Raw genomic sequence first — 56,477 nt, 5'->3', positions numbered from 1 at the left:
GCTTCCACCAGCAGCTGCCGGGTGGCGGCACCGTCTCCGACGACGAGGTCGTGGGCCGCGCCGTCGTCATCGCCTGGCCGGTCACCCGCTGGGCCACGCTCCCGGTCCCGGACATCTTCGACCAGCCCGCCCTCGACCAGGCCCTGGCCGCCGCCCCCGTCGGCGCGGCGAGCGTCGCAGGAGCGCTGCCGCTGGTGCTGTGGCGCCGCAAGAAGCGCACCGCGGGGCATACCGCCGAGTAGCAACCCGCGGGTAGGGTGCCCACCCGGACCGTCGACAGACCTCTGGGGATGCACATGAGCGGAAAAACAGGGACCCAGGGCGGCCACGGCCGCCTCGGCAGCGTGCTGTCGGGGCTGGCCGTGGCCGTCGGCTGTCTGCTGTTCCTCGGCGGCTTCGTCGGGGGCGCGCTGATCTACCAGCCGTACACCGTCCCCACCGACTCCATGACGCCGACCATCGACGACGGCTCCAAGATCCTCGCCCAGCGCATCGACGGCGACGAGGTGCGCCGCGGCGACGTCGTCGTCTTCAAGGACCCGCTCTGGGGCGACTCGCCCATGGTCAAGCGGGTCGCCGGCGTCGGCGGCGACACCGTCGCCTGCTGCGACCGGGACGGGCGGCTCACGGTCGACGGCAAGGCCGTCGCCGAGCCGTACCTGACGCCGGGGATCGGCGGCCGGACGGTCGCGTCGGACAAGGAGTTCTCCGTGACCGTCCCGCAGGACAGCCTGTTCCTCCTCGGCGACGACCGGCACACCTCGCTCGACTCCCGCACGCACCTGGAGGAGGCCGGACAGGGTTCCGTGCCCCGCTCCACCGTCGTCGGCAGGGTCGACGCGGTCGTCTGGCCCGCCAAGGGCCTCCTGGAGCCGCCGACGGGCTTCGCGGACCTGCCCGGCGGCACCTCGCGGCCGGGCCCCTTCGAGGCCCTCTTCACCGCGATCGTCGCCGGGTGTGTACTGATCCTCGCGGGGGCCGCGTACGGTCCGGTGGCGAATCTGCTGACCGGACGCCGGGCCGGGGCGCGACCTGGCAGGCGGGAGAGGGTGGGCACGTGACGGAAGGCGGTACGGGGGCCGGGACGGGGACGGAGCCGGCGGCCGGCGGCACCGAGGGCGCCGCTCCGCGCCGGGTGGCGCGCGTCGTGCTGCTCGACCCCGACGACCGCATCCTCCTCCTGCACGGCTACGAACCGGACGACCCCGCGGAATCCTGGTGGTTCACCCCGGGCGGAGGCCTGGAGGGCGAGGAGACGCGGGAACAGGCGGCCCTGCGCGAGCTCGCCGAGGAGACCGGCATCACCGACGTCGACCTCGGCCCCGTGCTGTGGAAGCGGTACTGCTCCTTCCCCTTCGACGGGCGCCGATGGGACCAGGACGAGTGGTACTACCTCGCCCGCACCCGCGGGACCGAGGCCGCGCCCCGGCCGCAGGCCCTCACGGAGCTGGAGACCCGGAGTCTGGCGGGCCTGAGATGGTGGACCTCCGCCGAACTGTCGGCGGCGCGTGAGACGGTGTACCCGACCAGGCTCGCCGAGTTGCTCCACACGCTGCTCGACGAGGGACCTCCCGGTGCACCGGTGGTGCTCGCCCCGGAAATCGTCTAGGGGCGCGTACGGCTGGCGCACAATGGGGGGACGCACGGCTGAAGGGGAACATGCCATGAGTGCCGAGGACCTCGAGAAGTACGAGACCGAGATGGAGCTGAAGCTCTACCGGGAGTACCGCGACGTCGTCGGCCTGTTCAAATACGTGATCGAGACCGAGCGACGCTTCTACCTGACCAACGACTACGAGATGCAGGTGCACTCGGTCCAGGGCGAGGTCTTCTTCGAGGTCAGCATGGCTGACGCCTGGGTCTGGGACATGTACAGGCCGGCCAGGTTCGTCAAGCAGGTGCGCGTCCTCACCTTCAAGGACGTGAACATCGAGGAGCTCAACAAGAGCGACCTCGAACTCCCCGGCAGCTGAGCCCGCCCACCGCGGGGCCGAGGACGGGAAATCACCCTCACGAGTGACGCCGTTCTCCACAGCCTCCCGGCCGTCCACAGCGCCGCACGCGGCCCTCCGCGCTCCGTCACAGTCGGTGACGGAGGTGGTACCGCATGAACAAGACCCAAGCCCTCGGACGGTACGGAGAAGAGCTGGCGACGCGTCGGCTCACCGCGACCGGCATGCAGATCCTCGCCCGCAACTGGCGCTGCGGCCGCACCGGCGAGATCGACATCGTCGCCCGTGACGGCGACACCCTCGTCATCTGCGAGGTGAAGACCCGCCGCCATGGGGCGTACGAGCACCCGATGGCGGCCGTCACGCCCGGCAAGGCCGAGCGGCTCCGCCGGCTCGCCGCCTGCTGGCTCGACCGCAGCGGCACCCCCGCACCCGCCGGCGGCGTCCGCATCGACCTGGTCGGCATCGTCCTGCCCCAGCGCGGCGGCCCCGTCCTCACCCACGCCCAGGGGGTGGCGTGATGGGATTCGCCCGCACCTGCTCCGTCGCCCTCGTCGGCGTCGAAGGCGTCGTCGTCGAGGTCCAGGCCGACCTCGAACCCGGCGTCGCCGCCTTCACCCTCGTCGGCCTCCCCGACAAGAGCCTCAGCGAGAGCCGGGACCGCGTCCGCGCCGCCGTCGTCAACTCCGGCGCCGAATGGCCCCAGAAGAAGCTCACCGTCGGACTCAGCCCGGCCTCCGTCCCCAAAGGCGGAAGCGGGTTCGACCTCGCCGTCGCCGCCGCGGTGCTCGGGGCCGCCGAGCGCATCGACCCGCGCGCCATCGCCGACCTGGTCCTCATCGGCGAACTCGGACTCGACGGACGCGTCCGGCCCGTCCGCGGCGTCCTGCCCGCCGTCCTCGCCGCCGCCGACGCCGGCTACAAACAGGTCGTCGTCCCCGAGCGCACCGCGGGCGAGGCCGCGCTCGTCCCCGGCGTCTCCGTCCTCGGCGTCCGCAGCCTGCGCCAGCTGATCGCCGTCCTCACCGACGAGCCCGTGCCCGAGGAGGAGACCACCGAGGAAGGCCGGCCGGACGCCATGCTCGCCGGCCTGCTCGTCCCCGGCGCCGGCCTCGGCACCGGACTCGCCGCCGACCCCGCCGTCGGTCCCGACCTCGCCGACGTCGCCGGCCAGCACCGGGCCCGCCGCGCCCTGGAGATCGCCGCCGCCGGCGGCCACCACCTCATGCTCTCCGGCCCACCGGGCGCCGGGAAGACCATGCTGGCCGAACGGCTGCCCGGCATCCTCCCGCCCCTCACCCGGCAGGAGTCCCTGGAGGTCACCGCCGTCCACTCGGTCGCCGGCATCCTCCCGCCGGGAGAGCCGCTCGTCCGCCGGGCCCCCTACTGCGCGCCCCACCACTCGGCCACCACCCAGTCCCTCGTCGGCGGCGGCAACGGCCTGCCCAGGCCGGGCGCCGTCTCCCTCGCCCACCGCGGAGTGCTCTTCCTCGACGAGGCCCCCGAGTTCTCCGGCAAGGTCCTCGACGCGCTGCGCCAGCCGCTCGAATCGGGGCACGTGGTCATCGCCCGCGCCGCCGGGGTCGTCCGCCTCCCCGCCCGCTTCCTCCTGGCCCTCGCCGCCAACCCCTGCCCCTGCGGACGGCACACGCTGCAGGGCGCCGGCTGCGAATGCCCCTCCGCGCTCATCCGGCGCTACCAGGCACGCCTCTCCGGACCCCTGCTCGACCGTGTCGACCTGCGCGTCGAGGTCGAACCCGTCACCCGCGCCGACCTCCTCGGCCAGGGCGGCCCGGGCGAGACGACCGCCACCGTCGCCGAACGGGTCCGCGAGGCCAGGGCCCGCGCCGCGGCCCGCCTCGCGGACACCCCCTGGAACGCCAACGGCGAGATCCCCGGACACGAGCTCCGTACGCGATACCTCGCCGCGCCCGGCGCCCTGGCCTGCGCCGAGCGGGACATCGAGCGCGGACTCCTCACCGCCCGAGGTCTCGACCGGGTCCTCCGCGTCGCCTGGAGCGTCGCCGATCTCGCCGGGCACGACCGGCCCGACGGGCAGGACATCGCGCTCGCCCTCGAACTGCGCACCGGCATCACCCGCGGCGTGCCGGTCCGAGCGGGGGAGTACGCATGACCGCCACCCCCTCCCCGGACGCCACCCCCTCCCCGGACGCCACCCCCTCCCCGGACGCCGCCGCGGACGAGCGACTGGCGCGCGCCGCCCTCACCCGGGCCGTCGAACCCGGCGACGAGCACGCCGGCCGATGGATCCGCCGCCACGGCGCCACCGGCTTCCTGGACCGCCTCCTCCGCCCCGGCGCACCCGCGGGCGACGTGCTCGGCGGAGCACCGCGTGAGGTCACGGGCGACGCCGCGGGAGACGGACCGTTCCCCGGGACCGGCGCGCAACGGGTCGACGGCTGGCGGCGGCGCGCCGAGGCCGCCGAGCCCGCCCGGGACCTCGACACCGTCCACCGCCTCGGCGGCCGCTTCCTCATCCCCGGCGACATCGAATGGCCCCGGCAGCTCGACGACCTCGGGGACGCCCGGCCCCTCGGCCTCTGGGTCAGGGGCCCCGCCGACCTGCGCACCTGGGCCCTGCGCTCCGTCGCGCTCGTCGGCGCCCGCGCCTGCACCCCCTACGGCGCCCACACCGCCGCCGAGCTGGCCACCGGTCTCGCCCGGCACGGCTGGGTCGTCGTCTCCGGAGCGGCCTACGGCATCGACGGCGCGGCCCACCGCGGTGCCCTCGCCGCGGGCGGGGCCACCGTCGCCGTCCTCGCCTGCGGCGTCGACTCCTCCTATCCACGGGGCCACGACGGGCTCATCCGCCGCGTGGCGGAACAGGGACTCGTCATCGGGGAGCTGCCGCCCGAAAGCCATCCCACCCCCGGCCGCTTCATCCTCCGCAACCGCGTCATCGCCGCCCTCACCCGGGGGACCGTCGTCGTCGAGGCCCAGCACCGCAGCGGCTCGCTCGTCACCGCCCGCGCCGCCGCGCGGCTCGGCCGTCACACCATGGGCGTACCCGGCCCCGTCACCAGCGCCCTCTCCGCGGGCGTCCACGAACTGCTGCGCGGCGACGCCATCCTCGTCACCGACGCCGACGAGATCGTCGAACTCGTCGGGGACATGGGGCAGCTCGCCCCCGTCCGCCGCGGGCCCGTGCTGCCCCGCGACCTCCTGGCCCCCGCCGCGGCGCACGTCCTGGAAGCCGTACCCGCCGGTGGTCCCACCCCCGCCACCGTCATCGCCGACCGCGCCGGCACCACCCCCGACGAGACCCTCGCCAGGCTGTACGAACTCCACTCGCTCGGCTTCGTCGAACGTCACGGGGAGGGCTGGCAGTTGACGAACAGGAGGACCCGGCCGTCGAACGCGCGGCGAGGCGGTGCTTGACCTGGCGCATTCGGGTGAAAGGGTTGAGGCGATGAACAATCGAGTTCTCTCGGCCGCACCCGAGGGGCCGACACGCGCCACGGCCCGGGTTCGAAGATGCGACCGACGGCGTCCACCCGGAGCGGCGCGATCCGCCGATGTTCGCGCACCGCGACAGCGCACTCACGCTACGCTCACCAGAATTCCCACCAGGACAGCGACACCGACACCGACGGCAGAACGGCTCAAGGCAACGCATGCCCCAGCACACCTCCGGGTCTGACCGCGCTGCGGTGCCCCCAGCAGCCCGGGGCACCGTGCGACCGCCCGCACCGACCTCGCTCGACGAACTGTGGCGGTCGTACAAGGACACGGGCGACGAGCGGCTGCGGGAGCAGCTGATCCTCCACTACTCGCCGCTCGTCAAGTACGTTGCCGGACGCGTCAGCGTGGGGCTGCCGTCCAACGTGGAGCAGGCCGACTTCGTCTCCTCCGGGGTCTTCGGCCTCATCGACGCCATCGAGAAGTTCGACGTCGAGCGGGCGATCAAGTTCGAGACGTACGCGATCACCCGCATCCGCGGCGCGATGATCGACGAACTCCGGGCCCTGGACTGGATCCCCCGTTCCGTCCGGCAGAAGGCGCGCAACGTCGAGCGCGCCTACGCCACCCTCGAGGCCCAGCTCCGGCGCACCCCCTCGGAGACCGAGGTGGCTGCGGAGATGGACATCACCCTGGAGGAACTGCACGCGGTTTTCAGCCAGTTGTCGCTGGCGAACGTGGTGGCCCTGGAGGAGCTGCTGCACGTGGGCGGCGAGGGGGGCGACCGGCTGTCCCTGATGGACACCCTGGAGGACACGGCCGCGGACAACCCGGTCGAGGTCGCCGAGGGCCGCGAGCTGCGCCGTCTGCTCGCCCGCGCCATCAACACGCTCCCCGAGCGGGAGAAGACCGTCGTCACGCTCTACTACTACGAGGGCCTCACCCTCGCCGAGATCGGCAACGTCCTCGGTGTCACCGAGAGCCGGGTCAGCCAGATCCACACCAAGTCCGTGCTGCAGCTCCGGGCCAAGCTGGCCGACGTCGGACGCTGAGCGCCGGGGGCCGGTCGTACAGTGGAGCCGTGCCCAGGATTCGAGCGGCCTCGGTGGCCGAGCACCGGACGATGCAGCGCGGCGCCCTCCTGGACGCCGCGCGATCCCTGCTGTCCGAGGGCGGGACGGAGGCGCTGACCTTCCCCGCACTCGCCGAGCGCACGGGCCTGGCCCGTTCGTCGGTGTACGAGTACTTCCGGTCGCGCGCGGCCGTCGTCGAAGAGCTGTGCGCCGTCGACTTCCCCGTGTGGGCCGCCGAGGTCGAGGCCGCCATGGCCGGTGCCGAGACGCCCGGCGGCAAGGTCGAGGCCTATGTCCGCAAGCAGCTTGAGCTGGTCGGGGACCGGCGTCACCGGGCCGTCGTCGCCATCTCCGCGAGCGAGCTCGACGACGGCGCCCGCGAGAAGATCCGCGCGGCCCACGGCGGACTCGTCGCCATGATCGTCGAGGCCCTCGCGGCCCTCGGCCGGCCGCAGCCCCGCCTCGGCGCCATGCTCCTCCAGGGCGTCGTCGACGCGGCCGTCCGCCGCATCGAGCTCGGTGCCGCCGAGAACCCCGACGAGATCGCCGAGGCGGCGGTCTCGATGGCCCTGCACGGCGTCAACGGCGTCAACCGCGCTAACCACGTCATTGACGTCAGCGGCGTCAACGGCGGCGTCGACGGAGCTACTGCCTGACCCGGCTGTCCCCGCCGGAGAGCGGTGGCCCGTCGCCGTCTCCGGGCGGCCGCTCCTCCCCGCCCGTGAGCGGCAGCAGCCGCGAGGGCGCCCGGCGGGTCAGGAGGAGGAGCGGGTTCAGGTACGTGTCGCCGCGCAGGAGCCCCCAGTGCAGGCACGTCCGGGCGCAGTGGGTGCCGGCGTCGACCCGGGCGATCGGGGTGCCCGCGCGGACCGTGCTGCCCGCCGGGAGCAGCGGGGTGACGGGCGTGAAGGTGGTGCGGAGCGGCGGCCCGCCCGTGTGCGGCAGGGTGAGGGTGACGACCCCGCGACCGCCGACCGGCCCCGCGAAGGTGATCGTGCCCGCGGCCGGGGCGAGGACCGGGGCGCCGGGCGCCGTGGCGAGGTCGACGCCCCGGTGTCCGGCGGCGTACGGACCGGCCGGCGGGAGCCAGCCGCGGAGGATCTCCGGCGAGGGCGGGCCCACCGGCCAGAGCAGCCCGACGACGAGGAGCAGTGTGGTGAGGTACATGAGAGAAGACTTCTCCCGCTGACCGTTCCGGACGGTTCCGTGACGGTTCCTGTGGACTACCCGTCGGTTGTGGACAGGGTCGTCACCCGTCGCGCCCGGGGTCCCGTACACTTTCTATGGCGACCCGGGTCACCGGGTCGACTTCGCACGCCCCGCCACTGCCCTCACCGGACGTGGCAGCGCCTTTCGGTCCCTCGTGGGCATGGCGCGCCGGGGCGTCAGGAACACAACCGAGAAACCCAAGGAGATACGGCCATGGCCGTCGTCACGATGCGGGAGCTGCTGGAGAGCGGCGTCCACTTCGGTCACCAGACCCGTCGCTGGAACCCGAAGATGAAGCGCTTCATCTTCACCGAGCGCAACGGCATCTACATCATCGACCTGCTCCAGTCGCTGTCGTACATCGACCGCGCCTTCGAGTTCGTCAAGGAGACCGTCGCGCACGGCGGCTCCATCATGTTCGTCGGTACGAAGAAGCAGGCCCAGGAGGCCATCGCCGAGCAGGCGACGCGTGTCGGCATGCCGTACGTCAACCAGCGTTGGCTCGGTGGCATGCTCACCAACTTCTCCACCGTCTACAAGCGTCTGCAGCGCCTCAAGGAGCTCGAGCAGATCGACTTCGAGGACGTCGCCGCCTCGGGTCTCACCAAGAAGGAGCTCCTGGTCCTCTCCCGCGAGAAGGCCAAGCTGGAGAAGACCCTCGGTGGTATCCGCGAGATGTCCAAGGTGCCCAGCGCCGTCTGGATCGTGGACACCAAGAAGGAGCACATCGCCGTCGGCGAGGCGCGCAAGCTCAAGATCCCGGTCGTCGCGATCCTCGACACCAACTGCGACCCCGACGAGGTCGACTACAAGATCCCGGGCAACGACGACGCGATCCGCTCCGTCACCCTGCTCACCCGCGTGATCGCCGACGCCGTCGCCGAGGGCCTCATCGCCCGTTCCGGTGCCGCGACCGGTGACTCGAAGCCGGGCGAGAAGGCCGCCGGCGAGCCCCTCGCCGAGTGGGAGCGCGACCTGCTCGAGGGCGAGAAGAAGGCCGACGAGACCGTCGAGGCCCCCGCCGCCGAGGCCCCCGCCGCCGAGGCGCCCGCCGCCGAGGCCGCTCCGGCCGAGGCCGCTGCCGAGGCCACCGAGGCTCCGGCCGCGGACGCCGAGCAGGCCTGACCCTTCAGGACCTTCGGGTGACGACGGCGGGGGCCCACGAAGCCCCCGCCGTCCACCCGTGGACCCGCCCGATCTTTCAGACTTCGAGAGAGAAACAGACTCATGGCGAACTACACCGCCGCTGACGTCAAGAAGCTCCGCGAGCTCACCGGCGCCGGCATGATGGACTGCAAGAAGGCCCTGGACGAGGCCGAGGGCGATGTCGACAAGGCCGTAGAGGCCCTGCGCATCAAGGGCCAGAAGGGTGTCGCCAAGCGTGAGGGCCGCTCCGCCGAGAACGGCGCCGTGGTCTCCCTCATCGCCGACGACAACACCTCCGGTGTCCTCGTCGAGCTGAAGTGCGAGACGGACTTCGTCGCCAAGGGTGACAAGTTCCAGGCCGTCGCCGACCAGCTTGCCGCCCACGTCGCCGCCACCTCCCCGGCCGACCTGGAGGCGCTGCTCGCCTCCGAGATCGAGGCCGGCAAGACCGTGCAGGCGTTCGTCGACGAGGCCAACGCCAACCTCGGCGAGAAGATCGTCCTGGACCGCTTCGCGCAGTACTCGGACGGCTTCGTCTTCTCGTACATGCACCGCACGATGCCGGACCTCCCGCCGCAGATCGGTGTCCTCGTCGAGTTCGACAAGGCCGACGCCGCCGTCGCCAAGGGTGTCGCCCAGCACATCGCCGCCTTCGCGCCGAAGTACCTCACCCGTGAGGACGTCCCGGCCGAGGTCGTCGAGACCGAGCGTCGCGTCGCCGAGGAGACCACCCGCGCCGAAGGCAAGCCCGAGGCCGCGCTCCCGAAGATCGTCGAGGGTCGCGTGAACGGCTTCTTCAAGGACGCGACGCTGCTCGGTCAGCCGTACGCCCTTGACAACAAGAAGTCCGTCCAGCAGATCCTGGACGAGGCCGGTGTCACCCTGAAGCGCTTCACCCGCATCAAGGTCGGCATCTGAGTCCGTACGCGAACGCGACGGACACCGGACCCCGGTAGGGTCTGAGGCAGTCGTCCGCGCACGCGCAGGACGACCGCAGATCTGACGAGGAGGCCATTGCCGTACGGGATACCCGCGAGGACCCAGGGCAATGGCCTCCTTCGTATGTGCACGAGGAGATCTCCATGAACCAGCACGCCGTACAGGGCGACGACAACAACGGCAACAAGGCCGGCCGCTTCATGCTGAAGCTGTCCGGAGAAGCCTTCTCCGGCGGCACCGGCCTGGGTGTCGACCCCAACGTCGTGCACGCCATCGCCCGTGAGATCGCGGCGGTCGTCCGCGACGGCGCGGAGATCGCGGTGGTGATCGGCGGCGGCAACTTCTTCCGTGGCGCCGAGCTCCAGCAGCGCGGCATGGACCGGGCCCGCTCCGACTACATGGGCATGCTCGGCACCGTGATGAACTGCCTCGCCCTCCAGGACTTCCTGGAGAAGGAAGGCATCGACTCGCGCGTCCAGACCGCCATCACCATGGGCCAGGTCGCCGAGCCGTACATCCCGCTGCGCGCCGTGCGCCACCTGGAGAAGGGCCGTGTGGTCATCTTCGGTGCGGGCATGGGCATGCCGTACTTCTCCACGGACACCACCGCCGCTCAGCGTGCCCTGGAGATCGACGCCGAGGCCCTGCTCATGGGCAAGAACGGCGTGGACGGCGTCTACGACTCCGACCCGAAGGCCAACCCCGACGCGGTCAAGTTCGACGCCCTCGAGTACGGCGAGGTGCTCTCCCGCGACCTCAAGGTCGCCGACGCCACCGCCATCACCCTGTGCCGGGACAACAACCTCCCGATCCTCGTCTTCGAACTGCTCACCGCGGGCAATATCGCTCGCGCGGTGAAGGGTGAGAAGATCGGCACGCTCGTGAGCGACCAGGGCACCCGGGCCTGACACCCGAACCGGGAACCGCCCCGCGAGGGGATGGACAGAGCCCTGCCGGTCGTACCCACCGTGCAGGACACAACGCGACGACACGCAGGAGCATGTGGTGATCGAAGAGACCCTCCTCGAGGCCGAGGAGAAGATGGAGAAGGCCGTCGTGGTCGCCAAGGAGGACTTCGCCGCGATCCGCACCGGCCGTGCGCACCCGGCGATGTTCAACAAGATCGTGGCCGACTACTACGGCGCCATCACCCCCATCAACCAGCTGGCCTCCTTCTCCGTGCCGGAGCCCCGGATGGCCGTGGTGACCCCGTTCGACAAGAGCGCGCTGCGCAACATCGAGCAGGCCATCCGTGACTCGGACCTCGGCGTCAACCCGAGCAACGACGGCAACATCATCCGTGTGGTGTTCCCGGAGCTGACCGAGGAGCGCCGCCGCGAGTACATCAAGGTAGCCAAGGGCAAGGCCGAGGACTCGAAGATCTCGATCCGCTCGGTGCGCCGCAAGGCCAAGGAGACCATCGACAAGTTCGTCAAGGACGGCGAGGTCGGCGAGGACGAGGGCCGCCGCGCGGAGAAGGAGCTCGACGACACCACCGCGAAGTACGTCGCGCAGGTGGACGAGCTGCTCAAGCACAAGGAAGCCGAGCTGCTCGAGGTCTGATGAACGACTCTTCCTGGGGGGCCCCGGCCGGTTTTGGCCGTGGGGGACCCGACCAGGGGCCTGCCCCGGCGGGTCCCGCATACGATCGGCATCAGGCGGCGCAGACTCGGCCCATGCCCATCGTGCCCGACGTTCCCGCCGGCGGATTCCAGGACGGTCACGGCCGGGGGGCCGCTCACCCGAGCGGTCCCCTGTTCCGTGACGAGACGCCGCACGAGCACCCGCAGGAGCCCATGCCCAGCCCCACCCCGCCTCCGCCGCCCGCGCCGACGGCGCCACGGCAGAAGAAGAGCGCGGGGCGTGACCTGGGCGCGGCCATAGGGGTCGGAGTCGGTCTCGGCGCCGTCATCATCGCGTCGCTGTTCATCTGGAAGCCGGCGTTCATCGGGGTGATAGCGGTCGCCGTGGTGGTCGGGCTCTGGGAGCTGACCTCCCGCCTCCAGGAGCGCAAGGAGATCAAGGCCCCGCTGGTGCCGCTCGCGGTCGGCGGCGCGGCGATGGTCGTCGCCGGCTACGTCCGGGGCGCCGAGGGTGCCTGGGTGGCGATGGCGCTGACCGCGCTCGCCGTCCTCGTGTGGCGGATGACGGAGCCCCCCGAGGGGTATCTGAAGGACGTCACGGCAGGCGTCTTCGCCGCGTTCTACGTGCCGTTCCTGGCGACCTTCGTGGCGCTGCTGCTGACCGCGGACGACGGCCCGCAGCGGGTGCTGACGTTCCTGATCCTGACCGTCGTCAGCGACACCGGGGCGTACGCGATCGGCTGGCGCTTCGGCAAGCACAAGCTGGCCCCGCGGATCAGTCCCGGGAAGACCCGGGAGGGTCTGGCCGGGGCGGTGGCGTTCGCGATGGCGGCGGGCGCGCTGTGCATGGAGTTCATGATCGACGACGGTGTCTGGTGGCAGGGCCTGATCCTCGGCCTCGCGGTGGCCGCGAGCGCGACCCTCGGCGACCTGGGCGAGTCGATGATCAAGCGCGACCTCGGCATCAAGGACATGGGCACGCTGCTTCCGGGCCACGGCGGCATCATGGACCGGCTGGACTCCCTGCTGCCGACGGCACCGGTGGTCTGGCTGCTCCTCGCGCTGTTCGTCGGGACGACCTGACGCGAAGGCGTACGCGAAGGGCCCCCGCCCGCACCTCAGGTGCGGGCGGGGGCCCTTCGCGTCGGTTCCGGGGGCCGTCGCCCTCCCGGAACCGGGCTGCGGGACGGCGCGACGCGTGTGGACCTGCCCGTGCGGTGTCCGGGCAGGTGGTGCGCGGAGCGGGGACGCCGGCCGGTCCGCGCCGATGCCCGTACCGATCACGACCTGTGCCTCGACCTCGGTGGTCGGCCTGGGTGGTCGACCTGGGTGGTCCAAGCGGGCACCTCGGCGCCTGGGTGACGAACCTCGCCCCGGCCGTCTCCGGGCCGTCCCCGGGCGGCACGGACGGTGCGCGGCGTCCCCCGGACGACGCCCGCGCGGCCTCGGGCCCCTGGTCACCGGAATTCGTCTGCGACACTGGTATCACCATGCCCAAGCCCGGAGAACTCACTTTCGTCGCCCCCCGCGGAGCCAAGAAGCCGCCGCGGCACCTGGCCGACCTTTCGCCCGCCGAGCGGAAGGAGGCCGTCGCCGCGATCGGCGAGAAGCCGTTCCGCGCCAAGCAGCTGTCCACGCACTACTTCGCGCGGTACGCGCACGATCCCGCCGAGTGGACCGACATCCCGGCCGCGTCGCGGGAGAAGCTGGCCGGGGAGCTGCTGCCCGACCTGATGTCGGTGGTGCGGCACATCTCGTGCGACGACGACACCACCCGCAAGACCCTGTGGCGGCTGCACGACGGGACGCTCGTCGAGTCGGTGCTCATGCGCTACCCCGACCGGGTGACGATGTGCATCTCCTCGCAGGCCGGCTGCGGGATGAACTGCCCGTTCTGCGCGACCGGGCAGGCGGGCCTCGACCGGAACCTGTCGACCGCCGAGATCGTGCACCAGATCGTGGACGGGATGCGGTCGCTGCGGGACGGCGAGGTGCCCGGGGGACCGGCGCGGCTGTCCAACATCGTCTTCATGGGCATGGGCGAGCCGCTCGCCAACTACAAGCGGGTCGTCGGCGCCATCCGGCGGCTGACCGACCCGGAGCCGGACGGCCTCGGGCTGTCGCAGCGCGGGATCACCGTCTCCACCGTCGGCCTCGTGCCGGCGATGCTGCGCTTCGCCGACGAGGGCTTCAAGTGCCGGCTCGCGGTCTCGCTGCACGCGCCGGACGACGAGCTGCGCGACACCCTGGTGCCCGTGAACACGCGCTGGAAGGTGCGGGAGGTCCTCGACGCGGCCTGGGAGTACGCGGAGAAGTCGGGCCGCCGGATCTCCATCGAGTACGCGCTCATCCGGGACATCAACGACCAGGCCTGGCGGGGCGACCTGCTCGGCCGGCTCCTCAAGGGCAAGCGGGTCCACGTCAACCTGATCCCGCTGAACCCGACGCCCGGTTCGAAGTGGACGGCGTCGCGTCCCGAGGACGAGAAGGCCTTCGTCGAGGCGATCGCCCGTCACGGCGTGCCGGTGACCGTGCGGGACACCCGGGGCCAGGAGATCGACGGTGCCTGTGGACAGCTGGCCGCGGCCGAGCGCTGACCTTGTAGTCTGAGCTCGAACACATCTCCATATTCCGACAGGGGAGCGCCACAGCGCTGAGAGTGCGGTAACCGTAGACCGCAGACCCTCTGAACCTTGCCCAGGTCATTCTGGGTAGGAAGTTCGGTCGTAACTCAAGCTGTTGCGCCCTGCCCGCGCCCGGTTCCGCCGGACGCGGGCAGGGCCGCGTCTCTTCCTGGTCACACCCAGGAGGAAATCTCAGTGAGCACCAAGAAGATGGCCGCCGCCGCGCTCGTCGCGGCGCTGGGCGTCACCACCCTCGCCGCCTGCGGCACCGACGGCGGCGAGGGCGCTGCCGGGAAGACCGGCGGGCCCGCGCCGAAGACCGTGACGCTGGTGAGCCACGACTCGTTCAACGCCTCCAAGGAGGTGCTGGCCGAGTTCACGAAGCAGACCGGCTTCACGGTCAAGGTCCTCAAGAGCGGCGACGCGGGCGAGGCCGTCAACAAGGAGATCCTCACCAAGGGATCCCCGCAGGGTGACGTCTTCTTCGGCGTCGACAACACGCTGCTGTCCCGCGCCCTCGACAACGGCATCTTCGTCCCGTACGAGGCGAAGGGCCTGGACCGGGTCCCGGCCGCGTACCGGCTGGACGAGGAGCACCGGGTCACCCCGATCGACTCCGGCGACATCTGCGTCAACTACGACAAGAAGTACTTCGCCGACAAGAAGCTGGCGCCGCCGGTGACCTTCGACGACCTGGCGAAGCCGGCGTACAAGGACCTGCTCGTCGTCGAGAACCCGGAGCGGTCCTCGCCGGGTCTCGGCTTCCTCCTCGGCACCGCCGCCGAGTACGGCGACGAGGGCTGGCAGGACTACTGGAAGAAGCTCAAGGCCAACGGCGTGAAGACCGTCGACAGCTGGGAGCTCGCCTACAACCAGGAGTTCTCCGGCTCGGCCGGCGGCAAGCAGGCCAAGGGCGACCGGCCGCTCGTCGTGTCCTACGCCTCCAGCCCGCCCGTCGAGGTGCTGTACGGCGAGCCGCAGCCGAAGGTGGCGCCCACCGGCGTCTCCACCGGCACCTGCTTCCGGCAGACGGAGTTCGCCGGCCTCCTGAACGGGGCGAAGAACCCCGAGGGCGGCAAGGCACTGATCGACTTCCTGATCTCCCGGAAGTTCCAGGAGGACATGCCGCTGCAGATGTTCGTGAACCCGGTCGCGAAGGACGCGGCGCTGCCGGAGCTGTTCACGAAGCACGGCGTGGTGGTCGACGAGCCCGAGACCATGGCACCCGAGAAGATCGCCGAGAAGCGTGACCCGTGGATCCAGCAGTGGTCGTCGCTCGTCCTGAAGTAAGGCGCGACATCAAGGGGAGCGCGGCGCGGCTGGGGCTGATGGCCCTGCCCGTCGCGTTCTTCGGCGTCTTCTTCGCCTGGCCCGTCGCGTCCATCGTGGAGCGCGGGCTGCGGCCCGACGGCAGCTGGGACCTCGGGCGGATCGGCGAGACGCTGAGCCGGCCCGACATCCTCGACGTGCTCGGCTTCACCGCGTGGCAGGCCCTCGCCTCGACGGCGCTGACGCTGCTCGTGGCGCTGCCGGGGGCGTACGTGTTCGCCCGCTTCGACTTCCCCGGGAAGAACGTGCTGCGGGCCGTCGTCACGGTGCCGTTCGTGCTGCCGACCGTGCTGGTCGGCACCGCGTTCCTCGCGGTCGTCGGACGCGGCGGGCTCACGGACGAGCTGTGGGGACTGCGGCTCGACACCAGTGTGTGGGCGATCCTCCTCGCCCACGTCTTCTTCAACTACGCCGTGGTCGTACGGACCGTCGGCGGGCTCTGGTCCCAGCTCGACCCGCGCCAGGAGGAGGCCGCCCGGGTCCTCGGCGCCTCGCGCTGGACGGCCTGGCGGACGGTGACGCTGCCCGCGCTGGTGCCGGCGGTGTCGGCGGCCGCGCTCATGGTGTTCCTCTTCACCTTCACCTCCTTCGGTGTCGTGCAGATCCTCGGCGGGGACGCGTACTCCACCCTGGAGGCGGAGATCTACCGCCAGACCGCCCGGCTGCTCGACCTGCGGACGGCCGCCGTGCTCACGCTCGTGCAGTTCGCCGCGGTCGGCGCGATCCTCGGCGTGCACGCGTGGACGGTACGGCGACGCGAGACCGCGCTGCGGCTCGTGTCCCCGGAGCGCACCGCCCGCCGGCCCCGCGGGGCGGGGCAGTGGACGCTGCTCGCGGGAGTGCTGCTCTCCGTGGCGCTGCTGATCCTGCTGCCCCTCGGCGTCCTGGTGGAGCGCTCGTTCGCCGGGCCCGGCGGGTACGGCCTCGGGTACTACCGGGCCCTCGGTTCGCTCGACGAGAGCGGCACGTTCCTGGTGCCGCCGCTGGAGGCGATCGAGAACTCGCTGCGGTACGCCGTGGCCGCCACCGCGATCGCCGTGGTGATCGGCGGGCTCGCCGCGGCCGCCCTCACCCGGCGGGCGGGACGGCTCGTCCGCGGCTTCGACGCGCTCCTGATGCTGCCGCTCGGGGTCTCCGCCGTCACCGTCGGCTTCGGTTTCCTCATCACGCTCGACGAGCCGCCGTTCGACCTGCGGGCCAGCTGGATCCTCGTCCCCCTCGCGCAGGCGCTCGTCGGGGTCCCCTTCGTCGTACGGACCATGCTGCCGGTCCTGCGGGCCGTGGACGAGCGGCTGCGGGAGGCGGCGGCCGTGCTCGGCGCCTCGCCGTGGCGGGCCTGGCGGGAGGTCGACCTGCCGATGGTGCGGCGGGCGCTGCTCATCGCCGCCGGGTTCGCCTTCGCCGTCTCGCTGGGCGAGTTCGGCGCGACCGTCTTCATCGCCCGGCCCGACAGCCCGACGCTGCCGGTGGCGATGGCCCGGCTGCTCGGCCGGCCGGGCGAGCTCAACTACGGCCAGGCGATGGCCCTCTCGACCCTTCTGATGGTGGTGTGCGCGGTGTCCCTGCTGCTGCTCGAACGGCTGCGCACCGACCGGACCTCCGGGGAGTTCTGATGCTTTCGATCGAGGACGCGACCGTACGGTTCGGGGAGCGGGCGGTGCTCGACGCCGTGGACCTGGAGGTCGCCGAGCACGAGATCGTGTGCGTCCTCGGCCCCAGCGGCAGCGGCAAGTCCACGCTGCTGCGGGCCGTCGCCGGGCTCCAGCCGCTCGACGGCGGCCGGGTGCGGCTCGCCGGCGCCGACCAGGCGGGGGTGCCGGTGCACCGGCGGGGCGTCGGGCTGATGTTCCAGGACCACCAGCTGTTCCCGCAGCGGGACGTGGGCGGCAACGTCGCCTTCGGGCTCCGCATGCGGGGGGCCGCGAAGGCGGAGCAGGGCGAGCGGGTGGGGGAGCTGCTCGACCTCGTCGGCCTGCCCGGTGCCGAGCGGCGGTCCGTCGCCGCGCTGTCCGGCGGCGAACAGCAGCGGGTGGCGCTCGCCCGCGCGCTCGCGCCCCGGCCCCGGCTGCTCATGCTCGACGAGCCCCTCGGCCAGCTCGACCGAGGCCTGCGCGAGCGGCTCGTCGTCGAGCTGCGGCAGCTCTTCGGACGGCTCGGGACGACCGTCCTGGCCGTCACCCACGACCAGGGAGAGGCCTTCGCCCTCGCCGACCGGGTCGTCGTGATGCGTGACGGGCGGATCGCCCAGTCAGGCACCCCCGTCGACGTGTGGTCCCGCCCCGCCTCGGAGTTCGTCGCCCGCTTCCTCGGCTTCGACAACGTGGTGGCGGCCCGGGTCACCGGCACCCTCGCGCGGACCGCCTGGGGCCAGGTGCCCGTGCCGGACGGCTCCCCGCAGGGCGACCGCCGCCTGCTCGTCCGCCCCGGCGGGGTACGGCTCGCGGGGGACGGGCCGGCCTGGACGGTCGAGTCCCGGACCTTCCGCGGCGACCGGGTCGCCGTACGCCTCCGCCCGGCGGCCGGCCCCGCCCTGGAGGCCGAGCTCCCGCTGCGGGAGGCACCGGACGAGGGGGCCGAGGTCGCCGTCGAGTTCCGGGTGGAGGACGTGGTGGTGCTGGCGGGCGCGGGGGACGCCCCCTAGGTCCTGCCGGTCGGGCCGGACCTCCAGGACATCCCCTGCTCCTTCTCCTCCTTCGAGAGTCGTTCCAGCGCCGCCGGGGCCTCGTCGATCGAGTCGACCAGGGCGATGCGGGTCGCCATGGGGCGGCCTGCGGCCAGGGCGCGCAGGAGGGGCCAGGCGGGGAGGCGTTCGGTCCAGTGGGCGCGGTCGACGAGGACCATCGGGGCGGGGGTGCCGGGGGACTCGTAGTAGTGGGGGGTGGCGTCGGCGAAGATCTCCTGGACGGTGCCGGCGGCGCCGGGGAGGAAGACGACGCCGGCGGTGGAGCGGGCGAGGAGGCCGTCCTCGCGCAGCGCGTTGGCGAAGTACTTCGCGATGTGCGCGGCGAAGGGGTTCGGCGGTTCGTGGCCGTAGAACCAGGTGGGGATGGCGACCGAGTCGCCGCCGTCGGGGAGCCGGTCGCGGACGCGGAAGGCGGCGCGGGCCCACTCCGTCACCGAGGGGACGAAGGAGGGGACCTCGGCGAGCAGCGCGAGGGCCTCGGCCAGGGCGGGGTCGGGGAAAGGGGCCAGGTAGGCGCCGAGGTTCGCGGCCTCCATCGCGCCCGGTCCGCCGCCGGTGGCGACGGTGAGGCCGGCGCGGGCGAGGGACCGGCCGAGCCGGGCGGCGCCCGCGTACGCCTCGGTGCCCCGGCCCATCGCGTGGCCGCCCATGACGCCGACGACGCGGGCCCCGTCGAGGAGTTCGTCGAGGGCGTCGGAGACGGCGTCGTCGTGGAGCGCGCGGAGCATCGAGGAGAGGATGTCGCCGTCGGCCCTGGTGCGGCCGAACCAGGCGTACGCGCGCGCGTCCGGGGTGCCCTCGTACCCCTCGGTCGCGAGTCCCTCGAAGAGTTCCCCCGGGGTGTAGAGCCGTGCCCGGTAGGGGTCGAAGGGCAGGTCGGGCACGGGCGGGAAGACGAGTGCCCCGTCGGCGCGGACCTTGGCGGCGGCCTCGGGCTGCATGGGGCAGCCGAGGAAGACGGCGTCGGCGGTGGTCGCGGAGAGCAGGGCGAAGGTCCGGTCGGTCAGGTCGAGCGACTGGATCCGGAGGCCGGTGAGGGAGCCGGGACGGGCGAGCGCCGCGTCGAACTCGTCGAGCGTGTGGATCTCGTGGCCGTGCCCGCGGGGGCCGGGCGGGCGGTGGGCCGGGGGGAGCGTCGCCATGGGCCCACGATAGGGCCGCCGGGTGGGGCGGCCCCTCGTGCCGGCGGCTCAGCCGGTGAGCGGCAGGGCGGCGAGGCGCGCCACCGCCCAGGTGAGGGGCAGGAAGACGGCGAGCAGGACACCGGCCCGCAGGAGGGCCGCCGTGCGCAGGACCGTGGGCGGTGCGCCGAGGCGCAGGAGCGCCTCGGTGGTGTGGGTGCGGCACTGCCTGGACTCCAGGGCCGCCGTGAGGAGTGTCGCGGTCGTGCAGGCGAGGACGAGGGCCGCGCCGAGTCCGGTGAGCGGGCCGAAGGCGGCGGGGCCGCGGTCCCCGGCGTAGAGGGTGGCGGCCGCGAGGGTGCCGGAGACGACCGCGCTGACGACGCCGAGGGGGCGTCCGATGCGGCGGGACTCGTCCATGAGGACGCGGCCGGCGAGGAGTCGGGTGGCGCCGGGCCTGACCGCCTGGAGGAGGCGGCCGCAGCCGTGGGTGAGGCCGGGGCCGGCCATCGCGAGGCCGGCCGCGGTGAGGACCCAGCCGGCGAGGACGCCGAGCGGGCTGCCGTCGAAGCGGCCGGGCAGGGGGACGCCGTCGCCGCCGCCGCGGCCCGCGTACGTCTCCACCGCGAGGCCGACCGCTACCAGGGCGACCCCCCAGGGCAGCCCGGACGGCACCGGCTTCTCCGCGCCTTCCGGTGCTTCGGCGGCCGAGCGCGGTCGCAGGGCGAGGCCGGCCGCCGTGGCGGCGGCGACCGGCAGGACCGCGAGGAGTGTGAGGGCGGCCGCGAGCGGCAGCGGCTGGTCGGCGGCGAGCAGTTCGGCGGCCGCCCCGTCGAACGGCAGGCCGGTGATGTCGCCCCGCAGGTGCAGGTAGAACAGGAGCGCGACCGTGGAGCCGAGCGTGCAGGCGATGGCCGTGGAGGCGGCGGCGATCGCGGTGAGCCGGGCGGGGCCGAGGCCGATCGCCGAGAGTCCGGGGCGCGGCCGGGTGCTGGGGTCGGTGCGGGCCACCGCGACGGCGAACTGGACCGTGGCGGCCAGCGGCAGCGCGCACCACAGCAGCCGCAGCACGGCGGCCGAGGAGTGCTCGGGGTGCCCGACGGCGTATCCGAGGGTGCAGAGCAGGAGGAAGCCGACCCCCGCGGCCGCGGCGGCGACGAGGAGCCGTCGCGTCAGGACGAGGGGGTGGGTCCCGCGGGCTAGACGGAGAGCGAGCACGCCGCGACGCCCTCCGCCCCTGACGCCGGGGGTACGGTGCCCACCCTGCGTCCGTCGAGGAGCGCGACCGTGCGGTCGGCGAGCGCCGCGACGTCGAGGTCGTGGGTGGCGAGGAGCACGCTGATGCCGTGGGAGCGGGCGGCGGCGGTCAGGGTGCGCAGGACCTGGGCGCCGTCGGCCTGGTGGAGCGCGGCGGTGGGTTCGTCGGCGAAGAGCACCGAGGGGGTGGTGACGAGGGCGCGGGCGATCGCGATCCGCTGGCGTTGGGACTGGGTGAGGGCGTGCGGCCGTCTGCGGGCGGCGGCGCCGATGTCGAGCCGGTCGAGCCATTCCAGGGCGGCGGTCTTCGCGGCCCGGTGGGAGACCCCGCGGAGCAGCAGCGGCAGGGCGGTGTTCTCCCAGCCGGTGAGTTCGGGGACGAGTCCGGGTTCGGGGTCGATCCAGCCGAAGCGGTCGCGGCGGAGCCGTTCGCGCTGGGCGCGGCTGAGGGTGTGCACCGGGCCGCTGTTGAACCAGACCTCGCCCTGCTGGGCGACGAGCTGGCCGGAGAGGCAGCGCATGAGGGTGGTCTTGCCGCTGCCGCGGGGGCCGGCGAGGGCGAGGATCTCGCCTTCGCGGACGCCGAGGGAGACGCCGGTGAGCGCCTCCGTGCCGCCGAGGGCGCAGTGCAGGGAACGCGCCCAGAGCACGTCGTTGTCCGGTGGGGCCATCGCGTACACCTCGATGTCGGATCTGATGTGTTCCCCCGTACGGGGGAACGAGGAGACGGGCCTGTGGGTCACTCGGCACCGTAAGGATTCAGATCCGCTCATACGGACAGCACGCGGCCCGGGCCGCCGCCATCCACTCGGATGGCGGCATGCCCGGGCCGGGGTCACGCCGTGAGGGCGGCGTGATGCCGGGGGACCGGTGTCGGCCGGTCCTGGCGGCTCGGTCCTACAGCTTGGTCCACGCCTCGGTGAGCACCGAGCGCAGGATTCCCTCGATCTCGTCGAAGGTGCCCTGGTCGGCGATCAGCGGCGGGGCCAGCTGGATGACCGGGTCGCCACGGTCGTCGGCGCGGCAGTACAGGCCGTTCTCGAAGAGCGCCTTGGAGAGGAAGCCGTAGAGCACGCGCTCGGTCTCCTCGTCCGTGAAGGACTCCTTGGTGACCTTGTCCTTGACGAGCTCGATGCCGTAGAAGAAGCCGTTGCCGCGGACGTCGCCGACGATCGGGAGGTCGTGCAGCTTCTTCAGGGTGTCGAAGAAGTTGCCCTCCTGGTCGAGGACGTGCTGGTTCAGGCCTTCCTTGTCGAAGATGTCCAGGTTGGCGATCGCGACCGCCGAGGACACCGGGTGGCCACCGAAGGTGTAGCCGTGCAGGAAGGTGTTGTCGCCCTTGTAGAACGGCTCCGCGATGCGGTCGGAGACGATGCAGGCACCGATCGGGGAGTAGCCCGAGGTCATGCCCTTGGCGCAGGTGATCATGTCCGGCACGTAGCCGAACTTGTCACACGCGAACATCGTGCCGAGGCGGCCGAAGGCGCAGATCGTCTCGTCGGAGACGAGCAGCACGTCGTACTGGTCGCAGATCTCGCGGACGCGCTGGAAGTAGCCGGGCGGCGGCGGGAAGCAGCCGCCGGCGTTCTGCACCGGCTCCAGGAAGACGGCCGCGACGGTGTCGGCGCCCTCGAAGAGGATCTGCTGCTCGATCTGGTCGGCGGCCCAGCGGCCGAAGGCCTCGGGGTCGTCGCCGTGGATCGGGGCGCGGTAGATGTTGGTGTTCGGCACCTTGTGCGCGCCGGGGACCAGCGGCTCGAAGGGGGCCTTCAGGGCCGGCAGACCCGTGATGGACAGGGCGCCCTGCGGGGTGCCGTGGTAGGCGACCGCACGCGAGATGACCTTGTACTTGGTGTGCTTGCCCTGCAGCTTGAAGTACTGCTTGGCGAGCTTCCAGGCGGTCTCGACGGCCTCGCCGCCACCGGTGGTGAAGAAGACCTTGTTGAGGTCGCCCGGGGCGTAGTGCGCCAGGCGCTCGGCCAGCTCGACGGCCTTGGGGTGCGCGTACGACCACACGGGGAAGAACGCGAGCTCCTGGGCCTGCTTGTACGCGACCTCGGCCAGCTCCTGGCGACCGTGGCCGGCGTTGACCACGAAGAGTCCCGCGAGACCGTCGAGGTAGCGCTTGCCCTTGTCGTCGAAGATGTAGGTGCCCTCGCCACGCACGATGGTGGGAACGGGCGAGTTCTCGTACGACGACATGCGGGTGAAGTGCATCCACAGGTGGTCGTAGGCGGTCTTGGAGAGGTCCTGGGTCACGGTTATCTGGTTCCCCACATATAGGTCTGCTTCTTGAGCTTGAGGTACACGAAGCTCTCGGTGGAGCGCACGCCGGGGAGGGTGCGGATCCGCTTGTTGATCACATCGAGCAGGTGGTCGTCGTCCTCGCAGACGACCTCCACCATCAGGTCGAAGGAGCCCGCGGTCATGACCACGTACTCGCACTCGGCCATGGCCGTGAGCGCCTCCGCGACCGGATCCAGGTCACCCTCGACGTTGATGCCGACCATCGCCTGCCGTCGGAAACCCACGGTGAGGGGGTCGGTGACGGCGACGATCTGCATGACGCCCTGGTCGAGCAGCTTCTGGACGCGCTGCCTCACGGCGGCTTCGGAGAGGCCCACGGCCTTTCCGATCGCCGCGTAGGGGCGGCGACCGTCCTCCTGGAGCTGTTCGATGATCGCCAGGGAGACGGCGTCGATCGTCGGGGAGGAACCGCTTCCGGTTCTGGAGTCTGTGCTTCGACTGGCCACGACTTCACTGTGCACCGAGATTGTCTGTCGTGCAAGCCCAGACTGATGAAATTCGTTGTGAAGAGCTCTGGATCTCACTGAATCCGAAGTTGCGGGGGGTCGGGGCTGTTGAAAGCGTCAGTGAACCGATTAGGCTGGGGTGTCTCGTCCATCGGGACACCGCACAAGGACGTGCGAAGACAGAACGTGACAGGAGGGGTGGCAAGTGACCACCGAGCTGCGCCGGCTGCGTAACTACATCAACGGGGAGTTCCGCGACGCGGCCGACGGCCGCACCATCGAGGTGGTCAACCCGGCCACCGGCGAGGTGTACGCCACTTCCCCGCTCTCCGGGCAGGCCGACGTCGACGCCGCCATGGAGGCTGCCGCGGCCGCCTTCCCCGCCTGGCGCGACAGCACGCCGTCCGAGCGCCAGAAGGTCCTGCTCAAGATCGCGGACGCGTTCGAGGAGCGTGCCGAGGAGCTCATCGCCGCCGAGGTCGAGAACACCGGCAAGCCGGTCGCCCTCACCGCGAGCGAGGAGATCCCGCCGATGGTGGACCAGATCCGCTTCTTCGCGGGTGCCGCCCGGCTGCTCGAGGGCCGCTCGGCCGGCGAGTACATGGAGGGCATGACCTCCATCGTCCGTCGCGAGCCGGTCGGCGTCTGCGCCCAGGTGGCGCCGTGGAACTACCCGATGATGATGGCCGTGTGGAAGTTCGCCCCGGCCCTCGCCGCGGGCAACACCGTCGTCCTCAAGCCCTCGGACACGACCCCCGCGTCGACCGTCCTGATGGCCGAGATCATCGGGCAGATCGTGCCCAAGGGCGTCTTCAACGTCGTCTGCGGCGACCGCGAGACGGGCAAGGCCATGGTCGAGCACCCGACCCCGGCCATGGCGTCCATCACCGGTTCCGTCCGCGCCGGCATGCAGGTCGCCGAGTCGGCGGCCAAGGACGTCAAGCGCGTCCACCTGGAGCTGGGCGGCAAGGCCCCCGTCGTGGTCTTCGAGGACACCGACATCGAGAAGGCCGTCGAGGACATCTCGGTCGCCGGCTTCTTCAACGCCGGCCAGGACTGCACGGCCGCCACCCGCGTCCTGGTCCACGAGTCGATCCACGACGAGTTCGTGACGCAGCTGGCGAAGGCCGCCGCCGAGACGAAGACCGGCCAGCCGGACGACGAGGACGTGCTGTACGGCCCGCTCAACAACGCCAACCAGCTGAAGCAGGTCACCGGCTTCATCGAGCGCCTCCCGGCCCACGCCAAGGTCGAGGCCGGCGGCCACCGCGTCGGCGACAAGGGCTACTTCTACGCCCCGACCGTCGTCTCCGGCCTCAAGCAGGACGACGAGATCGTCCAGAACGAGGTCTTCGGCCCGGTCATCACCGTCCAGTCCTTCTCGGACGAGGCCCAGGCCCTGGAGTTCGCGAACGGCGTCGAGTACGCCCTCGCCTCCTCCGTCTGGACCAAGGACCACGCGCGCGCGATGCGCATGTCCAAGTCCCTCGACTTCGGCTGCGTGTGGATCAACACCCACATCCCGCTGGTCGCCGAGATGCCCCACGGCGGTTACAAGAAGTCCGGCTACGGCAAGGACCTCTCCGCCTACGGCTTCGAGGACTACACGCGCATCAAGCACGTCATGACCTCCCTGGGCTGATCCCGTCCCGGACCCCCGCGCGGCCCCGACACCTTGATCGACAGGGTGTCGGGGCCGCGCGCCGTCGCTCGACGGACCGTCCATTGCCGCAGGTGGCGGGCGGCCGGGATGCTGACCGGGTGAGAGCGACAGTCAGCAACCACGTGTCCCGCCGGTCCCTGCTGCGCGGCGCCGGCGGCGTCGGGGCCGCGGCCCTGCTCGCCGGCTGCGGAGTGCCCCCGGCCTACGTCGACGAGGGCGAGCGGGCCGGGCGGGACCTGTCCGCGCGGGACCGGACGGTCGACTTCGCCAACTGGCCGCTGTACATCGACACCGACGACGACGACACGTCCAGGCGCCCCACCCTGAACGCCTTCCGGGAGCGCACCGGGATCTCCGTCCGGTACACCGAGGAGATCAACGACAACGACGAGTTCTTCGGCAAGATCGGCCCGTCCCTCATGAACGGCCAGGTGACGGGCCGCGACCTGATCGTCGTCAGCGACTGGATGGCCGCCCGCTTCGTCCGCCTCGGCTGGGTCCAGGAGATGGACCGGGCCGCGCAGCCGAACGTCGCGCGGCACTTGGGCCCGCAGCTCCGCTCGCCCTCCTTCGACCCGGGCCGGCTGCACAGCGTGCCCTGGCAGTCCGGGATCACCGGCATCGCGTACGACCGGAGGAAGCTCGGCCGCGAGCTCCGCTCGACCAGGGACCTCTGGGCCGACGACCTGCGCGGCAAGGTCACCCTGCTCTCCGGGCTCGACGAGTCGTTCGCGCTGCTCATGATGGGCAACGGCGTCGACGTGACCCGCTGGACCGCCGACGACTTCCACACCCTGTGCGAGCAGGTCGAGGGGCTCGTCCGGGCGCGCCACATCCGGCGCTTCACCGGCAACGACTACATCAAGGACCTCTCCACCGGGGACGTGCTGGCCTGTCAGGCCTACTCGGGTGACGTCATCCAGCTCCAGGCCGACAACCCGGACATCGAGTTCGTCGTCCCCGAGGAGGGTGCCGAGCTCTGGGCCGAGTCGCTGCTGATCCCCAACCTCGCCCAGCACAAGGGCAACGCGGAGAAGCTCGTCGACTACTACTACGAGCCCGAGGTCGCCGCCGAGCTCGCCGCCTGGGTCAACTACGTCTGCCCGGTGCCGGCCGCCCAGGCCGTCCTCGCCGACTCCGGCGACGAGGAGCTCGCGGCCCTCGCCGAGGACCCGCTGATCTTCCCCGACGCCGCCATGCGGGGCCGGCTCGCCATCGCCCGGGACATCGGCGCCGGCGAGCGCCAGGAGTTCGCGAAGAGGTGGAACGCGATCGTCGGGCTGTGAGGTGCGAAGGACGCGACGACGGCGGTGTCGCACGCCGTCGCGCGGAGACTCGCACCCTGTTTCTGAACATGTTCAAGAGGGGCGTACGCTGTCCCCGTGAACGACACGAACGGGCCGAGAGCCCTTCTCAGGAGCATCCGTGTGTGGCTGGTCGTCTTCGTCGTCTGCCTGGTCCTGAGCGGGGCCACCGCCTTCCCGCTCGTGACCGAACTCCGCTTCCTCGACTCCGCGTTGACCGGCTGGGCCGCGCCCGTGGCCGATCTGCTCCCCGGCCTCGCCGAGTGGATCCACCGGGTGCGGGACGGCGTCGAGGCCACCGACCGGGGTGCCCCGTACGTCCTCTACGGCACCGACTGGCTGGCCTTCGCACACCTCGTCATCGCGGTCGCCTTCTACGGCGTGTACCGCGACCCCGTCCGCAACATCTGGGTCGTCGAGTTCGGGATGATCGCCTGCGTCGGCGTCATCCCGCTCGCCCTGATCTGCGGCCCGGTCCGGGGCATCCCCTTCTGGTGGTCGGTCATCGACATGTCGTTCGGCGTCATCGGCATCCTGCCGCTGCTCCACGTACGCCGGATGATCAAGCGCCTGGAGACCGCGCCCGCCCCGACGGGCGCCGCCGTGCCCGCCTGAGTCCCGGGAGGGGGTGTCCCGCCGATCACGCCGGGCCCGCTGATCCGGCCGGTCGGGGAGACGCCCCCTGGTCGGGCAGGCCGTAGGCCGCCACCATCAGGCCCAGGGCGGTGCGGTTCGTGCCCTGGCCCTTGGCGTCCGTGGCGTTGACGCTGTAGACGAGGGTGCGCGAGCCGTCGCGGGTCGAGGCGATGGCCGTGTTGTACCCCCAGCGGCCGCCGGTCTTGCCCCACACCTCGCGCCCGCCGAGCCGCTTCATGGACAGGCCGGCGGCGAACGCGGCCGGCTCGCCCGACTTCAGGTCGGTCACCTTCGGCAGGGTGAACATCTCCTCCAGGAGGGGGCCGCGCACCACCCGGCCCGCGAACAGGGCCCGGGTGAAGCGCTCCAGGTCGGCGGTGGTCGACACGATGTCGCCGGCTGCCCAGCCGTCCGTCACCCCCCACACCGAGACGTCACGGAGCCCCGTCGTGCCGTCGTCGAGCCGCATGGTCTGGTAGCCGTGGTTGTACGGCCCGGTGATCCCGGCCGCCTCGCCGGGGAAGTACGTGTCCCGCAGACCGAGCGGCCGCAGGATCCGGCGCTCCACCTGCCGCTCGTACGTGTCGCCGGTGACCCGCTCCACGATCAGGCCCGCGACCGTGTAGCTGATGTTCAGGTAGTGCTGCCGGGTCCCGGGCCGGAACTCGCGCGGCTGCGCCGTCGCCGAACGGACCATCTCGCGCGGGCTGTGGACGACGAACCGGTTCGCGTACCACTCCTCCACGGTCCCGCCCGGCATGACGGCGGCCGGGATGCCGTGCGTGTGGTTCAGGAGCTGGCGCACGGTCACCGTCGCGTACCGGCCGGGAACCAGGTCCGGCAGGTACGAGCGGGCCGTGCGGTCCAGGTCGATCCGGCCCTCGGCGGCCAGCTGGAGGACGGTCGCCGCCGTGAACACCTTCGTCACCGAACCGGCCCGGAAGCGGGCGGCCGGGTCCGCGGGGGCCCCGGTCTCCAGGTCGTGCACGCCCGCACCGCCCTGCCAGGAGCCCTCGGTGCCGCCCACCCGGACCAGCGCCGCCGTCGCGTCGGCACGCGGCAGACCGGCGATCACCGCGCTCAGGTCCGGGCTCGACGGCGCGGACACCGGGGCCGCCGCCGGGGGTGCCGCCGCGAAGGCCGGGGCGAGGGACGGCCCGGAGGCGACGCCCAGGGCCAGGGCGGCGGCGAGCAGCGTGCGGGTGGACTTCCTCATGGTCAACTCCGGTGGTGTGAGCCGTTGTTCTCGATGGCTCCATCCTGCTGACCGGCGGCGATCCGCGGATCGCCCGCGCCGGCGGTCTTCGGAGGACCGGTTCCTCGCCGACCCGGGGGAGGACGGGGCTACCCGCCTCCCCCGGGCGGGGGAGAGCCCGCCGACACGAGCCCCGTCTCGTACGCGCAGATCACCGCCTGGATCCGGTCGCGCAGCCCCAGCTTGGCGAGGACGTTCCCCACGTGCGTCTTCACCGTGTGGTCGCTGACCACCAGTTCCGCCGCGATCTCCGCGTTCGACAGCCCCCGCGCCAACAGCAGCAGCGTCTCCCGCTCGCGGCCGGTCAGCACGTCGAGCCGAGGGTCGGGGGCCGGGGCCGTGCCCCGCGGCCCGCCCGCGGTGTACTGCTCCACGAGCCGCCGGGCCACCGAGGGCGCGAGCAGCGAGTCGCCCGCCGCCACCACCCGCACCGCGTGCACCAGGTCGTCCCGGCGCACGTCCTTGAGGAGGAAACCGCTCGCCCCCGCGTGCAGCGCCTCGTACACGTACGCGTCGGTGTCGAAGGTCGTCAGGATCACCGTCCGGCAGCCGGACTCCGCGCTGATCGCCCGGCACGCCTCGATGCCGTCGGTCCGGGGCATCCGGATGTCGAGCAGTGCCACGTCCGGCGCGAGCCGCCGCACCGCCTCGACGGCCTCCGCCCCGTCCCCGGCCTCCGCGACCACCTCGATGTCCGGCTGCGCGTCCAGGATCATCGCGAACCCGCTGCGGACCAGTTCCTGGTCGTCCGCCACCACCACCCGGATCGTCATCTCCCCGCCTCCGCCGTCTCCGTCCCGGACGGCACGGGCAGCAGCACCCGCACCTCGAATCCCCGGCCGGCCGGGCCGGGACCCGTCGCCGCCGTCCCGCCGTGGGCGGCCGCCCGCTCCCGGATGCCCACCAGGCCGTGCCCGCCGGAGCCCGGCCGCGGGCCGCGCCCGTCGTCCGTCACGGTGACGCGCAGGACGCCGTCCCCGTAGGCCAGCCGGACGTCGGCCCGGCGGGCCTGGGCGTGCTTGACCACGTTCGTCAGCGCCTCCTGGACGATCCGGTACGCGCTCGCGCCGGTCGCCGCCGGCAGGGCCCGTACCCCGCCCTCCGTCTCGTAGCCGACGGCCAGGCCGCCGGCCCGCACCCGTGCCACCAGGTCGGGGATGCCGGCGAGGTCCGGCTGGGGCCGCCGGGGGGCCGCGCCCTCGTCGCCCTCGCGCAGCACCCCCAGCATGTGGCGCAGCTGGGCCATCGCCTCCCGGCCGGTCTCGGAGATCGCCTCGAAAGCGGCCTCGGCGCGCGCGGGAGCCGCCCGTACCGCCACCGGTCCGGCCTCGGCCTGCACGACCATCAGGCTCACCGCGTGCGACAGGATGTCGTGCATCTCCCGGGCGATCCGGGCCCGTTCGCGCGCGGCGGCCTGCTCGGCCTCGATCCGGTGCGCCCGCTGTCGGGCGTCCTGGAGCCGGCCGAAGACGTACGCGGCGGCGAACACGAAGAGCGAGAAGGTCAGTTCGCGCGCCGACCGGGTGTTGAGCCACACCGAGGCCGGCACGGCGACCACGAGCAGCGCCGCCGTCGTGAGCCGCTGCCACGCCGGTGAGAGCGCGGCGATCGTGTAGACGCTGACCAGCCCGGTGTACGGCAGCGGCTGCCCCGGCCCCTCCAGGGCCAGCGTGTACAGCGCGCTCGCGGCCAGGACGGCGAGCAGGACGGCGAGCGGCGCACGCCGGCGCCAGACCAGCGGCAGCACCGTCAGCGTCGTCAGGCCGTACGCGGGCCAGGTCGCCGGTTCGAGCTCCGGCCCGCGCGGCACCACGAACGGCATCGTCACCGCAGCCTGCACGAGCAGTGCGATCCCGATGTCCACCGCCCACGGGTTCGCCGTGCCCCAGTCCCGCAGGTGCTCCCGGCGGCTGTGCAGCTCCCCCCGTATGCCCATTACGGCTTGCGGGCGACGGCGCCGAACTGGGCGACCTCGCGCACGGTCCCGTCCGCCCCCTCGGGGCGCCAGCGCGCACACGACACGACGCCCGGCTCCAGGACGTCGAGCCCGTCCAGGAGGGACGTGAACTCGTCGCGGCCACGGGCGGTGATCGGCGGGGTCGCGTGCTCGTTCCAGAACGCCATCGCGGCCTTGTTGCCCTCGCCGCCGAGCTCGGGCTCCAGCGTCGGGTGGGTCAGGACCAGGTAGCTGCCCGAGGGGACGGCGGCCATCAGCGTCCGCACGATCGACCGGGCCTCGTCGGTGTCCAGGACGAAGTTGAGGATGCCGAGCATCAGCACCGCGACCGGGCGGGACAGGTCGAGGGTCGCGGCGGCCGACGCGAGGATCCTCTCCGGATCCCGCGCGTCCGCGTCCACGTACTCGGTGACGCCCTCCGGCGCGCTCGTCAGGAGCGCGCGGGCGTGGGTGAGGACGATCGGGTCGTTGTCGACGTAGACGATCCGGGCGTCCGGGGCGGCCCGCTGGGCGACCTCGTGGGTGTTGTCGGCGGTCGGCAGGCCCGTACCGATGTCGAGGAACTGGCGGACGCCCGCGTCGGTGGCGAGATGGGTGACGGCCCGGCCCAGGAAGGCGCGGTCCGCGCGGGCGACTTCGCCGATGCTCGGGTAGAAGCCGGTGACCCGGTCGCCGACGGCGCGGTCCACCGGGTAGTTGTCCTTGCCGCCGAGCCAGTAGTTCCACACCCGGGCGTTGTGGGCGATGTCGGTCCGGATCCGGTCGTTCACGCGTGAGCCTTTCGCAGGACGGCGGAGAGGGCGTCGACGCGGTTCGTGGTGATGGCGTCCACCCCGTTCAAGATCAGCTTACGCATGGTGCGCCGGGTGTCCGCCGTCCAGGAGGAGACCAGCAGCCCGTCCCGGTGCGCCCGCTCGCTCAGCTCCCGACTCACCAGGCCGAAGCGGTAGTTGAGCCACCTCGGCCGCACCGCGCCCAGCAGCACCGGCCGGGGCGGGGCGAGCGTGGTCCAGGTCAACGCGATCTCGGCGGCCGGGTCGGCGGCCCGCACCTGGAGCATGGCGACCGCCCCGGCGCAGTAGTAGACCCGCTCGCCGGCGCCGCACTCGCGGACCGTGCCGACGATCTTGCGGACCGAGTCCTCGTTCCCGCCCGGCAGGTCCAGCATCAGCCGGTGCTCCCCGGCGGCGAGCAGCGCCTGGCGCAGGGTCGGCACCCCGCCGCGCGTCAGCTCGCGCACCTGCTCGTACGAGAGGGAGGCCAGGGGCCGGTCGTGGCCCCACAGCCGCTTCAGGGTGTCGTCGTGCAGGAGGACGGGCACGCCGTCCCCGGTCAGCCGGACGTCGATCTCCACGGCGTCCGCCCCCCGCTCGATCGCCGACGCGATCGAGGGGAGCGTGTTCTCACGGGCGCGGTACGGGTCGCCGCGATGGCCTACGACAGTGACGGAGCGCATGGCCCCATTCTCGTCGCGGTCAGCGCGCCAGCCACTCGTTCGTGTAAGTGTCGATCTCGGCGGCGATCCGGGCCTTGCCGGCCGCGTCGAGGAACGAGGCCTCCACCGCGTTCTTGGCGAGGGCGGCGACACCGCGCTCGTCGAGGCCGAGGAGGCGGGCGGCGACGGCGTACTCGTTGTTGAGGTCCGTGCCGAACATCGGCGGGTCGTCGCTGTTGACCGTGACGAGGACGCCGGCGTCCACCATCTGCCGGATCGGGTGCTCCTCCAGGGTGGCGACGGCCCGGGTCGCGATGTTCGACGTCGGGCAGACCTCCAGGGCGATCCGGTGCTCGGCGAGGTACGCCAGGAGCGCCGGGTCCTCGACCGAGCTGGTGCCGTGGCCGATGCGCTCGGCGCCCAGGTCGCGGATCGCGTCCCAGACGGTCTCCGGGCCGGTGGTCTCGCCGGCGTGCGGGACGGAGTGCAGCCCGGCCGCGCGGGCCAGGTCGAAGTACGGCTTGAACTGCGGCCGCGGCACGCCGATCTCCGGGCCGCCGAGACCGAAGGAGACCAGGCCCTCCGGGCGGATCCCGTCGGTCGTCGCGAGCCGCGCGGTCTCCTCGGCGGAGACGATGCCGGCCTCGCCGGGGATGTCGAAGCACCAGCGCAGGACGGTGCCGAACTCGGCCTCGGCCGCCTTGCGGGCGTCCTCGATGGCCGCCATGAAGGCGCGCTCGTCGATGCCGCGGCGGGTGGAGGAGTACGGGGTGATGGTCAGCTCGGCGTACCGGATGTTCTGCCGGGCCATGTCACGGGCGACCTCGAAGGTCAGCAGCCGGACGTCCTCGGGCGTGCGGACCAGGTCGACGACGGACAGGTAGACGTCGATGAAGTGCGCGAAGTCCGTGAACGTGAAGTAGTCGGTGAGCGCCTCCGGGTCCGTGGGGACCTTGGAGTCGGGGTGCCGGGCGGCGAGCTCGGCGACGATCCGGGGCGAGGCGGAGCCCACGTGGTGGACGTGCAGCTCGGCCTTGGGCAGGCCGGCGATGAAGGGGTGGAGGTCGGTCATCGGATCATCGTAGGCCGGGCGGGTCCCCCGCAGGGGTGAGGTCGTAGCATGGCGTGACCACGATGGGGGAGGCCCATGTCTGACAACCGAGACCAGCCGCAGGGCGGGTACGACCCGGCGGACCCGTGGGCTCCGCCGAACCGCGACGGGGTGGAACTGAGCAAGTCGCCTACGCCGACGCCACCGCCCGTGCACGACCAGATGACGGTCACGTCGATGCCGGCCGCCACCGGACCCGGCGGCGACGTGCCGCCGCCCCCGGTCGCACCGGGCGGCCCGGCGGCCACGCCCGACGCGTACGGCTACCCGCCGGCCACGCCGGGCGCCTACGGCTACCCGGCCGCACCGGCCCCGCAGCCCGCGCCGACGCCCCCGACCGTGTCGGGTTACGGCTACCCGGGCTACGGCTCGGGGTACAACCAGCCGGGCTGGCAGCCGACGCCGTCCAACGGCATGGGCACGACCGCGATGGTGCTCGGCATCATCGCGGTGGCCGGGTTCTGCATGTACGGCCTCGGGGTGATCCTCGGCGTCCTCGCCCTGATCTTCGGCATCATCGGCATGAAGAAGGCGGCCCGCGGCGAGGCGACGAACCGGGGCATGGCCCTCGCGGGCGTCGTGCTCGGCTCCATCGGCATCCTGGTGAGCGCCGTCTTCCTCGGCTTCATCATCTGGGCCATCGCCCAGGACTCGTCGAGCTACGACGACTCCGGTACCGACTCGGACCCGTTCTCGTCGAACCTGGTGCTCGAGATCGAGCGCTGAGGCCGCACGGCGAGCGAAGGGCCCCGCACCTCACCGAGGCGCGGGGCCCTCTCGCGTGCGCGCGGGGCCCGCGCGTGCCCGTCCCGTGCGTCAGGAGCCGCGCAGCCGGTCCCGGGCGTCCATGAGGGCGAAGCCCAGCAGGTTCAGGCCGCGCCAGCGGGCCGGGTCGTGGGCCCCCGGGTCGTCGGCGGCCAGTCCGATGCCCCAGATCCGGTCCACCGGGCTGGCCTCCACGAGGACCCGCTCCCCGGTGTTCAGGAGGAACGCCCGCAGGCCCTCGTTCGAGGAGAACTTGTGGACGCTGCCCTCGACGACGATCCCGAAGCGCTCCCGCTGCCACACGGCGTCGTCGAAGCCCCGCACCAGCCGGCCGGCCTTCTTGGCCTCCGCCGGGGTACGGGCGGTCAGCGCGGCCCGCTCGGCCTCGACGTCCCCGAAGAGGCGGGCCTTGGCGGCCATCATCCAGTGCTCGGCGGTCGCGTACGCCACTCCGTCGACCGTGAACGGGGCCGGCCACCACTGGCTCAGACAGCTCGCCGAGAGGCGCCCGTCCGGGTGGGGACGGTGGCCCCAGAAGAGCAGCCACTTCGGACGGTCACCCCTGTTGACCTGCTGTGTCAGCTCGTCGATCTTGTTCATGCATGCGAGTCTGACAGCCGCCACTGACACTCCGTACGGAGATTTTCCGGCAGCCTCGACACATGGTCGACCGATTCCGTCGCGTAACCAAAAGGAAACAACGGAATCACTTGTTGAGGCACCTTCCCCATGTCAGGATCGGCACTCAATTCGAGCTGGGACAACGGAGAGCGTCATGGGCAACCGCTTCCAGGTGACGGACCGCTTCGCGGACGGCGCACAGTACATCGGCGGGCGGCTCCGGGCCGGAACCTCCGGTCAGGAACACAGCGTGATCGACCCGGCCACGGGGGAGAGCGTCCACACCTACGCGCTCGCCTCCACGGCCGACGTGGACGAGGCCGTCGCCGCCGCCAAGGCCGCCTTCCCGGGCTGGGCGGGCGCCACCCCGGGCGAGCGCTCCGACGCGCTGCACCGCCTCGCCGGCGTCCTCGCCGAATGGGCGGACGACATCGCGCGGGTCGAGTCGCTCCAGTGCGGCAAGCCGCTGAAGCTCACCACCGAGTTCGACGTGCCCGGCACCATCGACAACACCGCCTTCTTCGCCGGCGCGGCCCGTCACCTCCAGGGCCAGTCGGCCGCCGAGTACGACGGCGACCACACCTCGTACATCCGGCGCGAGCCGATCGGCGTCATCGGCTCCATCGCCCCCTGGAACTACCCGCTCCAGATGGCCGCCTGGAAGATCCTCCCGGCGATCGCCGCGGGCAACACGATCGTCCTGAAGCCCGCCGAGCTCACCCCGCTGACCTCGCTGATGTTCGCGCAGGCGGCCAAGGAGGCGGGCATCCCCGACGGCGTGATCAACGTCGTCAGCGGCTCCGGACGGGTCGTCGGCGAACACCTCGTCGGCCACCCCGACGTCGTCATGACCTCCTTCACCGGCTCCACCCCGGTCGGCAAGCGGGTCGCCGAGGTCGCCACCGCCACCGTGAAGCGGCTCCACCTCGAACTCGGCGGCAAGGCCCCCTTCCTCGTCTTCGACGACGCCGACCTGGAGGCCGCCGCGCAGGGAGCCGTCGCCGCCTCCCTCATCAACAGCGGCCAGGACTGCACCGCCGCCACCCGCGCGTACGTCCAGCGCCCGCTCTTCGACGCCTTCGTCGCCCGCGTCGCCGAGCTGATGGAGACCGTCCGCGTCGGCGACCCCTTCGCGCCGGGCACCGACCTCGGCCCGCTCGTCAGCCACCGGCACCGCGACAGCGTCGCCGGATTCGTCGAGCGCGCCCGCGACTACGCCACCGTCGTCACCGGCGGCGAAGCCCCCGGCGGCGACCTCGAGGACGGTGCGTACTATCGTCCGACCCTGATCACCGGGGCCGCGCAGGACAGCGAGGTCGTGCAGTCGGAGATCTTCGGGCCGGTCCTGGTGGCCCTGCCCTTCGACGGCGACGACGAGGGCATCCGGCTCGCCAACGACACCCCGTACGGCCTCGCCGCCTCCGCCTGGAGCCGTGACGTCTACCGGGCCAACCGCGCCACGCGGGAGATCAAGGCGGGATGCGTGTGGGTCAACGACCACATCCCGATCATCAGCGAGATGCCGCACGGCGGGACCAAGGCATCCGGTTACGGAAAGGACATGTCGGTGTACTCCTTCGAGGAGTACACGCAGGTCAAGCACGTGATGTTCGACAACACCGCGGTGGCGGCCAAGGACTGGCACCGCACGATCTTCGGGGACCGATAGCCATCTCGCCGCCCGACCAGCGGCCCACCCATCCCGAAAGGGCACAGCGCATGGAGCAGTACGAGCCCGACAGCCTGTCCGCCGCGCAGCTGGCGGCGATACGGCGCAGCATGACGAGCGGCCGGGGCGCGCTCAGCCGCCGTTCGATGCTGCGCGCGGGCGGCGTCGGCGCGCTCACCGTCGGCGGCCTCGCCGGCCTGAGCGCCTGTGGCATCCCGCCGGCCAAGCGGGAGGGCCAGGGCCCCGCGTCCATCGACGTGTCGGCCAAGGAGAAGAGCGTCTCCTTCTCCAACTGGACCGAGTACATGGACGTCAGCGAGGACGAGAAGTCCCGCCCCACCCTGGAGGCGTTCGCCCGACGCACCGGGATCAAGGTCAAGTACACCGAGGACATCAACGACAACGTCGAGTTCTTCGGCAAGATCAAGCCCCAGCTCGCCGCCGGCCAGGACACCGGCCGCGACCTGATCTGCGTCACCGACTGGCTCGCGGCCCGGATCATCCGGCTCGGCTGGGCGCAGAAGCTCGACGCCTCGAACCTGCCCCACGCCTACGCGAACCTCTCCAGCCAGTTCCGCAGCCCCGACTGGGACCCGGGCCGCGCCTACTCGTACCCGTGGACGGGCATCTCCACCGTCATCGCGTACAACGTCAAGGCGACCGGCGGCAAGAAGGTCGACTCGGTCACCCAGCTCCTGGACGACCCGTCGCTCAAGGGCCGGGTCGGTTTCCTCACGGAGATGCGCGACTCCGTCGGCATGACCCTGCTCGACCTCGGCAAGGACCCGGGGAAGTTCACGGACGCCGACTACGACGAGGCGATCGGGCGGCTCCAGAAGGGCGTCGACAAGAAGCAGATCCGCCGCTTCACGGGCAACGACTACACCTCGGACCTGGACAAGGGCGACCTGGCGGCCTGTCTCGCCTGGGCCGGTGACGTCATCCAGCTCCAGGCGGACAACCCGGACATCCGGTACGCCATCCCGTCCGCCGGATACATCACCTCCAGCGACAACCTGCTCGTCCCCGCGCAGTCCCGGCACAAGGCGAACGCCGAGAAGCTCATCGACTACTACTTCGAGCTTCCCGTCGCCGCGCAGCTCGCCGCGTACATCAACTACGTCTGCCCGGTCGACGGGGTGAAGGACGAGCTCGCCAAGATCGACCCCGAGCTCGCGAACAACACGCTGATCCTCCCGGACAAGGCCATGGCCAAGAAGTCGCACGCCTTCCGCTCGCTCACCAGCGCGGAGGAGACGGCGTACGAGGAGAAGTTCGCCAAGCTCATCGGCGCCTGAGCCCGTCGTCGTCCACCTCTCTCACTCCCCTGGGACCGCAACCCATGACTGACAAGACTGCTCACACTGGAAAGAACACGGGCGGCGGCGACGTCCGTCTCACCGGGATCAGCAAGTCGTACGGCTCCTTCACCGCCGTCCACCCGCTCGACCTGACCGTCCCGCAGGGCTCCTTCTTCGCCCTGCTCGGCGCCTCGGGCTGCGGAAAGACCACCACGCTGCGCATGATCGCCGGCCTGGAGGACCCGAGCACCGGCACCGTCTTCCTCGGCGACAGGGACGTCACCGACCTGCCGCCGTACAAGCGGCCGGTCAACACCGTCTTCCAGTCCTACGCGCTCTTCCCGCACATGGACATCACCGAGAACATCGCCTTCGGCCTGCGCCGCCGCGGCATCAAATCGGTGAAGAAGCAGGTCGACGACATGCTGGAGCTCGTCCAGCTCGGCGACAAGGCCCACCACAAGCCGCACCAGCTCTCCGGCGGCCAGCAGCAGCGCGTCGCCGTGGCCCGCGCGCTCATCAACCACCCGCAGGTGCTGCTCCTCGACGAGCCGCTCGGCGCCCTCGACCTCAAGCTGCGCCGTCAGATGCAGCTGGAGCTCAAGCGGATCCAGACCGAGGTCGGCATCACCTTCGTGCACGTCACCCACGACCAGGAGGAGGCCATGACGATGGCCGACCAGGTCGCGGTGATGAACGGCGGCCGGGTCGAGCAGCTCGGCGCCCCCGCCGACCTGTACGAGAACCCGCAGACCACCTTCGTCGCCAACTTCCTGGGCACCTCGAACCTGATCGAGGCCGAGGTCCTGGAGACCGGCTCGGACGTGCTCGTCACGGCCGGCGGCGGCAAGCTCCGGATCCCCGGCGACCGCTGTACCTCCGCCGTCCGCCAGGGCGGCAAGGTCCTCGTCGGCGTCCGCCCCGAGAAGATCTCGCTCGCGCACGCCGACGACGCGGGCTCGATCGCCGACGGCCGCAACCGGGTCACCGGCCGGATCGCCGACTCCTCCTTCATCGGCGTCTCCACCCAGTACGTGGTGAACTCGCCGGCGGGCGCGGAGCTCCAGGTGTACGAGCAGAACATCGAGCGCGACACCCGCCTGGTCCCCGGCGCCGAGGTCGTCCTGCACTGGAACCCGGCGCACACCTTCGGGCTCGACGCGACGCAGGACATCGACGCGGGCGTGGAGACGGTGGAGGACGCCGGATGAGCGCCACCACGCTGACGAAGGACGCGCCTGAGACAGAGGAACCGGTTCTGCGCAAGCCGTCGACCCGCAAGCGGCTCGTCCCGTACCTCCTGCTGCTCCCCGGCATCATCTGGCTGCTCGTCTTCTTCGCGCTGCCGATGGTCTACCAGGCCTCCACCTCCGTCCAGGAGGGCAGCCTGGAAGCGGGCTTCAGGGTCACCTGGCACTTCCAGACCTATGTCGACGCCTTCGCCGAGTACTGGCCGCAGCTCCTGCGCTCGGTGCTGTACGCGGGCACCGCCACCCTGCTCTGCCTGCTGCTCGGCTACCCGCTCGCGTACCTCATCGCCTTCAAGGCGGGCCGCTGGCGCAACCTGCTCCTCGTCCTCGTCATCGCGCCCTTCTTCACCAGCTTCCTCATCAGGACGCTCGCGTGGAAGACGATCCTGGCCGACGACAGCGTCGTCGTGGACCTGCTGAACGCCCTGCACGTCCTCGACGTGACCAGCTGGCTCGGCTGGACCGAAGGCGAGCGGGTGCTCGCCACGCCCATGGCGGTGGTCTGCGGTCTCACGTACAACTACCTGCCGTTCATGATCCTGCCCCTCTACACCTCGCTGGAGCGGATCGACGGCCGGCTGCACGAGGCCGCGCGGGACCTGTACGCGTCCCCGTCCACCACCTTCCGCAAGGTGACCTTCCCGCTGTCGATGCCCGGCGTCGTCTCCGGCACCCTGCTCACCTTCATCCCGGCGAGCGGCGACTACGTCAACGCCGAACTGCTCGGCTCCACCGACACCAAGATGATCGGAAACGTCATCCAGTCGCAGTTCCTCCGCGTCCTCGACTACCCGACGGCGGCCGCGCTCTCCTTCATCCTCATGGCGATCGTCCTGGTGATCGTCAGCCTCTACATCCGCAAGGCGGGAACGGAGGACCTGGTCTGATGCGCTGGCTCCGAAAGAACCTCGTCGTCCTGGCGGGCCTGTTCACGCTCGCCTACATGATCGTGCCGAACGTCGTGGTCATGGTGTTCTCGTTCAACAAGCCGAACGGGCGCTTCAACTACTCCTGGCAGGAGTTCTCGCTCGACGCGTGGAAGGACCCCTGCGGCGTCGCCGACATGTGCGAGTCGCTCTCGCTCTCCCTCCAGCTCGCCGCCTGGGCGACGGTCGGCGCGGTCGTCCTCGGCACGATGATCGCCTTCGCGCTGGTCCGCTACCGCTTCCGGGCGCGCGGCGCGATCAACTCGCTGATCTTCCTGCCGATGGCGATGCCCGAGGTCGTCATGGCCGCCTCGCTGCTCACCCTCTTCCTCAACATGGGGATCGAGCTGGGCTTCTGGACGGTCCTCATCGCCCACATCATGTTCTGTCTGTCGTTCGTCGTGACGGCGGTCAAGGCCCGGGTCATGTCCATGGACCCGCGTCTGGAGGAGGCCGCGCGCGACCTCTACGCGGGGCCGGCGCAGACCTTCCTGCGCGTGACCCTGCCGATCGCCGCGCCGGGCATCGCCGCCGGCGCGCTGCTCGCCTTCGCGCTGTCGTTCGACGACTTCATCATCACCAACTTCAACGCGGGCTCCACCGTCACCTTCCCCATGTTCGTCTGGGGCTCGGCACAGCGCGGAACCCCCGTTCAGATCAACGTCATCGGCACCGCGATGTTCGTCCTCGCGGTACTGATGGTCGTGGCCGGGCAGATCATCGCGAACCGGCGCAGGAAAACAGCAACAGCCTGAGCGAAGGCCGCTCAGGCACCGAAGGAGTTGGAAACCATGGCCCCAGTCGCCATGCGTCTCGCTGCACAATCTCTCTCCGACGCCCAGCCCGTCCCCTTCTGGCTGGAAGACCCCGGCAAGCCCGGCGCCCTGCCCGCCCTCACCGGCACCGAGAAGTGCGATCTCCTCGTGGTCGGCGGCGGATACAGCGGACTGTGGACCGCGCTCCTCGCCAAGGAGCGCGACCCCGCCCGGGATGTCGTGCTGATCGAAGGCCGCGAGGTGGGCTGGGCCGCCTCGGGCCGCAACGGAGGCTTCTGCGCCGCCTCCCTGACCCACGGCTTCGGCAACGGGCTCGCCCGCTGGCCGGGCGAGCTGCCGAAGCTGGAGAAGCTCGGCGAGCGCAACCTCGACGCCATCGAGGAGACGGTCGCCCGCTACTCCCTGGACTGCGAGTTCGAGCGCACCGGCGAGATCGACGTGGCCACCGAGGCGTACCAGGTGGAGGAGCTCCACGAGTGGTACGAGGAGGCCGAACGGCTCGGTCTCGCCGACGGCCTGGAGTTCCTGGACCGGGACGCCGTACGGGCCGAGGTGGACTCGCCGACCTTCCTCGGCGGCATGTGGGACCGGCGCGGGGTCGCCATGCTCCACCCGGCCAAGCTGGCCTGGGGCCTGAAGCGCGCCTGCCTCGACCTGGGCGTACGGATCTTCGAGAACACGCCCGGTCTGCGGCTGGCCTCCGTCGGCGCCGGCGTCGGCGTCCACACCCCGTACGGCAAGGTGCTCGCCCGCCGCGTCGCGCTCGGCACGAACGTCTTCCCGTCCCTGGTCAAGCGTGTCCGGCCGTACACGGTCCCGGTCTACGACTACGCGCTGATGACCGAGCCGCTCAGCCCCGCGCAGCTCGCCTCCGTGGGCTGGAGGAACCGGCAGGGACTCGGCGACTCCGCCAACCAGTTCCACTACTTCCGGATCACCGCCGACCACCGCATCCTCTGGGGCGGCTACGACGCGATCTACCCCTTCGGCGGCAAGCTCAACGCCGAGATGGACCACCGCCCGGAGACGTACCTCAAGCTCGCCGAGCACTTCTTCCGCTGCTTCCCGCAGCTGGAGGGCCTGCGCTTCAGCCACGCCTGGGGCGGCGCCATCGACACCTGCTCGCGCTTCTCGGCCTTCTTCGGCACGGCGTACCAGGGGAAGGTGGCGTACGCGGCCGGCTTCACCGGCCTCGGCGTCGGTGCCACCCGCTTCGGCGGGGACGTGATGCTCGACCTGCTCGCGGGGGAGCGCACCGAGCGCACCGAACTGGGCATGGTCCGCTCCAAGCCGCTGCCGTTCCCGCCCGAGCCGGTCGCCTGGGCCGGCATCGGCATCACCAAGTGGGCGCTCGCCCGCGCCGACGAGAACGGCGGCCGGCGCAACCTGTGGCTGAAGACGATGGACCGGCTGGGCCTCGGCTTCGACAGCTGAACTGCCGTGTGACGCAGGTCACAACCGATGGGTGGCAGAACCCGCGTAAGAGAAGCCCCCTTACCCGCTCTCTCCGGGTGGACACCGCGTCCACACGGAGAGGAGGCAGTTGAGATGACTGGTACGGGGGCTTCTGGCGTCAGGAGCGCGGTGGAGTGGCTGACCTCGGTCGCACCCGATCCCAACGCCTGCCGGTGGGAGTGGGAGCGCAACCCGCACGGGGTCGCGCTGCTGCCCGCCGGCAGGCGCTGGGACGTGCTGATCCTGCCGGGCGAGCTGGGCTACCCCGCGTTCGACGTGCTGACCCGCCTCGTGGACCGGCCGGGCCCCGTCCTGGCCGACTTCGGCGACTCCCGCATCGGCTTCTTCGTCCCGCCGGGCACCGCCGCCCGCTGGATCGGCACCGGGGTGCGCAGCGCCGGGGCCGGCACCTGGATCGTGGTCCCGTACCCCGGCCGGTCGACCGGCGGGGTGCGCTGGCTGGTGGCCCCGGACGGGGCGGGCACCCTCAACGACGCCTCGCTCCTGGAGCTGGCGATGCACGAGGCGGCGGGGCAACTGGCCAGGGGGGAAGGGGAGTCGGCGGTGTGACCGGCCGGGAGTGAACAGCGGGCCTTCGGGGTCCGATCGCGGGCGAAGGGCGAACAGAGGTCTTGACCACTTGATTGGTCTGGACCATGCTGTGGCGCGCTCCCACCCCGATTCCCCCACCCCCGGAGGCAGTTGTGGACCGCACCAGACCTCTCACCTTGCTCCTCGCGGGCGCCCTCGCCGCCGGCGGACTCCTGGCGCTCACCCCCGCGGCCCAGGCCGCCGACACCGAACTCGCCCGCAACGGCGGCTTCGAGGCCGGCCTCGACGGCTGGACCTGCACGGCGGGCAGCGGAGCCGTCGTCTCCTCCCCCGTGCGCAGCGGCACGAAGGCGCTCCAGGCCACCCCGGCCGGCAGCGACAACGCCCGCTGCTCCCAGACCGTCACCGTCAAGCCCAACTCCTCGTACACGCTCAGTGGTTGGGTCCGCGGAAGCTACGTCTACCTCGGCGCCACCGGCACCGGCACCACCGACGTCTCCACCTGGACGGGATCCGCCCCCGACTGGCAGCGCCTCGCGACCACGTTCACCACCGGCGCCTCCACCACCTCGGTGACGATCTACACGCACGGCTGGTACGGCACCCCCGCCTACCAGGCCGACGACCTCTCCCTGTACGGCCCCGGCGGCGACCCGGTCCAGGTCCCGGCCGCCCCCACCGGCCTCGCGGCGGGCTCACCGACCTCCACCACCGTGCCGCTCACCTGGGCCGCGGTCCCCGGCGCCACCTCGTACCATGTCTACCAGGGCACCACCAAGGTTCAGACGGTCACCGGCACCTCGGCCACCGCGACCGGACTCACCGCCTCCACCCCGTACACCTTCCAGGTCACCGCCGTGAACAGCGCGGGCGAGTCCCCGAAGTCCGCCGCCGTGACCGCGACCACGACCTCCGGCGGCGGAGGCGGAGGCGGCGGCCTGCCCGCGCACGCCCTCGTCGGCTACCTCCACGCCAGCTTCGCCAACGGCTCCGGCTACACCCGGATGGCCGACGTCCCCGACTCCTGGGACGTCATCAACCTCGCCTTCGGCGAACCGACCTCGGTGACCTCCGGTGACATCCGCTTCGGCCTCTGCCCGGCCACCGAGTGCCCGAACGTCGAGTCGGCCGCCGAGTTCAAGGCCGCCGTCAAGGCCAAGCAGGCCGCCGGCAAGAAGGTCCTCATCTCCATCGGCGGCCAGAACGGCCAGGTCCAGCTCTCCACCACCGCCGCCCGCGACACCTTCGTCTCCTCCGTCTCGAAGATCATCGACGAGTACGGGCTCGACGGCCTCGACATCGACTTCGAGGGCCACTCGCTCTCGCTGCAGACCGGTGACACCGACTTCCGGAACCCGACCAGCCCGGTCATCGTCAACCTGATCCAGGCGGTCAAGACCCTGAAGGCCAAGTACGGCGCGAAGTTCGTCCTGACCATGGCCCCGGAGACCTTCTTCGTCCAGCTCGGCTACCAGTACTACGGCTCCGGCCCCTGGGGCGGCCAGGACCCGCGCGCCGGCGCCTACCTGCCGGTCATCCACGCCCTGCGCGACGACCTCACCCTGCTGCACGTCCAGGACTACAACTCGGGCTCCGTCATGGGGCTCGACAACCAGTACCACTCCATGGGCGGCGCCGACTTCCACATCGCCATGACCGACATGCTCCTCACCGGCTTCCCCGTCGCCGGCAACACCGACCGCTTCTTCCCCGCGCTCCGCGCCGACCAGGTCGCCATCGGCCTCCCCGCCTCCACCCAGGCGGGCAACGGCCACACCGCTCCCGCCGAGGTGAACAAGGCCCTCGACTGCCTCACCAGGAAGGCGAACTGCGGCACCTACCAGCCCCACGGCACCTGGCCCGCCCTCCGCGGCCTGATGACCTGGTCGATCAACTGGGACCGCTACAACCAGTGGGCCTTCTCGAAGAACTTCGACGCGTACGACTGGAGCTGACCCCCAGGATCAGCAGGCCGAGGCAGAGGCTGGCCAGCACGTCCAGCGGCCAGTGGAAGCCCCGCAGGACCAGACCGGTCCCCGTCACCGCCGTCAGCACGGCGGCGACGGGGACCAGACGGTCCGAGACGAGCAGGGCGGCGCCGAAGTAGGCGACCATCGCCGTGGCCGTGTGGCCCGACGGGTAGTAGCCGTGGGCCCAGGGCTCCAGCGGGCCGGGACGGGCCGTCCACTCCTTCAGCGGAATCACCAGGAGGGGGACGGCGGCCATGGCCAGCCCCGCGTACAGGGCGGCGGCGCGGCGGCCGCACCACACCGCGTACGCCATGGCGCAGCCGAGGACCGGCAGGGCGACCGTCATGTTCCCGAGGTCGGAGGCGAGTTCGCTCAGGGCGCGGGGGACCGTGTCCACCAGGGACCGGGACACCCGCTCGTCGAGCCTGGCCAAGGGGCCGTGGACGAGCACCTGCCAGGTCACGACGGCGAGGGCGACGAGCGCCGAGAAGAGAGCCGGCCGCCCTGGAACAGGGGGGGTGGTTCCAGGGCGGCCGAGGGGATCGGGCTGCCGCGCGCCCCGGGGGGTATGGGGCGTGCGGCCATCCGATCGGTGAGGAGTCCCGGAGCACGAGGCGCCGGCGGTGTGCGCGATGGCACGGTGTGGACGGGGCTGGGGAGGCTCCGCCCGGGGTGTTTCTCTCATCTGCAGAAACCGTACGCCAGAGAAGAGGGGGCCGACAGCGGGAAATACATCCCGCCATCGGCCCCCCACAGAGTCTTCACACCGTGTGTGAGTCCCGGTCCCGGAGGACCCGGAAGGCTCAGATCTGGGCGAACGCGTTCTCGATGACGTCCAGGCCCTCGTTCAGCAGGTCCTCGCCGATGACCAGCGGCGGCAGGAAGCGCAGCACGTTGCCGTAGGTGCCACAGGTCAGGACCAGCAGGCCCTCGGCGTGGCAGGCCTTCGCGAGCGCGCCCGCGGCCTCCGGGTTCGGCTCCTTGGTCGCGCGGTCCTTGACCAGCTCGATGGCGACCATGGCGCCGCGGCCGCGGATGTCGCCGATGGCGTCGAACTTCTCGGCCATCGCCGTCAGGCGGGCCTTCATGACCTCCTCGATGCGCTGCGCCCTGCCGTTGAGGTCGAGCTCCTTCATCGTCTCGATGGAGCCCAGCGCGGCGGCGCAGGCCACCGGGTTGCCGCCGTAGGTGCCGCCCAGGCCACCGCCGTGGACGGAGTCCATGATCTCGGCGCGGCCGGTGACGGCGGCGAGCGGCAGACCGCCCGCGATGCCCTTGGCGGTGGTGATGAGGTCCGGGACGATGCCCTCGTCCTCACAGGCGAACCACTGGCCGGTGCGGCAGAAGCCGGACTGGATCTCGTCCGCGACGAAGACGATGCCGTTGTCGTTGGCGAACTTCACGAGCGCAGGCAGGAAGCCCTTGGCCGGCTCGATGAAGCCGCCCTCGCCGAGGACCGGCTCGATGACGATCGCGGCGACGTTCTCGGCGCCGATCTGCTTGGTGATGTTGTCGATGGCCTGGGCGGCGGCCTCGGGGCCGCAGTTCTCCGGGCCGGTGGGCCAGCGGTAGCCGTAGGCCACCGGCACGCGGTAGACCTCGGGCGCGAACGGGCCGAAGCCCTGCTTGTACGGCATGTTCTTCGCCGTCATGCCCATGGTGAGGTTGGTGCGGCCGTGGTAGCCGTGGTCGAAGACGACGACGGCCTGGCGCTTGGTGTACGAACGGGCGATCTTGACCGCGTTCTCGACGGCCTCGGCGCCCGAGTTGAACAGCGCGGACTTCTTGGCGTGGTCGCCCGGGGTCAGCTCGGCCAGCGCCTCGCAGACCTCCACGTAACCCTCGTACGGCGTCACCATGAAACAGGTGTGGGTGAAGTCCTGGAGCTGCGCGGAGGCGCGGCGCACGACGGCCTCGGCGGACGCGCCGACCGAGGTCACGGCGATGCCCGAGCCGAAGTCGATCAGACGGTTGCCGTCGACGTCCTCGAGGATGCCCCCGCCGGCCCGCGCGGTGAAGACCGGCAGCGTGGAGCCGACGCCACCGGCGACCGTGTCGAGGCGGCGGGCCTGAAGCTCCTGCGACTTCGGGCCGGGGATGGCGGTGACGACGCGCCGCTCCTGCGGGACAGCGTTCATGCGGGGCTCCTGGGGGTGTTCTGGACGCTCTTGCGGGTTTCCTCCGCAGGCTAGGCCGGGGAGAGGGGGTCAGGCATGCGCCGATCGGGAGTGGTGGGGGTGTGTCGTTGTCCTTCATGGACATGGGCCCTCCGCCACCGCCTCACGCCGGCGTCGGCCGGTCATCGACCGTACGGGTGGTCGAAACCCCTCCGGGGCGGCCCCCGCCCACTAGATTGACGGTGGCACAGAGGCGGCGACCTGGCTGGTCAGGGGGCAGGGGTTCATGGAGACCGACGGCACGTACGAGTCACGCGACACCAGGGGCGGCGCGGTCCCCCGCCCGGCGGGTCCGCCGACCGACGGCCCGTCCCCCGCCCACCCACCGAACCGGCACACCACCCCGGCCCCGCCCGCCGACCCCCCGAGGACGACCGCGCACCCGGCCCCGCCGCGCGTCCCGCCCCGGCCGGCGGCGGCCCCGGCCGCGCAGGGCGGGGGCGTGTCCGGCACCCCGGGCACGCCGGTGCCCGGCAGCCCGGGCGGCGCCGTCCCGCCGGGTGCTCCCGGTGCCCCGGGAGCACCGGTCCCGCCCGCGCCCGTCGTCGCGTGGCTCGACGCGCCGCGGCCCGAGACGGCGCCGGGGATCTGGCGGTTCCGCCACATGGCTCCGCGGGCCACCGCGGAGGCGCGGCGGCTCGCGCCCGTCACCGTGGTGGGTCTGCTGATCCCGCTGGTGGTGGGGTTGCTGCTGTGGTCGGCGTGGCGCCGCGGGGTGGTCCCGTACCAGTGGATCCCGCTCGCCACCTTCACCCCCGGCGACTGGTGGTACGCGGGCGGCACCTCACCCCGTGACTGGCACGGCGCGGAGGCGCACGTCGTCTACGACGGGGTGTTCTTCGCCGGACTCCTCTACGCCATCGCCCGCCTCGGCGCCTGGGCCGAACTCGCCCGCCATCTGCTCGCCGACCGGCGCCCGCCGGCGCGCGCCGCGCTGGCGGCCGGCGCGGCACTCATCGCCCTGACGTTCGTCTGGCCGGACGCCTTCCCCGGCGTCGGCTGGGAGCCACTGCCGGTCGTCGGCCCCCTGCTCTCCCTCGTGGTGCTGCTCGGCGGCGGATACGACGTCCTCGCCTCACCCTTCCTCGTCTACACCGTGTACGCGGTGATCACCGCCGCCGTGCTGTGGCCGTTCGCCCGGCTCGGCGAGTGGCGGGCCCTGGCCCGCCACCGGCTCCGGGCCCGCGCGAACCGCTCCGCCGCCGGCCCCGCGGCGCAACCCGACGCGGACGTGCCCGTGCCGGCCTCCCAGTGGCCCGAGCTGCGGGCCGCGGGGGAGCGGGCGGCCGCGGACCTGCTCGCCGCCGAGGTGCACGCCGGGCACATGAACGACGTCGACTGCGCGCGCGTGCACCGGCACCTGAGCGAGCACGGGCGCGGCACCGCCGCAGGCCGCGCCTCCGCCGCCGACACCGTGCTGCGCCACGGCGCGGCGGCCTGGGCGCACCCGTCGGGCGACCGCGACCTGCCGGCCCGCGTCGCCACCCACGACCTGCTCGTGGGGCAGGTCCGCATCGGCCGCTGCGTGGCCGAGGAGCGGAACCCGGCCGCGTACCGGGGAGCGGGCCTCGCCCTCGACCCGTCCGTGCTCGGCACCTCGCTGCTCGTCGTGGGGCCCTCCGGAGCGGGGAAGACCGCCCGCGTGACCCGCCCGGTCGCCGAGTCGCTCACCCTCCAGGCCCTCACCGGCGGGTGCGCCGTCGTCGCCGTCGGCACGGCGGACGCGCAGCTCGGACCGGACGAGGCCTACGACGTCGTGGTCCGGCCGGGCGACCCGGCCTCGCCGTACGACCTCGACCTGTACGCCGGACTCACCGACCCGGACGAGGCCGCGGCCCTGCTCGCGGAGGGCCTGGTCGGCGACGTCGAGCACCTCGACGCCCGTCGCGCCGCCACCGTCCTCGCCCAGCTCATCGGCCCCTACCGGGCCGTGCACGCCCGCTTCCCCTCCGTACCCATGCTCCGCGAACTGCTCGAAGCGGGCCCCGGGACGCTGACCGCCCTGCTCGACCGGCTGCCGGCCGACGGCCCCGCGACGATGCGCCGCGAGCTGGAGGCGCGCATCCGGCAGGCCGGCACGGCGGCCGACGCCGGGCCGCTCCTCGCGGACCGCCTCGCACTGCTCGACCGGCCGGTGTTCGCCGAGTTCTTCGGCGCCGACACCGGAGGCGTACGCCCCTTCTCCCTGAAGTCCGTCGTCCACCACCCGCTGCGGGTCCGCGTCCGGCTGCCCGAGCGCGGCCACGAGGAGGCCTCGAAGCTCCTCGTCAGGCTGCTCCTCGCCCAGTTCCTGGCGGCCGCCAGGAACACCGGCAGCCGTGCCCACTTCGTCTGCCTCGTGCTCGACGACGCCACCGGAGCGATCACCACCGGCACCGTCCGCTCCCTCCAGCGGCTGCGCCCGCGGAACGCCGGCGTCGTCCTGGGCCTGCGCACCCTCGGCGAGGTGCCCGAGGCCCTGCACGGCCCGCTGTTCGGGGCCGTCGGCTGCCGGGTGGCGCTCTCCGGCATCACCACCTGGGACGGCCGCGGCTTCGCCGAGACCTGGGGCAAGGAATGGGTGGAGACCACCGAGGTGGCCCACCACACGGTCTTCGCCGACCAGCCGATGACCCGGTTCATCCACGCCCTGCGCAAGAGGATCACGGGCAAGGCCGTGACCACCGACGCCGTCACGACCCGGAAGGTCGAACGCGAGCGCTGGTCCGCCTCCGAGCTCGCCCACTCCGTCCCGCCCGACCACGCCGTCGTCTCCCTGACCACCGTCCGGGGCGCCCATACGCCCCCCGTCCTGGTCGACCTGCGCGGCTGACAGGGGATCGAGCGGCTCCGCCCTTCCCGGGGCGGCCGGCCGAACGGGTCCGCCGCCCCGGGCGGGTGGGCCGCCCCGGGCGGGTCCGCTGCCCCGAGCGGGCCCACCGCCCGGGCGGTCCCGTCGCCGCAGGTGGGCGAGCGGTGAGCCCACCCGTGGGCGAGCGGCGCCCCCGCGTGTCCGAGCGGCCCCCCGCATGCCGAGGGGCCCCGCGTGGCCGAGAGCCGTCGCTCCGCGTGGCTGAGCGGGCACCCACGGGCCCTGGCACAATCGGGGGCGCCGCTCGGCTGAGCGGTGCCCCCTCGCTCAAAGGTCCGACGGTCTCCCGATGCCGCCCACCCTCGCCTCGCTCGTGCAGCACTCCGCCCTCAAGCTCATCGTCCGCGCCGGTGAGGACCGTCTCGACACCCCCGTCCGATGGGCCCACGTGAGCGAGCTCGCCGACCCCGTGCCCTACATGGAGGGGGGCGAGCTGCTGCTCACCACCGCGCTGACGCTCGACGCGGAGGACCTGGAGGCGATGCGCCGCTATGTGCGGCGGCTGCTGGGGGCGGGGGTGGTCGGGCTCGGGTTCGCCGTCGGCGTCAACTACGAGGAGATCCCGCCGGCCCTGCTCGACGCGGCCCGCGAGGAGCACCTGCCGCTCCTCGAAGTACCCCGCAGGACCCCGTTCCTCGCCATCAGCAAGGCCGTGTCGGCGGCCATCTCCGCCGACCAGTACCGGGCCGTGACCGCCGGCTTCGAGGCCCAGCGCGAGCTGACCAGGGCGGCGCTCGCCGAAGGTCCCGAGGCCGTCGTCGCCCGGCTCGCCGCGCACGTGGACGGCTGGGCGGCGCTGTACGACACCGCCGGCACGGTGGTGGCCGTCTCACCCGAGTGGGCGGCGCGCCGGGCCGCGCGGCTCACCCCCGACGTGGAACGGCTCCGCGACCGGCCCGCGCCCGCGAGCGCCGTAGTCGGCGGTACCGACGACCGCGTCGAACTCCAGTCGCTCGGCACCGGACGCCGGGTGCGCGGCGCCCTCGCGGTCGGCACGGGCGCGCCCCTCGGCACCGCCGAGCGGTACGCGGTGCACTCGGCGATCGCGCTGCTCACCCTGACGACGGAACGTTCCCGCTCGCTCCAGGCCGCGGAGCAGCGGCTCGGGACGGCGGTCCTGCGGATGATGCTCGACGGTCAGCCGGAGCACGCGCGCGCGGTGGCGGGGGACGTCTACGGCGGACTGTTCGACGCCCCGTTCCGGGTGCTCGTCGCGGAGCCCGCCGGGGGAGAGGCGGTGGCCGCCGAGCCGCCGCTGCCGGTGCTCGCCGAGGCCCTGGAGGCGGCCGCCGCCCGGGCGGGCGAGGCGATCCTCGCCGTCTCGGAGGGCGAGCGGCGGCTCGTCGTCCTCGCCGGGGACGGCGGCGCGGTCGTCGCGGCCTGCGAGGGGTACGCGGAGCGCGAGGCGGACGAGGCGGGCGTCGTCGTGGGACTCTCCGCGCCGGCCGGCCCGGTCGCCGCCGCGACGGCCTACAAGCAGGCCGAGCAGGCATTGTCGGTGGCCCGGCGACGGGGCAGGGCGCTCGTCGAGCACGAGGACCTGGCGGCCGGTTCGGTGCTGCCCCTCCTCGCCGACGACGCCGTACGCGCCTTCGCCGACGGCATGCTGCGGGCTCTGCGGGACCACGACGCGACCGGCCGCGGCGACCTGGTCGCCTCGCTGCGCGCCTGGCTCTCCCGGCACGGCCAGTGGGACGCGGCGGCGGCCGACCTGGGCGTCCACCGGCACACCCTGCGCTACCGGATGCGCCGGGTCGAGGAGATCCTCGGCCGCTCCCTGGACGACCCGGACGTCCGGATGGAGCTGTGGCTGGCGCTGAAGGCGACGGGCGAGGGCACGGAGTAGCGGCCGCACCAGGCGCGCGCATCCCGTCCGGCCACGGCCGCACCACGCACACACGCGCATCCCGTCCGGCCACGGGCGCACCACGCACACACGCGCATCCCGTCCGGCCACGGGCGCACCACGCACGCGCATCCCGTACCGTCACGGGCGCGCACGCGCACCTCGTCCGGCCACGGCCGGACGGGATGCGGGTGCCTGCCGCGTCAGCCGTCGCTGCCCCCGCCCGTGAAGCCGGTGTCGTCGCCCCGGCCCGCACCGGGCCGCCGTCGTCGGCCGCTGCGGGCCACCTCGCCGCCGAGGAGGGTCAGGGCGGCCACGACGCGGACCCAGCGGGGGCCGCCCCGGGAGGCCCACACCACGCAGACGCAGCCGGCGGCGGCGAGCGCCACGACGCCGATCAGTACAAAAAGGATCATGTTCTTCCCCCTTGGCCCGTCCGTGGACGAGCCCCTTCGGTCCTGCGGTCCCGATCATCCTGTCACCCGAGGGAATGACCGTCACGTGCCGCCGGGGCGCCCCAATCGCGGTCTCCCTGCCCGGATCCGGGCAGTTTTCCTGGCCTGTGGGGCCGTGACTCCCTAGTCTCCTGGGCATGACAAGTCCTGCCGTAGATCCGGCACCCGAGGCGCACAAGGCCGCCCCCGCACCCCGAACCGCCACGACCGCCGTCCCCGCCCGCCGGATCACCGGTGCCGTGTGGGCCGCGCTCGGCGTCGTGTACGTCGTGTGGGGATCGACCTACCTCGGCATCCGGATCGCCGTCGAGACGATGCCGCCCTTCCTGTCCTCCGGCGCCCGCTTCGTCACCGCCGGCCTGCTGCTCGCCGGCATCATCGCCTGGCGGCAGGGCCCCGCCGCCCTCAAGGTCACCCGCCGGCAGCTCGGCTCGGCGGTCCTGATCGGTCTGCTCCTCATCCCCGGCGGCAACGGCCTCGTGGTCCTCGCCGAGACCTCCATCCCCTCCGGTCTCGCCGCGCTCCTCATCGCCGTCGTCCCCGCCTGGGTCGTCCTCCTGCGCGCCGCCACGGGCGAGCGCCCCGGCCTCGGCGCCGTCGGCGGCGTCCTGCTCGGACTGGCCGGCCTCGCCGTCCTCACGCTGCCCGGCCTCAGCGGCGAGGTGAAGATCGGCGGCGTGCTCCTGGTGATCACGGCGACCCTGCTGTGGTCGGTCGGCTCCTTCTCCTCCTCCCGGCTCCCCATGCCCGCGAACCCGTTCACGGCCAGCGCGTACGAGATGGTCGCCGGCGGCCTCGCCGGGCTCCTCATCGGCGTCGTCCGGGGCGAGCAGCACGGCCTCGACCTGACCGCGATATCGGGCCGCTCGTGGGCGGCCCTCGCGTATCTGATCCTCTTCGGCTCGCTCCTCGCGTTCACGTCGTACGCCTGGCTCCTCCAGGCCGCGCCGCTCTCCCTGGTCGCCACCTACGCGTACGTGAACCCGGTCGTCGCCGTACTCCTCGGCTCCCTCGTCCTGAACGAGGCCCTGACCTGGCCGCTCCTGCTCGGCGGCGCGATCGTCGTCGGCGGCGTCTGCCTGATCGTCTCGACCGAACGACGCGGCTGACCCACGGCCGAGGGGGCGGTCACGGACGGGCGCCGCCCGGCCCCTTCGGCCAATTCGGACAGGGGTCGGACCCCACCACTCCACACCGGACAAACCCACGCCCGCCGCCCCGGCTCTAACGTGGCACGAGAGCAAACGCTCGCACCATCCGAAACGGAAAGGGCCGGGGACGCAATGACGACCACCCACGCCTTCTGGCTCGCCGGCCGCGAGGCCACCGGCGACACCACCTTCGACGTCACGAACTCGTACGACGGACGTCTGGTCGGCAAGGTCAGCGTGCCCACCGAGGCCCAGGTCGAAGAGGCCGTCGCCGCCGCGCACGCCGTCGTCGACGAGTTCGCCGCGACCCCGGCGCACGTCCGCGCCGCCGCCCTCGACCACGTGTCGAAGCGTCTCGCCGAGCGCACCGAGGAGATCGCCCTGCTGATCTCCGCCGAGAACGGCAAGCCCATCAAGTGGGCCCGCGGTGAGGTCGGCCGTGCCGTCTCCGTCTTCCGTTTCGCCGCCGAGGAGGCCCGCCGCTGGAACGCCGGCGAGGCCCAGCGCCTGGACACCGAGGCCGGTGGCGCGGGCCGCCTCGCCCTCACCCGCCGCATCCCCCAGGGCGTCGTCCTCGGCATCGCGCCGTTCAACTTCCCGCTGAACCTCAGCGCCCACAAGGTCGCCCCGGCCATCGCCGTCGGCGCCCCGATCATCCTCAAGCCGGCCCCCTCCACGCCGATCTCCTCCCTCGTCCTGGGCGAGATCCTGGCCGAGACCGACCTGCCGGCCGGCTCCTGGTCGATCCTGACCGTCCCGAACGACCGCATGCCGGCCCTCGTCCAGGACGAGCGCCTCCCGGTCATCTCCTTCACCGGCTCCGACAAGGTCGGCTACGCCATCCAGCAGTCCGTGCCGCACAAGCACTGCACCTTGGAGCTCGGCGGCAACGCCGCGGCCGTCGTCCTGCCCGACTGGTCCTCCGAGGCCGACCTCGACTGGGCCGCGAGCCGGATCGCCACCTTCTCCAACTACCAGGGCGGCCAGTCCTGCATCTCCGTGCAGCGCGTGATCGCCGACGCCTCGGTCTACGACCGCCTGGTGCCGAAGATCGTCGCCGCCGTCGAGGCCCAGGTCACCGGTGACCCGTCCGACGCCGCCACCGACGTCGGCCCGCTGGTCGACGAGGCCGCCGCCCAGCGCGTCGAGTCCTGGGTCGACGAGGCCGTCGCGGCCGGCGCCAAGCTCCTCGCCGGCGGCAAGCGCGAGGGCGCGACCTACGCCCCGACCGTCCTCACCGACCTCCCCGCCGACGTCACCCTGGCCCGCGCCGAGGTCTTCGGCCCGGTCCTGACCATCACCAAGGTCGACGGCGAGGCCGAGGCGTTCGCCGCGGTCAACGACTCCGACTTCGGTCTCCAGGCCGGCGTCTTCACCCACGACCTCCAGACGGCGTTCCGCGCCCACCGCGCCCTCGAGGTCGGCGGCGTGATCGTCGGCGACGTCCCCTCGTACCGCGCCGACCAGATGCCGTACGGCGGCGCCAAGCGCTCCGGCGTCGGCCGCGAGGGCGTCAAGTACGCGATGGACGACTACACCTACGAGCGCGTGCTCGTCCTGACGGGCCTCGCCCTCTAAGGCGTAGCCGCCTCACCGGACCAGGCGGTCCGAGCCCACTGTGCGGGGGCTCGGACCGCCTTTCGTCATGCCACGGGGGCGTCGACGAGCCGGACGACCTCGGCCGGCCCCGCACGGAAGGCCTTGTTCGCCGCGTCGGCGGCCCTCATGTGCGGAGCGGCCTCGTGCGCGGCGAGCGCCCCGGCCGACGCCCAGCGCTCGATCAGCACGAACCGGTCGGGGTCGTCCGCCACCCGGTGCAGGTCGTACCGCAGGCACCCCTCCTCGGCGCGCACGAGCGGTGCGAGCGCCTCGAAGGCGGCCACCTGCTCCGCGCCCCGGCCGGGCAGGGCGGTGATGCGGACGATGAGCTTGATCGGCTGCGACATGCCGCAGACCCCAGACCGCGCCCGCCGCCTTTCCGAACCGGTGGTTATCGGGTACGACGGACAGGAAGCCCCAGGAGGCGTCCATGACCGCACCCACCCAGCGCCCCAAGGTCACCGCACGCGAGGCCCGGCAGACGGCCGAGGCGGCGCGCGAGCGGGACTGGCACAAACCGAGCTTCGCGAAGGAGCTCTTCCTCGGCCGGTTCCGCCTCGACCTCATCCACCCCCACCCGGTCCCCGCCGACGAGGACGTCCGGCGCGGGGAGGCCTTCCTCGCGGTCCTCCGGGACTTCTGCGAGACCCGGATCGACGGCGCCCGCATCGAGCGCGAGGCCCGCATCCCCGACGAGACGATCACCGGACTCAAGGAACTCGGCGCGCTCGGGATGAAGATCGACCCGGCGTACGGCGGCCTCGGCCTCACCCAGCTGTACTACAACCGCGCCCTCGCGCTCGTCGGCTCCGCCAGCCCCGCCGTCGGCGCGCTGCTCTCCGCGCACCAGTCGATCGGCGTACCGCAGCCCCTCAAGCTCTTCGGCACCCAGGAGCAGAAGGACGCCTTCCTGCCCCGGCTCGCCCGCACCGACCTCTCCGCGTTCCTGCTCACCGAGCCCGACGTCGGCTCCGACCCGGCCCGGCTCGCCACCACCGCCGTACCCGACGGGGAGGACTACGTCCTCGACGGCGTCAAGCTCTGGACCACCAACGGGGTCGTCGCCGACCTCCTCGTCGTCATGGCCCGCGTCCCGGCGTCAGAAGGCCACCCCGGCGGCATCACCGCGTTCGTCGTCGAGGCGGACGCCCCCGGCATCACCGTCGAGCACCGCAACGCCTTCATGGGGCTGCGCGGCCTGGAGAACGGCGTCACGCGCTTCCACCGCGTCAGGGTCCCCGCGGCCCACCGCATCGGCCCCGAGGGCGCCGGCCTCAAGATCGCCCTCACCACCCTCAACACCGGCCGGCTCTCCCTCCCCGCCACCTGCGCGGGCGCCGCCAAATGGTGCCTGAAGATCGCCCGCGAATGGTCCGCCGTCCGCGAGCAGTGGGGCAGGCCCGTCGCCCGCCACGAGGCCGTCGGCACCAAGGTCTCCTTCATCGCGGCCACCGCCTTCGCCCTGGAGGCCGTCGTCGACCTCGCCTCCCAGCTGGCCGACGAGGACCGCAACGACATCCGGATCGAGGCCGCCCTCGCCAAGCTGTACGGCTCCGAGAAGGCCTGGCAGATCGCCGACGAACTGGTCCAGATCCGCGGCGGCCGCGGCTACGAGACCGCCGACTCCCTCGCCGCCCGCGGCGAGCGGGCCGTACCCGCCGAGCAGGTCCTCCGCGACCTCCGCATCAACCGCATCTTCGAGGGCTCGACCGAGATCATGCACCTGCTGATCGCCCGCGAGGCCGTCGACGCCCACCTCTCCGTCGCCGGCGACCTCATCGACCCCGACACCTCCCTCGCCGACAAGGCCCGCGCCGGCGCCCGCGCGGGCGGCTTCTACGCCCGCTGGCTGCCCGGACTCGTCACCGGCCCCGGTCAACTCCCCCGTGCGTACGCGGAGTTCGGCGACCTCGCTCCCCACCTCCGGTACGTCGAACGCACCTCCCGCAAACTCGCCCGCTCCACCTTCTACGCCATGTCCCGCTGGCAGGGCCGCATGGAGCTCAAACAGGCCTTCCTCGGCCGCGTCGTCGACATCGGCGCCGAGCTCTTCGCCATGAGCGCGGCCTGCGTACGCGCCGAGCTCCTGCGCACCACCACCGACCACGGCCCCGACGCCCACCGCCTCGCCGACGCCTTCTGCCGCCAGGCCCGCCTCCGCGTCGACGACCTCTTCACCCACCTCTGGTCCAACACCGACGACCTCGACCGCCACGTCGTCGACGCCGTCCTCGCCGGCCGCTACACCTGGCTGGAGCAGGGCATCGTCGACCCCGGCGACCACGGCCCCTGGATCGCCGACGCCACCCCCGGCCCCTCCACCAAGGAGAACACCCACCGCCGCATCCCCTGACCCCCCACCCCGCTCCACCCCCTCCCGGACGGCCCCCCTGAGGCGGCCCCCACCCCCGCGCCCCGCGCATTGTGGGCCCTCGTTCCACTGGGGCGGCGCCCACCCCGTGCCCCCCGTTGCGGGCCCTCGTTCCGCTGGGGCGGTGCCCACCCCCGTGCCTCCGCCCACCCCGTTGTGGGCAATCGTTCCGCTGGGGCGGCGCCCACCCCGTGCCCCCCGTTGTGGGCAATCGTTCCGCTGGGGCGGAACGGGTGGGCACAACGGACGGCGCCCCCTGCCGGGCCCAGGCTTCCGCGCCTGCACCCGCACC

At 72.4% G+C, this 56,477-nt stretch carries 52 protein-coding genes (1 of these 52 running past the window's edge); 35 read left to right on the top strand and 17 right to left on the bottom strand.

The features are described from left to right. The 9 genes from lepB (AC067A_RS23045) to AC067A_RS23005 all read left to right on the top strand — a co-directional run. Positions 1-242 carry the 3' portion of a signal peptidase I gene (gene lepB, locus AC067A_RS23045; protein WP_479244462.1) on the top strand. Its footprint begins 658 nt before the window's first position, so the window shows 242 of its 900 coding nt (coding positions 659-900); its start codon lies off the left edge, out of view; the stop codon is at positions 240-242. 54 nt (positions 243-296) lie between these two features. After that, on the top strand, positions 297-1,061 hold the full coding sequence (gene lepB / locus AC067A_RS23040; protein ID WP_479244363.1) for a signal peptidase I: 765 nt from the start codon (positions 297-299) through the stop codon (positions 1,059-1,061). Beyond that, positions 1,058-1,609, top strand: a complete 552-nt coding sequence (locus AC067A_RS23035) for an NUDIX hydrolase (protein WP_479244362.1) — start codon at positions 1,058-1,060, stop codon at positions 1,607-1,609. Before lepB (AC067A_RS23040) ends, AC067A_RS23035 begins: the two co-directional genes overlap by 4 nt. Before the next feature lie 55 nt (positions 1,610-1,664). Next, positions 1,665-1,973 carry a DUF2469 domain-containing protein gene (locus AC067A_RS23030; RefSeq protein WP_005311352.1) on the top strand — a complete coding sequence of 103 codons (309 nt, stop codon included), beginning with the start codon at positions 1,665-1,667 and terminating at the stop codon, positions 1,971-1,973. 134 nt (positions 1,974-2,107) lie between these two features. Further along, complete coding sequence (locus AC067A_RS23025) at positions 2,108-2,473, top strand: YraN family protein (protein WP_479244361.1); 366 nt, start codon at positions 2,108-2,110, stop codon at positions 2,471-2,473. Further along, positions 2,473-4,086 carry a YifB family Mg chelatase-like AAA ATPase gene (locus AC067A_RS23020; protein WP_479244360.1) on the top strand — a complete coding sequence of 538 codons (1,614 nt, stop codon included), beginning with the start codon at positions 2,473-2,475 and terminating at the stop codon, positions 4,084-4,086. Before AC067A_RS23025 ends, AC067A_RS23020 begins: the two co-directional genes overlap by 1 nt. Continuing rightward, positions 4,083-5,351, top strand: a complete 1,269-nt coding sequence (dprA, locus tag AC067A_RS23015) for a DNA-processing protein DprA (protein ID WP_479244359.1) — start codon at positions 4,083-4,085, stop codon at positions 5,349-5,351. Before AC067A_RS23020 ends, dprA begins: the two co-directional genes overlap by 4 nt. Positions 5,352-5,587: 236 nt before the next feature. Further along, a complete protein-coding gene (gene whiG, locus AC067A_RS23010; RefSeq protein WP_479244358.1) occupies positions 5,588-6,424 on the top strand; it encodes an RNA polymerase sigma factor WhiG in 837 nt (278 codons plus the stop codon). A gap of 71 nt (positions 6,425-6,495) precedes the next feature. After that, positions 6,496-7,101 carry a TetR/AcrR family transcriptional regulator gene (locus tag AC067A_RS23005; protein WP_479244460.1) on the top strand — a complete coding sequence of 202 codons (606 nt, stop codon included), beginning with the start codon at positions 6,496-6,498 and terminating at the stop codon, positions 7,099-7,101. Here the strand turns inward: AC067A_RS23005 and AC067A_RS23000 are convergent. After that, positions 7,091-7,612, bottom strand: a complete 522-nt coding sequence (locus tag AC067A_RS23000; protein ID WP_479244357.1) for a murein hydrolase activator EnvC family protein — start codon at positions 7,610-7,612, stop codon at positions 7,091-7,093. The two genes, AC067A_RS23005 and AC067A_RS23000, sit on opposite strands and share 11 nt — an antisense overlap. Positions 7,613-7,867: 255 nt before the next feature. On the opposite strand from AC067A_RS23000, the gene rpsB reads away from it, so the two are divergent. From rpsB to AC067A_RS22955, 9 genes are all read left to right on the top strand, one after another. Beyond that, a complete protein-coding gene (gene rpsB / locus AC067A_RS22995; RefSeq protein WP_479244356.1) occupies positions 7,868-8,779 on the top strand; it encodes a 30S ribosomal protein S2 in 912 nt (303 codons plus the stop codon). A 102-nt stretch (positions 8,780-8,881) separates the two neighbouring features. After that, positions 8,882-9,718 (top strand): translation elongation factor Ts, encoded by an 837-nt coding sequence (gene tsf / locus AC067A_RS22990; RefSeq protein WP_479244355.1) that lies wholly within the window; start codon positions 8,882-8,884, stop codon positions 9,716-9,718. 164 nt (positions 9,719-9,882) lie between these two features. Then, complete coding sequence (gene pyrH, locus AC067A_RS22985; RefSeq protein ID WP_479244354.1) at positions 9,883-10,647, top strand: UMP kinase; 765 nt, start codon at positions 9,883-9,885, stop codon at positions 10,645-10,647. 97 nt (positions 10,648-10,744) lie between these two features. Further along, positions 10,745-11,302 (top strand): ribosome recycling factor, encoded by a 558-nt coding sequence (gene frr / locus AC067A_RS22980; RefSeq protein WP_030690629.1) that lies wholly within the window; start codon positions 10,745-10,747, stop codon positions 11,300-11,302. Further along, positions 11,302-12,405 carry a phosphatidate cytidylyltransferase gene (locus AC067A_RS22975; protein ID WP_479244353.1) on the top strand — a complete coding sequence of 368 codons (1,104 nt, stop codon included), beginning with the start codon at positions 11,302-11,304 and terminating at the stop codon, positions 12,403-12,405. The genes frr and AC067A_RS22975 overlap by 1 nt, the downstream gene beginning before the upstream one ends. A 407-nt stretch (positions 12,406-12,812) precedes the next feature. Beyond that, positions 12,813-13,919, top strand: a complete 1,107-nt coding sequence (gene rlmN, locus AC067A_RS22970) for a dual-specificity RNA methyltransferase RlmN (RefSeq protein WP_033204794.1) — start codon at positions 12,813-12,815, stop codon at positions 13,917-13,919. A 237-nt stretch (positions 13,920-14,156) separates the two neighbouring features. Further along, positions 14,157-15,236, top strand: coding sequence for a thiamine ABC transporter substrate-binding protein (locus AC067A_RS22965; protein ID WP_479244459.1), 1,080 nt, complete (start codon positions 14,157-14,159; stop codon positions 15,234-15,236). Positions 15,237-15,274: 38 nt separating this feature from the next. Continuing rightward, complete coding sequence (locus AC067A_RS22960) at positions 15,275-16,888, top strand: ABC transporter permease (RefSeq protein WP_479244458.1); 1,614 nt, start codon at positions 15,275-15,277, stop codon at positions 16,886-16,888. After that, the gene (locus AC067A_RS22955) at positions 16,888-17,916 is read left to right on the top strand and encodes an ABC transporter ATP-binding protein (RefSeq protein ID WP_479244352.1); all 1,029 of its coding nucleotides are present in this window, start codon (positions 16,888-16,890) and stop codon (positions 17,914-17,916) included. The genes AC067A_RS22960 and AC067A_RS22955 overlap by 1 nt, the downstream gene beginning before the upstream one ends. Here the strand turns inward: AC067A_RS22955 and AC067A_RS22950 are convergent. The 5 genes from AC067A_RS22950 to AC067A_RS22930 form a co-directional block, all read right to left on the bottom strand. Further along, positions 17,913-19,100: an LOG family protein gene (locus AC067A_RS22950; protein WP_479244351.1), complete on the bottom strand. Its 1,188-nt coding sequence runs from the start codon at positions 19,098-19,100 to the stop codon at positions 17,913-17,915. The genes AC067A_RS22955 and AC067A_RS22950 overlap by 4 nt on opposite strands. A gap of 48 nt (positions 19,101-19,148) precedes the next feature. After that, a complete protein-coding gene (locus AC067A_RS22945; RefSeq protein ID WP_479244350.1) occupies positions 19,149-20,297 on the bottom strand; it encodes a hypothetical protein in 1,149 nt (382 codons plus the stop codon). After that, positions 20,279-21,007 carry an ABC transporter ATP-binding protein gene (locus AC067A_RS22940; RefSeq protein ID WP_479244457.1) on the bottom strand — a complete coding sequence of 243 codons (729 nt, stop codon included), beginning with the start codon at positions 21,005-21,007 and terminating at the stop codon, positions 20,279-20,281. The genes AC067A_RS22945 and AC067A_RS22940 overlap by 19 nt, the downstream gene beginning before the upstream one ends. A 226-nt stretch (positions 21,008-21,233) precedes the next feature. Further along, positions 21,234-22,613: an aspartate aminotransferase family protein gene (locus AC067A_RS22935; protein WP_479244349.1), complete on the bottom strand. Its 1,380-nt coding sequence runs from the start codon at positions 22,611-22,613 to the stop codon at positions 21,234-21,236. Continuing rightward, positions 22,598-23,104 (bottom strand): Lrp/AsnC family transcriptional regulator, encoded by a 507-nt coding sequence (locus tag AC067A_RS22930; protein ID WP_037629050.1) that lies wholly within the window; start codon positions 23,102-23,104, stop codon positions 22,598-22,600. Before AC067A_RS22930 ends, AC067A_RS22935 begins: the two co-directional genes overlap by 16 nt. 190 nt (positions 23,105-23,294) lie before the next feature. On the opposite strand from AC067A_RS22930, the gene AC067A_RS22925 reads away from it, so the two are divergent. The 3 genes from AC067A_RS22925 (at position 23,295) to AC067A_RS22915 (ending at position 26,671) form a co-directional block, all read left to right on the top strand. Beyond that, positions 23,295-24,731, top strand: coding sequence for a gamma-aminobutyraldehyde dehydrogenase (locus AC067A_RS22925; protein WP_479244348.1), 1,437 nt, complete (start codon positions 23,295-23,297; stop codon positions 24,729-24,731). A 143-nt stretch (positions 24,732-24,874) separates the two neighbouring features. After that, positions 24,875-26,038, top strand: coding sequence for a polyamine ABC transporter substrate-binding protein (locus AC067A_RS22920; RefSeq protein ID WP_479244456.1), 1,164 nt, complete (start codon positions 24,875-24,877; stop codon positions 26,036-26,038). A 96-nt stretch (positions 26,039-26,134) separates the two neighbouring features. Continuing rightward, entirely contained in the window at positions 26,135-26,671 is a 537-nt protein-coding gene (locus AC067A_RS22915) for a hypothetical protein (RefSeq protein ID WP_479244347.1), read from the top strand. A 25-nt stretch (positions 26,672-26,696) separates the two neighbouring features. On the opposite strand, the gene AC067A_RS22910 is transcribed toward AC067A_RS22915, so the two are convergent. From AC067A_RS22910 to AC067A_RS22885, 6 genes are all read right to left on the bottom strand, one after another. Further along, entirely contained in the window at positions 26,697-27,908 is a 1,212-nt protein-coding gene (locus AC067A_RS22910) for a serine hydrolase domain-containing protein (RefSeq protein WP_479244346.1), read from the bottom strand. Positions 27,909-28,036: 128 nt separating this feature from the next. Beyond that, entirely contained in the window at positions 28,037-28,720 is a 684-nt protein-coding gene (locus AC067A_RS22905; protein WP_479244345.1) for a response regulator, read from the bottom strand. Next, the gene (locus AC067A_RS22900; protein ID WP_479244344.1) at positions 28,717-29,883 is read right to left on the bottom strand and encodes a sensor histidine kinase; all 1,167 of its coding nucleotides are present in this window, start codon (positions 29,881-29,883) and stop codon (positions 28,717-28,719) included. The genes AC067A_RS22905 and AC067A_RS22900 overlap by 4 nt, the downstream gene beginning before the upstream one ends. After that, positions 29,883-30,674, bottom strand: a complete 792-nt coding sequence (locus tag AC067A_RS22895; protein WP_479244343.1) for an SAM-dependent methyltransferase — start codon at positions 30,672-30,674, stop codon at positions 29,883-29,885. The genes AC067A_RS22900 and AC067A_RS22895 overlap by 1 nt, the downstream gene beginning before the upstream one ends. Continuing rightward, positions 30,671-31,360: a glycerophosphodiester phosphodiesterase gene (locus AC067A_RS22890; protein ID WP_479244342.1), complete on the bottom strand. Its 690-nt coding sequence runs from the start codon at positions 31,358-31,360 to the stop codon at positions 30,671-30,673. Before AC067A_RS22890 ends, AC067A_RS22895 begins: the two co-directional genes overlap by 4 nt. 19 nt (positions 31,361-31,379) lie before the next feature. Next, positions 31,380-32,411, bottom strand: a complete 1,032-nt coding sequence (locus AC067A_RS22885; protein ID WP_479244341.1) for an adenosine deaminase — start codon at positions 32,409-32,411, stop codon at positions 31,380-31,382. A 75-nt stretch (positions 32,412-32,486) separates the two neighbouring features. On the opposite strand from AC067A_RS22885, the gene AC067A_RS22880 reads away from it, so the two are divergent. Continuing rightward, positions 32,487-33,176, top strand: a complete 690-nt coding sequence (locus AC067A_RS22880) for a DUF4190 domain-containing protein (RefSeq protein WP_479244340.1) — start codon at positions 32,487-32,489, stop codon at positions 33,174-33,176. A 90-nt stretch (positions 33,177-33,266) separates the two neighbouring features. Here AC067A_RS22880 and AC067A_RS22875 read toward each other — a convergent pair whose 3' ends face one another. Then, a complete protein-coding gene (locus tag AC067A_RS22875) occupies positions 33,267-33,815 on the bottom strand; it encodes an NADAR family protein (protein ID WP_479244339.1) in 549 nt (182 codons plus the stop codon). A 175-nt stretch (positions 33,816-33,990) separates the two neighbouring features. Here AC067A_RS22875 and AC067A_RS22870 point away from each other — a divergent pair, with 175 nt between their 5' ends. The 8 genes from AC067A_RS22870 (at position 33,991) to AC067A_RS22835 (ending at position 43,720) form a co-directional block, all read left to right on the top strand. Further along, the gene (locus tag AC067A_RS22870; RefSeq protein ID WP_479244338.1) at positions 33,991-35,505 is read left to right on the top strand and encodes a gamma-aminobutyraldehyde dehydrogenase; all 1,515 of its coding nucleotides are present in this window, start codon (positions 33,991-33,993) and stop codon (positions 35,503-35,505) included. A 50-nt stretch (positions 35,506-35,555) separates the two neighbouring features. Beyond that, positions 35,556-36,803, top strand: coding sequence for an ABC transporter substrate-binding protein (locus AC067A_RS22865; protein ID WP_479244337.1), 1,248 nt, complete (start codon positions 35,556-35,558; stop codon positions 36,801-36,803). Between the two features lie 44 nt (positions 36,804-36,847). After that, entirely contained in the window at positions 36,848-38,017 is a 1,170-nt protein-coding gene (locus tag AC067A_RS22860; protein WP_479244336.1) for an ABC transporter ATP-binding protein, read from the top strand. Further along, positions 38,014-38,943 carry an ABC transporter permease gene (locus AC067A_RS22855; protein ID WP_479244335.1) on the top strand — a complete coding sequence of 310 codons (930 nt, stop codon included), beginning with the start codon at positions 38,014-38,016 and terminating at the stop codon, positions 38,941-38,943. The genes AC067A_RS22860 and AC067A_RS22855 overlap by 4 nt, the downstream gene beginning before the upstream one ends. Further along, the gene (locus AC067A_RS22850; RefSeq protein WP_479244334.1) at positions 38,943-39,737 is read left to right on the top strand and encodes an ABC transporter permease; all 795 of its coding nucleotides are present in this window, start codon (positions 38,943-38,945) and stop codon (positions 39,735-39,737) included. Before AC067A_RS22855 ends, AC067A_RS22850 begins: the two co-directional genes overlap by 1 nt. A 36-nt stretch (positions 39,738-39,773) precedes the next feature. Next, the gene (locus tag AC067A_RS22845; protein WP_479244333.1) at positions 39,774-41,192 is read left to right on the top strand and encodes an NAD(P)/FAD-dependent oxidoreductase; all 1,419 of its coding nucleotides are present in this window, start codon (positions 39,774-39,776) and stop codon (positions 41,190-41,192) included. Between the two features lie 114 nt (positions 41,193-41,306). Beyond that, positions 41,307-41,783, top strand: coding sequence for a hypothetical protein (locus tag AC067A_RS22840; protein WP_479244332.1), 477 nt, complete (start codon positions 41,307-41,309; stop codon positions 41,781-41,783). A 134-nt stretch (positions 41,784-41,917) separates the two neighbouring features. Beyond that, entirely contained in the window at positions 41,918-43,720 is a 1,803-nt protein-coding gene (locus tag AC067A_RS22835) for a chitinase (RefSeq protein ID WP_479244331.1), read from the top strand. Here AC067A_RS22835 and AC067A_RS22830 read toward each other — a convergent pair. Beyond that, positions 43,656-44,420: a phosphatase PAP2 family protein gene (locus AC067A_RS22830; protein ID WP_479244330.1), complete on the bottom strand. Its 765-nt coding sequence runs from the start codon at positions 44,418-44,420 to the stop codon at positions 43,656-43,658. The genes AC067A_RS22835 and AC067A_RS22830 overlap by 65 nt on opposite strands. A 118-nt stretch (positions 44,421-44,538) precedes the next feature. After that, positions 44,539-45,873 (bottom strand): 4-aminobutyrate--2-oxoglutarate transaminase, encoded by a 1,335-nt coding sequence (gene gabT, locus AC067A_RS22825; protein WP_479244329.1) that lies wholly within the window; start codon positions 45,871-45,873, stop codon positions 44,539-44,541. A 265-nt stretch (positions 45,874-46,138) separates the two neighbouring features. On the opposite strand from gabT, the gene AC067A_RS22820 reads away from it, so the two are divergent. Then, positions 46,139-48,724 carry an ATP/GTP-binding protein gene (locus AC067A_RS22820; RefSeq protein WP_479244328.1) on the top strand — a complete coding sequence of 862 codons (2,586 nt, stop codon included), beginning with the start codon at positions 46,139-46,141 and terminating at the stop codon, positions 48,722-48,724. Between the two features lie 328 nt (positions 48,725-49,052). Beyond that, entirely contained in the window at positions 49,053-50,609 is a 1,557-nt protein-coding gene (locus AC067A_RS22815; RefSeq protein ID WP_479244327.1) for a PucR family transcriptional regulator, read from the top strand. A gap of 203 nt (positions 50,610-50,812) precedes the next feature. Here the strand turns inward: AC067A_RS22815 and AC067A_RS22810 are convergent, their stop codons facing one another. Next, positions 50,813-51,025: a hypothetical protein gene (locus AC067A_RS22810; RefSeq protein ID WP_479244326.1), complete on the bottom strand. Its 213-nt coding sequence runs from the start codon at positions 51,023-51,025 to the stop codon at positions 50,813-50,815. A 176-nt stretch (positions 51,026-51,201) separates the two neighbouring features. Here AC067A_RS22810 and AC067A_RS22805 point away from each other — a divergent pair, with 176 nt between their 5' ends. Continuing rightward, positions 51,202-52,173, top strand: coding sequence for an EamA family transporter (locus tag AC067A_RS22805; protein ID WP_479244325.1), 972 nt, complete (start codon positions 51,202-51,204; stop codon positions 52,171-52,173). A gap of 174 nt (positions 52,174-52,347) precedes the next feature. Beyond that, positions 52,348-53,793 (top strand): aldehyde dehydrogenase family protein, encoded by a 1,446-nt coding sequence (locus tag AC067A_RS22800; RefSeq protein ID WP_479244324.1) that lies wholly within the window; start codon positions 52,348-52,350, stop codon positions 53,791-53,793. A gap of 65 nt (positions 53,794-53,858) precedes the next feature. On the opposite strand, the gene AC067A_RS22795 is transcribed toward AC067A_RS22800, so the two are convergent. Further along, a complete protein-coding gene (locus AC067A_RS22795; protein ID WP_479244323.1) occupies positions 53,859-54,161 on the bottom strand; it encodes a putative quinol monooxygenase in 303 nt (100 codons plus the stop codon). Positions 54,162-54,244: 83 nt separating this feature from the next. Between AC067A_RS22795 and AC067A_RS22790 the strand changes: the two genes are divergently transcribed. After that, complete coding sequence (locus AC067A_RS22790) at positions 54,245-56,167, top strand: acyl-CoA dehydrogenase family protein (protein WP_479244322.1); 1,923 nt, start codon at positions 54,245-54,247, stop codon at positions 56,165-56,167. Positions 56,168-56,477 lie beyond the last annotated feature (310 nt).

Source organism: Streptomyces sp. NPDC043176 (assembly GCF_056436715.1).
The sequence above is the reverse complement of the archived record's forward strand: the minus strand, read 5'-3'. Positions and strand labels throughout refer to the sequence as shown.

Bases quoted from the DNA above. Each gene is read 5' to 3' on its own strand.
- lepB (WP_479244363.1), top strand. From the start codon at position 297: ATGAGCGGAAAAACAGGGACCCAGGGCGGCCACGGCCGCCTCGGCAGC.
- AC067A_RS23030 (WP_005311352.1), top strand. From the start codon at position 1,665: ATGAGTGCCGAGGACCTCGAGAAGTACGAGACCGAGATGGAGCTGAAG.
- AC067A_RS23025 (WP_479244361.1), top strand. From the start codon at position 2,108: ATGAACAAGACCCAAGCCCTCGGACGGTACGGAGAAGAGCTGGCGACG.
- AC067A_RS23020 (WP_479244360.1), top strand. From the start codon at position 2,473: ATGGGATTCGCCCGCACCTGCTCCGTCGCCCTCGTCGGCGTCGAAGGC.
- dprA (WP_479244359.1), top strand. From the start codon at position 4,083: ATGACCGCCACCCCCTCCCCGGACGCCACCCCCTCCCCGGACGCCACC.
- whiG (WP_479244358.1), top strand. From the start codon at position 5,588: ATGCCCCAGCACACCTCCGGGTCTGACCGCGCTGCGGTGCCCCCAGCA.
- AC067A_RS23005 (WP_479244460.1), top strand. From the start codon at position 6,496: ATGCAGCGCGGCGCCCTCCTGGACGCCGCGCGATCCCTGCTGTCCGAG.
- AC067A_RS23000 (WP_479244357.1), bottom strand. From the start codon at position 7,612: ATGTACCTCACCACACTGCTCCTCGTCGTCGGGCTGCTCTGGCCGGTG.
- rpsB (WP_479244356.1), top strand. From the start codon at position 7,868: ATGGCCGTCGTCACGATGCGGGAGCTGCTGGAGAGCGGCGTCCACTTC.
- tsf (WP_479244355.1), top strand. From the start codon at position 8,882: ATGGCGAACTACACCGCCGCTGACGTCAAGAAGCTCCGCGAGCTCACC.
- pyrH (WP_479244354.1), top strand. From the start codon at position 9,883: ATGAACCAGCACGCCGTACAGGGCGACGACAACAACGGCAACAAGGCC.
- AC067A_RS22975 (WP_479244353.1), top strand. From the start codon at position 11,302: ATGAACGACTCTTCCTGGGGGGCCCCGGCCGGTTTTGGCCGTGGGGGA.
- rlmN (WP_033204794.1), top strand. From the start codon at position 12,813: ATGCCCAAGCCCGGAGAACTCACTTTCGTCGCCCCCCGCGGAGCCAAG.
- AC067A_RS22965 (WP_479244459.1), top strand. From the start codon at position 14,157: ATGGCCGCCGCCGCGCTCGTCGCGGCGCTGGGCGTCACCACCCTCGCC.
- AC067A_RS22960 (WP_479244458.1), top strand. From the start codon at position 15,275: ATGGCCCTGCCCGTCGCGTTCTTCGGCGTCTTCTTCGCCTGGCCCGTC.
- AC067A_RS22955 (WP_479244352.1), top strand. From the start codon at position 16,888: ATGCTTTCGATCGAGGACGCGACCGTACGGTTCGGGGAGCGGGCGGTG.
- AC067A_RS22950 (WP_479244351.1), bottom strand. From the start codon at position 19,100: ATGGCGACGCTCCCCCCGGCCCACCGCCCGCCCGGCCCCCGCGGGCAC.
- AC067A_RS22940 (WP_479244457.1), bottom strand. From the start codon at position 21,007: ATGGCCCCACCGGACAACGACGTGCTCTGGGCGCGTTCCCTGCACTGC.
- AC067A_RS22910 (WP_479244346.1), bottom strand. From the start codon at position 27,908: ATGAGGAAGTCCACCCGCACGCTGCTCGCCGCCGCCCTGGCCCTGGGC.
- AC067A_RS22905 (WP_479244345.1), bottom strand. From the start codon at position 28,720: ATGACGATCCGGGTGGTGGTGGCGGACGACCAGGAACTGGTCCGCAGC.
- AC067A_RS22900 (WP_479244344.1), bottom strand. From the start codon at position 29,883: ATGGGCATACGGGGGGAGCTGCACAGCCGCCGGGAGCACCTGCGGGAC.
- AC067A_RS22890 (WP_479244342.1), bottom strand. From the start codon at position 31,360: ATGCGCTCCGTCACTGTCGTAGGCCATCGCGGCGACCCGTACCGCGCC.
- AC067A_RS22885 (WP_479244341.1), bottom strand. From the start codon at position 32,411: ATGACCGACCTCCACCCCTTCATCGCCGGCCTGCCCAAGGCCGAGCTG.
- AC067A_RS22880 (WP_479244340.1), top strand. From the start codon at position 32,487: ATGTCTGACAACCGAGACCAGCCGCAGGGCGGGTACGACCCGGCGGAC.
- AC067A_RS22875 (WP_479244339.1), bottom strand. From the start codon at position 33,815: ATGAACAAGATCGACGAGCTGACACAGCAGGTCAACAGGGGTGACCGT.
- AC067A_RS22870 (WP_479244338.1), top strand. From the start codon at position 33,991: ATGGGCAACCGCTTCCAGGTGACGGACCGCTTCGCGGACGGCGCACAG.
- AC067A_RS22865 (WP_479244337.1), top strand. From the start codon at position 35,556: ATGGAGCAGTACGAGCCCGACAGCCTGTCCGCCGCGCAGCTGGCGGCG.
- AC067A_RS22860 (WP_479244336.1), top strand. From the start codon at position 36,848: ATGACTGACAAGACTGCTCACACTGGAAAGAACACGGGCGGCGGCGAC.
- AC067A_RS22855 (WP_479244335.1), top strand. From the start codon at position 38,014: ATGAGCGCCACCACGCTGACGAAGGACGCGCCTGAGACAGAGGAACCG.
- AC067A_RS22850 (WP_479244334.1), top strand. From the start codon at position 38,943: ATGCGCTGGCTCCGAAAGAACCTCGTCGTCCTGGCGGGCCTGTTCACG.
- AC067A_RS22845 (WP_479244333.1), top strand. From the start codon at position 39,774: ATGGCCCCAGTCGCCATGCGTCTCGCTGCACAATCTCTCTCCGACGCC.
- AC067A_RS22840 (WP_479244332.1), top strand. From the start codon at position 41,307: ATGACTGGTACGGGGGCTTCTGGCGTCAGGAGCGCGGTGGAGTGGCTG.
- AC067A_RS22830 (WP_479244330.1), bottom strand. From the start codon at position 44,420: ATGAGAGAAACACCCCGGGCGGAGCCTCCCCAGCCCCGTCCACACCGT.
- gabT (WP_479244329.1), bottom strand. From the start codon at position 45,873: ATGAACGCTGTCCCGCAGGAGCGGCGCGTCGTCACCGCCATCCCCGGC.
- AC067A_RS22820 (WP_479244328.1), top strand. From the start codon at position 46,139: ATGGAGACCGACGGCACGTACGAGTCACGCGACACCAGGGGCGGCGCG.
- AC067A_RS22815 (WP_479244327.1), top strand. From the start codon at position 49,053: ATGCCGCCCACCCTCGCCTCGCTCGTGCAGCACTCCGCCCTCAAGCTC.
- AC067A_RS22810 (WP_479244326.1), bottom strand. From the start codon at position 51,025: ATGATCCTTTTTGTACTGATCGGCGTCGTGGCGCTCGCCGCCGCCGGC.
- AC067A_RS22805 (WP_479244325.1), top strand. From the start codon at position 51,202: ATGACAAGTCCTGCCGTAGATCCGGCACCCGAGGCGCACAAGGCCGCC.
- AC067A_RS22800 (WP_479244324.1), top strand. From the start codon at position 52,348: ATGACGACCACCCACGCCTTCTGGCTCGCCGGCCGCGAGGCCACCGGC.
- AC067A_RS22795 (WP_479244323.1), bottom strand. From the start codon at position 54,161: ATGTCGCAGCCGATCAAGCTCATCGTCCGCATCACCGCCCTGCCCGGC.
- AC067A_RS22790 (WP_479244322.1), top strand. From the start codon at position 54,245: ATGACCGCACCCACCCAGCGCCCCAAGGTCACCGCACGCGAGGCCCGG.